Genomic DNA, 57,671 nt, shown 5'->3' with positions numbered 1-57,671 from the left:
AGGCTGTTTTACCGCTTATGAGGCCCAGATTGAATCGGATTATAGCTATAAGGCCGACTTCCGGTATTACCGCACTTTCTCATTCGTCTCCGGCGACGGACTGGCCGCTGACACCAGCAAGCTGGGACGAATCCTGCGCGACGCCATCCGCACCCGGTTGCGCCAGCAAGGCTACCAGCTCACGGACCGCCGCCCCGATTTACTGGTAAACTTTAACGTGTATGAGGGCGACCTGCGCTTTCGGGGGTTTGCGCAGCCTGCTTTTACCTCCTGGCTGGCCTCGGGCCAGGTAGAGACGGAAACCACGCCGATGAGTCAGCGGGAGGCCTACCAGCCCCTGCGCTTGCTGTTGCGGGATGGTACCCTGCTCATTACCCTGATTGATAATCGGACTAACCGCGCTATCTGGAATGGGTATGCCGGGGGCGTAACCGTGCCCGCCGGTACGCAGGGCGTAACGGTTCTACGCCGCTCTGTGCGCTCCATTTTCGATGAATACCGCGTATTTACAAAGGGCTACCTCAACAACGAAAAGTAAGCCGACTGACTTACCGCCGCCCGGCCGGAATCCGGAACTGCAGCCCCAGGGAAGGAATGAACGTGACGCCTTTCATCTTAGAGGAGGCGCCGTTCAGGAGCTCGTACGTGCCGTAATTCTGGTAGAACACTGATAACGCCGGCAGAATATAAGCGTAGCGGAAGCCAAACTTACCGTTTACGAACATGCCGAAAGAGGCGAAGTTATTACGACGTACTAACCCGGCAACTGGGGTGTTGCTGCCCGGCAGGAAAAGCTTTTGTGGTTCAAAGCCGTAGCGCAGAAAGGTATGGTTATAAACCACACCATAGGACAGCGCGCCAATTTCCTCCTCCGGCCCCAATGAGCGGCTGAAGACCAGCGGTATCATCAGGTCGTGGCGGGTGGCCCGGAAATTCAGGAATGTTGCCACATCATCCAAAAAAGGCACACTAGGCAGCTTGGCCCGTTGGGTAGCATATTGAAAGCCAATGCTACCATAGGTGGCACCAGCCGCGCCCTCGGGGTTTTCCGGAGTGCCCGTGGGGCCCAGGAACTGGTACATGGCATCGAATACGTGGGTGCCGAAGGCATACTTATAACCCACGTCTACCCGGTCCAGCAAGCCATAGCGCAGGTATAGGTCGGAATTGGGCTGAATGGGGTCCAGCACATAGGCCAGCGCCGCGGTCTGCACCCGCTCAAACCGTTTATTATAGTTGACAGTATCCTTGTTGGCGGCGGCGGCGGCTTCGTCTTTCACCGCATTACCCAGCTCGCTCAGGGTTTTGGTTCCTACATTGAAAATAACATCACCGCCCACTTTAAACTGCCCCCGGGGCGTAACCTTACCCGAGTGGATAACAGAACGCGGAGCAGTACAGGAGGCAGCAGCCAGCAGCAGGCCCAGAACGGGCAGCGTACAACGACGGAGTAGGGAAGAGTTCATAGAGGACGAAGGTAAGGAGCAGACCGGATTTGTCTGCGCTCAGCTAAAACCACGCCGAAGCCTGCCCGCCAGTGGCAGGCTCCCGAGAATTTGGCTACTTTGGCTGCGTATGCACCTCCCTACCTGCTCCTCCCGGGCTACTTTTGCCGCTGCCCTGCTCCTGTGCCTAACGGCCTGCGCCCCCCGTGTTCCGGTTTCCAGCTCCGCGAATTCCGCGCCTCCTGGCCCTCCCAATAAGTATGCTGATGCTACGCTGCGGCAGATAGCTACAGCTCAGGATGAGCGCAGCACCAGTACGCTGCTCCCTTTTTTGGAGCGCCCGGAAGCTCTTTACCGCCGAGAGGCCGCGCTGGCTTTTGCCTCCGTGCAGGACCGTACGGCCGTGCCGGCACTGGCCCGGTTGCTATCCGCTGACCCTGATGCCTCCGTGCGCCGGGCTGCCGCCTTCGCGCTAGGACAAACAGCTGATACTACCGCCGGCCAGGAAGCTCTAGCCGCCCGCATCACCACCGAGTCCGACCGGGCAGTGCGGCGCTACGTGCTGGAAGCCCTGGGGCGTAGTACCTCCCGCGCATCGTTTGAAACACTGGTGCGGCTGCCCGCCCCATTGCTGCAGGACACCAGCGCCCAGGTAGGGCAGGCATGGGGCCTGTATCGGGCGGGGCTGCGAGGTATTACCTCGGATGCAGCTGTTACCCGCGTGGTGCAGCTGTTGGCCATGCCTACGCCTTACCGGGCCCGCCTGGCAGCGGCCAACACCCTGGCTCGCATCCGCAACCTCAACCTGACTCCCTTTGCCGCTCAAATTACCAAAGCCTGCCAAACCGACCCTGACTATGCCGTACGGGCTGCCGCAACGTTGGCCTTGGGCAAGGTAAATGCTCCTGAAGTGCCCGCCACGCTGGCTGCGCTGGCTCGGCGGGATAAAGACTACCGGGTGCGGCTAAGTGCCCTGCGTGCCATGACGAAAGCCATGTACGTCCCGGTAAAGGAAGCTGCCTGGGATGCCCTGGCCGATAGCGAAGAACACGTAGCTCTAACAGCCGCCGAGTTCTTTCTGGTCCATGCTACCGGGGAGCCTGGCACCCTGTTTCTGGATAAAGCCAATAAAACAGCTCCCTGGCGCGTACGGGCGACGCTGCTGGCGGCCGCCCTCCGGCAGGAGGGCCCATCCCGCGCTGATATCCGGACCGCAATTGAGAAACGGTTTGCCGAGACTAGCTCAGTATACGAAAAGGGCTATTTATTGAAGGCTTTAAGCGAAGACCCTGCGGCCTATCCATTTGTAGAGCAGGCCACATTTGCATCCGGCCAGCCCGTGGTGCTGGGTACATATGGAATAGAAGCGCTGGTAGCCATGCGCAACCAGGCGTCCTTTCCGGCAGATAAGCGCGCCGCGTTTGCTCAGGCTCTGAAAAAGGCCATCAGCAGTGGCGATGTAGCGTTGATGGGCACGGCGGCCGAGGCTATCCGGGACCCCAAGCTGGCGCTAGGCACTGAGCTGCCCGGTACTGCGTTCCTGCGGGAGGCGCAGCGCCGCTTGGTGCTGCCCCGCGACCTGGAGGCCTGGCAGTCGGTGCAGCTTACCATTGACTATCTGGAGAAAAAAGCCCCTACTGCTCAGCCCATAGCCAAAGCCGCCACGCACCCCATTGACTGGAATGTGGTGCAGACAATTCCGGTTAATCAGAAAGCGGTGGTGCATACCAGCAAAGGCCCCGTTACGCTGGTCTTGCTGGTAGAGCAGGCTCCAGGCTCGGTGGCCAGCTTTGTGCAGCTGGTGAAAGCGGGGTTCTATAATGAGAAGAACTTTCACCGCGTGGTACCCAACTTTGTAGTGCAGGGCGGCTGCCCGCGCGGTGACGGTTGGGGCAGCTCCGACTATAATCTGCGCTCAGAGTTTGCTGATCTGCGCTACAGTGAAGGAGCCGTGGGCCTGGCCTCGGCGGGCAAAGACACGGAAAGCTGCCAGTGGTTTATCACCCATTCGCCCACACCGCACCTGGATGGCCGCTACACCATTTTTGCGCAGGTAGAGAAAGGAATGGATATCGTCAGCAAGCTGCAGATAGGGGATAGGATTGACCGAATTGAACTGCTGCCATAGACAGACAACTAATATAAGAAAGGTGAAAATTGTATTTAAGGCAAATGAGGCGGGCTACCAATATTTTGAAAATATGGAAAGAAACGCTCGTCTCACTATATATTTTTATGGGCCTATTAGCCTTACAATTTTACTTATTGCCACTTGGGCTAAAGTAGGTGATTCACCCTATAGGGGCTATTGTTATGCATTAGATGTATTGGTGGTAGGGTGGGGGTATTATTACACTGGCGTTATAAGAGCTGGGAAATTCATGAATAGAGTTATCAGCGAATTGAGTTTGCAAGATGATTTTGTCTGTTTTAAGACCTATCCATGGTTGTGTATGAATGCACAATCTAATTCCTGTGCTTTAACAGAAATAATGCTGACTAAAAAGCAAATTTTAAATACTGATTTGTATGAATTCACACTAGGTGACAAGCATTATTACATAAAAGGTGCTTCCCTTCAGCATGAGAATGAGTTGTTATATTTGTTAGGTATTTAACATGATTTTCTTTGTTTACTAACTCAAATCAGCCCACTTTTCTTGGCTCTCACTGGCAGTCTTACTGCGCCATTATTCTGGTTTGGTTTAGCATTGGCTTAAGCCCCATACCAGCTAATGCCCAAACTACCGCCCCAGCCGACTCGGTGCACAAGTACGAAGTTCCCGGAAAGGCGAATCGCTGGTATCAGACCAAGGTGGTGCGCGCCACTGCCATTCCGGCATTACTGATAGGGTATGGCCTCACTACCATTAATGGCAATGGCCTATACAGCAGCTACGATGCACAGCGCGACCTGCACCGCCAATTCCCCAACTTCCATACTCACGTAGATGATTACCTGGTGCTAGCACCTTACCTGGAACTAGCCGCTACTACGCTGGCCGGCGTAGAATCGCACAACGACCGGCTGAACATGGCTTTGGTAGTGATCAAGTCGGAGTTGATATTCGGAGCGGCCGTTATGGCCCTGAAATACACCACGCACATTCGTCGGCCCGATGGTTCCAATATGCAGTCTTTTCCCTCAGGCCACACAGCCCAGGCCTTTCTGGCGGCCAGCATTGTCCACACCGAGTTTCGTGATAAAAGCCAGTGGTACGGTGTGGGAGCTTATACCTTGGCTACCAGTGTGGCTGCTTTGCGCATGCTTAACAACCGCCATTGGCAAAGCGACGTGGTGGCCGGAGCCGGTATCGGTATTCTCTCAGCGCACTTAGGCTACCTCACGCACCGCAACCGTTGGGGACACAAGCCAAACCCGGGCCGTTCTATTGGGCATGTATCGGCCACACCCTGGCAAAGTCTGGATGCTACTGGTGTGCGGGTAGTACTCAGTCTGCGCTAATGGGATAAACCTTACTGCTTAGTAACCGAAACTGCCCTGCCCGTTTTTGCGGGCAGGGCAGTTTCGGTTAAAGGAGGCCAAATCCTTACTTATCCTCACGGCCGTGCACGTGGGCCGGGGGAGAAGTAGTTTCTACTGCCGTAAAAGGCTCCAGTATTTTATAGCTGTGCTCAGCCCCTTTGGGCACTACCCAGGAGTTGCCGGGCTCCAGCAGCACCATTTGCCCGGCCAGATGTAGCTCTGCCCGTCCGCTAATAACGTAGCCCACTGTTTCATACGGGCGGGCTGCCGGCTCTTTGGCAGCGGCAGGTTGTTCGTTTTCCCACAGGCGCATGGCCATGTGAATCCCGGATGCGAGATATTTCTCGCCATCGTGGCCCTTAGGCGAGTAGGCGGAATCAACTTTGGTGATGGTGGTGTCGGCCATAAAAGGTACTGATATGGTGAATATGAAAGACCAGATACTATATTTCCAATCTAACGCGCAGCGGAGGTGTGCGGTTACTCTCCGCTAAACCTTCGGGTTAGGCCAGAGTTATGTACGCTCTGTCCTCGGTGTAGCCGTATTCTTACGCGTTGATTTGCTATTGTTCTTATGGATTCGTCGTTTATTCGCACGCTTGCTCAGGCTCATCAACAGGTCGCTGCTCCCGTGCCGGGAGAGGCCCTATGCCAATTAGCTGAGCAGGTACTGAATGTACTGTTTCCGGAGCGTGCTGAGCATTCTTTACCTACGGAAGAGGCCATTGATTCTACGCTGGAGCAGCTGCAGTTGCAGCTAGCAGCTATTCTGACGGCTTTGCCTATGGCACCCGATATAGCCCGGGAAACCGCCACGCATCTGTTTAGCCGCCTGCCGGCGTTGCACCAGTTGCTGCTGCAGGATGCGGCCGCCATTGTGGCTGCCGATCCGGCCGCGCAGGGGCAAACTGAAGTAGTGCGTACTTATCCGGGGTTTTATGCCATTGCCTTATACCGGCTGGCACATGCTCTGCATCAACTAAAAATTGCTTTACTGCCACGCGTGCTCAGTGAGTACGCCCACGCCCGTACCGGTATTGATATTCACCCCGGCGCACAGATTGGCTCCTCCTTCTGCATCGACCATGGTACCGGATTAGTTATTGGCGAGACAGCCGTAATTGGGCGGCATGTAAAGATTTTTCAGGGCGTTACCCTGGGGGCACTCAGTGTAACAAAGGAGCTGGCCAACATCAAGCGGCACCCCACCATTGAAGATTACGTAGTTATTTATGCCGGCGCTACTATTCTGGGAGGCAGCACGGTAGTTGGTAGCCACAGTATTATTGGAGGAAATGTCTGGCTAACGGAAAGTGTACCCTCCCATTCCAGGGTGTACCACCGCGCCCAGATTCATGTCACCCGTACGGAAGACCCCACTGCCGACTTTACATTTTCGATCTGAGCAGAATCCTGCCCCATGCCCGGGGCCAGCGTTTTTATCCATTCTTCTATCTGACACCATTTACACTGAAGCATAGCTCATGAAAGTAAACACCATTCTGGATACTATTGGCAACACCCCGCTGTTGCGCCTGAACCGCCTCTTTGCACACCGCCCCGATGTAGAAGTCTGGATGAAGCTGGAACGTGCCAACCCCGGCGGTAGCATTAAAGACCGGATTTCTCTGGCCATGGTAGAGCAGGCAGAGCAGGATGGCACCCTCATCCAGGGGATGACCATTGTGGAGCCTACTTCCGGCAATACGGGCGTAGGGCTGGCTATGGTAGCGGCCGTGAAAGGCTACAAGATTACTATTGTCATGCCGGAATCGATGTCCATTGAGCGCCGCCGACTGATGGCTGCTTTCGGAGCCGAACTGGAACTAACTCCCCGCGAGAAAGGCACCAAAGGTGCTATCGAGCGGGCTCAGGAAATTGTTCAGAACACGCCTGGCACCTGGATGCCCATGCAGTTCGATAACCCGGCCAACGTGAAAGTCCATATCGAAACCACCGCCGCCGAAATTCTGCGGGATGCGCCCGATGGCTTCGACTATTATATTACGGGTGTAGGCACCGGTGGCCACCTCACCGGCGTGGCGGAGGTGCTCAAGCCAAAATTCCCTAACCTAAAAGTGTTTGCGGTAGAGCCGGAGCTTTCACCGGTTATCAGCGGTGGTGCACCAGGGCCGCATCCATTACAAGGTATCGGAGCTGGCTTTATTCCCGGAAACCTGCATCGGGAAGTGCTGGACGGCACCATTCAGATCAGCCAGCAGGAAGCTTATGACATGGCTCGGCGAGCCGCCCGCGAAGAGGGCTTGTTTGTAGGAGTATCCTCTGGGGCCTCCCTGGCAGCCGTTGCCAAAAAGCTAGAGGAAATTCCCCAGGGTGGCCGCGTCCTCACATTCTGTTACGATACCGGAGAGCGGTACCTGTCTGTAGAAGGGCTATTCGTTTAACTTCGTAAGGCACCCAATCTATTCGTTTGTTCCGGTACCTCTTCCCCACAAAAAAGCCTGACTTCATCGGTCAGGCTTTTTTTGTGGGAAGAGGCGTAGTATCAACTTCAATAGACCATTAAGTAAGAGCATAAAAAAAGCCTGACTGATGAAGTCAGGCTTTTAAAGAAAAGTGGAGAATATCGGAGTCGAACCGATGACCTCTTGCATGCCATGCAAGCGCTCTAGCCAGCTGAGCTAATCCCCCTTATTTCAAATACCAGCTGCCGAGAAGCATTTGGTGGTACAAAAGTACAGCCGATATCTGAATCTGCAAGCTCCAGGCTGCATTTTTTATAAAAAAAGAGGGCGGAGAAACCTCTCCGCCCTCTTAAAGTTACTAAGCCGTTGACTTAGTTGAAGATGTAGCGTAGGCCAACCTGACCCTGCCAGCGCGAGCCGATACCACCGGTATCGTCGCGGAAGGTGCGGGACAGAGGAACAGCAGAGTTTACCGTGGTAACACCATTTACCGTCGAGGTAGATGGGTTCGTCAGGTAACGGTACTCAAATACTGGCTGACCCTGAGCGTTGTAGCCATCAAACGTCAGTGGGTTAGTGCGGTTAGCCGTCTGGAAAGTACCCCAGTCTTTGTTGAGTAGGTTACCAACGTTGAAGATGTCAATGCTCAGCTGCAGCGTGTTGCGGTTTTCACCCATCTCGGTGAAGATATCTTGCAACAGACGTACGTCGAGGCGATTCTGCCATGGACGAACAGCACCGTTACGCTCCGCATATTCACCACGGTTCTGGCTCAGATACTTGTCCTGCTTGATGTAGTAATCCAGGTCAGCCCACTGCTGAGCAGCGGAGTAAACGCCACCACCCTGAGCAGCCGTCAGCGTAATGTCACGCAGGTTGATTTCGCTCTGGTTGCGGGGGATGTACATCAGGTCGTTCGACGTCTGGTTGTCGCCGTTCATGTCACCGGAGTACACATACGAGAAGCGACCGGCTGGAGCAGCCTCGAAGAACATGGAGAGCGTAGTGCCCAGGTGGCCCAGGTACTCCTTACGATACGACATCGAACCAATTACGCGGTGCTGCTGCAGGAACTGCGAGTAGCTCAGTGCTTCGGCGTTCGGGTCACCGGAGACGGAACGGTCACGCCAGATAGACTGGGCAATAGAGCCACCATCGTTTACCGAGCGAGCGTCCGAGTAAGTGTAAGCCGCGCTCAGGAACAGACCGCTGGTGAAGGCTTTCTGCAACTGGGCCGTAACAGCGTATGAATAACCCTTGTTGGTGTTCTTCATTACGATGGCATCACTGATGTTCGGGCGGGCAGCCGTGTTACCACCTTGGCTGCTTGGAACTGAACCGTAAATCTGGTAATTCCGGGTAGTAGACACGAGTCCGGCATTAGCGCCAGTCAGGGGTGCACCAAAAGTGTAGAAGATCGGACGATTGTCAGCACCGTTCGCACGAGCGAAAGGAGCACTCTCGCTGCCGGGCAGGTTCACGTTCTGATGGTATACAGCGTTCAGGTCGCGGGTGTAGAACGCTTCCAGCGTACCGATGATGCCACCGGGCAGCTCCTGGTCAACGGCCATGTTGGTGCGCCATACCTGTGGGAATTTGAAATCCTTATCCGTTACAGCCAGGTTATAGGCCGTGTTGGCCGAGGCATTCTTCGGAACATACGCAGTGACACTCGGGTCAAAAGGATAGATCGAAGCGTTGGGGTTAACCGTACCGTTAGACGAAGTAGTAGGTACCGAGCCAGCAGTGCTGAACGAGCCAAACTGCACACCATTGTTGCTGGCCTGGTTAGACAGCCATACAAACGGAACGCGGCCGGTGAAAATACCCGTACCACCGCGCAGCTGCGTTTTGCTGTCGCCGTTTACGTCCCAGTTGAAACCAACGCGGGGTGAAAGCAGCACGCGCTTCTCAGGTACTTCACCCGTGTTGATTTTTACACCATCACGGAAGGTTAGGGCAGCAACATTGGTATTCTGCTGCAGGTCAGAGGTCAGGAAAGGTAAGTCGGCGCGCAGGCCATACGTTACTTTCAGGTTATTAAGCGGCGACCATTCGTCCTGGGCATACAGGCCGAGCTGAGCAGCGGTGATTTCCGCGAAGGGGAAGCCGCCGGGCAGAGCCGAGTACTGCAGGTTGTAGCGGGCCGGACCCGGACGGGTTTCGCCAGCTGCCAACGGCGTGTAAGCACCTGTGCTACGGTCGTAGTTATATCCGGCCGAAGCGTAGAAATCCTCCAGCGAGTTGTAGGAGTAGTTACCGTAGTAGTTCGGAGCAAAACCGTTTTTGAACTTGTAGTACTCATTATAAGTACCCACCGTTACGTTGTGCTTGCCCAGGTAAGCCGTGAAGTTGTCACCAATCTGCGCTACATCCGAGTTCAGGATGTTGTTAGCCGAGAAGGGCTCGTAACCGAACGTCGTCAGGGAGTTTGAGGCTGTAATACCATTCAGACCGGCGCCGGTGCTACGGCCCACCTGGGTACCAATGTCAACCAGCGGGAAAATACCGCCGCTGCTTTCGCGGAAGTCGCGGAAAGCCGTGAAGCCAGCCGTCAGATTGTTCGAGTACTTACCACCACCCAAGGTGCTGTTCAATTCAGCAATGAACGAGTTCAGGTTGTTATTGATGGTGTAGTAAGAAGACGAGAAGGGCAGACCAAACTGCGACTGGGAGCGTTGGTTGTTGATAGCGCCCGAGGTGCTCGGAGGGATATCAGCATACGACTGCAACCAGTTGTACTTGATGTTGAAGCGGTGGTTCTGGGTAATGTTCCAGTCCAGCTTCACGGTAGCCTTGTCGCTGTTGGAGCGGAGCTGGTAGTTTTCAAAGTCACCAGCGCTGAAGCCATACTTATCCTGCAGGAACGTGCGCAGGGTTTCCAGGTCACGGGCCGATGCCTGCGAGGTCTGGGAGCCCACTGCCGGAGGCGTATCAGAGCGGTTAGCCGTGAAGTTGCCCGTCGGCGGGTCGTTACGACGTTCACGCTCGGCGTTTACGAAGAAGAATACTTTGTCCTTGATGATAGGGCCGCCAAAACGGAAGCCTTCGTTGTGCAGGCGGAACTTGGGGTAGTCCTGCTCAAAGTCGCCTACTTTGCGGCCTACCAGGGCCTGGTCGCGGTAGAAACCGTACAGCGAGCCAGTAAATTTGTTGGTGCCGGAACGGGTTACTACGTTAATGCCGGCGCCGGTGAACGAGCCCTGACGTACGTCGAAGGGAGCAATGCTTACCTGAATCTGGTCAATAGCATCCAGCGAGATAGGCTGAGCACCTGCCTGGCTACCTACTGTAGACTGCAGACCAAAGGCGTTGTTAAAAATAGCGCCGTCAATGGTCACGTTGTTAAAGCTGCTGCTACGGCCACCGAAGCTGTTGCCGTTTGATTGCGGCGTGAGACGGGTGTAGTCGCTCAAAGAGCGGTTAATCGTAGGCAGACGCTCAATCTGCTCGCGGGCTACCGTGGTAGCAGCACCCGTGCGGTCAGAATTGATAACTGGGTTCTGCTGACCGGTTACGGTCACGTTGCCCAGCTCCGTGGTAGCCTCGCTCAGGTTGATGTCTAAGCGCTGGTTCTGGCCCAGCGACAGAGATAAGCCTTCACGAGTCGCATCCTTGTAGCCAATAAAGGTTACCCGTACGGTGTACGGGCCACCTACGCGCATGTTTTGGATGTTGAAGCGGCCTTCCGAGTTGGTCGGGGCTACATACTGCGTGTTGGTGGGCGTGTGGATGGCAATAACCGTTGCCCCAGGAAGCCCGGCGCCAGCCTTGTCGGTAATAGTACCGTTCATGGCTGCTGTGGTTGTGCCTTGAGCCCAGCCAGTGTTACTAAAAGCCACCGCGAGCAACATCAGTATACTCAGACGGAGAAGAAGTGTTTTCATATGACGGTTTAAGTGAAAAACGGTACAAAAGTAGCAGGCTTATCGAAGTCTCACGCTATGAAGAGGTTAATAAAAGAAAATCATATTGTAAGGCCGGCCTCCGCTTTTGCCAAATACTTGCTCAGATGGATTTAAAGCGGGTTTTTATCTATCCGGGTAAAATCACATTTTTGGATTATAGATAAAAATAGTACAAAAAAAGGGCAGAGATTATTCTCTGCCCTTTTCATTCTGTGCGGTGAGGCGGTTAGTTGAAGCTATACCGTACACCAAATTGCCCCTGCCAACGTGAGGTAAAGCTGCTCACATCATAGGCTTTGCCTGTGGTGGGCGAGAAGGCATTGGGGAACGAGAAAGAAGGACGTCCCGATGCATCTACACTCTCCACTTTCAGCAGTTCGTAAGCGTTGTTGGTAACGAAGTACTGACGGCCCCAGTCTTTATTGAGCAGGTTGCCGGCGTTAATGATATCTAACGAAAGCTCCAGCGAGTTTTTCTTGCCGCCGGCCAAGAAGTTGAAATTCTGGGCAATACGGAAGTCAAACTGGTGGGTCCAGGGGGTACGGGCGGCATTGCGCTCCGCGTATTCACCCCGGTGCTTGCTTAGGTAGTCATCCTGGCTGATGAAGTAATCCAGGTCAGCCCAGATCTGGCTAGGAGTGCGGTTGTCGCCCGTAGGGGCTACCAACGAAATTTCACTCTCGTTGCGGGGGATGTAGAACAGGTCGTTGGAGAAAGCACCATCGTTGTTCAAATCCCGTCCCAACTGGCCGTATAGGTACGTGAACGGACGGCCAGACTGGCCTTCGTATACTACCGAAAGGGTAGTGGACATTTTATCACCGGCGTAGCTGAAGGTGTATCCACCTGTGCCCAAAATCCGGTGACGCAGATCAAACGTGGAGTACGACAGCGCCGGGTTGTTCGGGTCATCATTAATCTGGTTGAACTCCCAGTTAGAAAGCGCCGTGCTGCTCGTGCCGCTGTTGATGTCTTTCGACTCGCCATAGGTGTAAGCCAACGACGTGTTCAAACCACCTGCAAATGCCTTCTGCGCCTGCGCCGTCAGGTTGTAACGGTAGCCCTTGCTGGTGTTGTCCAGCAGCAGTACGTTAGTGAATGCCTGGTTTACCCGGCGGTCATTGGTGCTGGCAGCATACACCGGGCGGTTATCTGCGCCGGCCAGACGGCCAACGGGGGCCTTCAGGTTGATATCCTTATAGTAGATATCGTTCAGCGTCTTGGAGTAGATGCCTTCCAGGGTGAAGGTTACGTCGCCGGGCAGCTTGAAGTCAGCAGCCAGGTTAGAGCGCCATACCTGAGGAATCTTGAAATCTTTGCCGATAACGTTGATTTCAGTGGTTTTCACCGCGCCGCTAGCATACGTGCTGCTCAGTTTGGTGTAGTCTGGCTCAAACGCCAACGGAGCAGCGGTAGTGCTGCGCAGGTCAATGGTGCCCAGCGTCAGGCCGTTATTAGTGAAGCCGTTGGAAATCCAAACGTATGGAACCCGGCCGGTGAATACACCCGTACCACCACGTACCTGTACTTTGGAATCATTATTCACGTCCCAGTTAAAGCCCAGGCGGGGGGCCCACAGGAGCTCACCATTTGGTGTGTTGGACGTGCTGATATCCGAGCCGAAAGTCTTCTCCACCAGCGGATTGTTCGCGGGCTGATCAGCAAATACGGGTACATCCAGGCGCACACCAGCCGTGAGGCGCAGGTTGTCCAATACATTGTATTCGTCCTGAACATAGAAGCCCAGCTGTGCCGCAGTGAAACCAGCGTCTGGCAACGGGTTGTTGGGGTCCAGCGAGTAGGTAGCCCGTACGCGGCTAGGAGCGCCGTTTACAAAGTTGTTAATCGAGCTGAAATCGTAACGACCGTTCAGGTTGTTGATGAACAGGTTCCGGAACTTGAAGATTTCGTTGTGCGTGCCCAGCGTGAAGTTGTGCTTGCCAAACGTCTTGGTCACGTTGTCCGTCAGTTCGATGATGTCCTGGTCCAGCTCGTTGGCTACCGAGCTACGCTCGCTACCAACAAACAGCGTACGACCTTTGTCGCTGATCTGAGCCTGCGGGAAGATGCTGCCGGCTACATCACGGTTGTCACGGATACGGCCGTAGCTCAGGATGAGGTTGTTGCCAATCTCGCCGAACTTGCTGTTCAGCTCCAGTACTGTGCTGTTGGTTACGTTATTGAACACGTAAGCATTGTTGCCCAGTCGAATGCTGTTCGAGCTGCGCGACAAGTTGTCGTCGAAAGCCTGTACGAAGTTGTGACGCAGGGTCAGCTGGTTGTTGCTGTTGATGTTCCAGTCCAGACGAGCAAAGATCTTGTCGCTGTCGGTGCGGCGGGTATAGGCGCCGTAGTTACCGATATCGTAACCGTATTTTTCGCGGGTGCGCAGAGCCAGGGTATCCAGCTCACCCATGCGGAAGCGCGACTCTGAGGTGCCGGGCAGGAACAGCAGGGGCTCACGACGACGGGAAATTTCACCGTTGGCGAAGAAGAACAGTTTGTCTTTGATGATGGGACCACCAATCCGAACACCGGTCTGGTAGTTCGAGAAGTCCGCTGCTTTCGTGCGGGGCTCCGAAATGCTTTTACCCGTGGTGTTCTCATCACGGTAGAAACCATAGATAGAAGCAGACAGGTCGTTGGTGCCGGAACGGGTTACGGCGTTAATGCCACCGCCGGTGAAGTTGCCCAGCTTAACGTCGTAAGGAGCTACGTTTACCTGAATCTGGTCAATAGCATCCAGCGAGATAGGCTGCGTGCCTGCCTGGCCACCGGGAGTACCGCTGCCAGCCAGACCAAATACGTCGTTGTTTACCGCACCATCAATGGTGATGTTGTTAAAGCGGTTGTTGCTGCCGCCAATCGAGTTGCCGGAAGCCTGAGGCGTCAGACGGGTAAAGTCCTGGAGGGAACGGTTCAGGGTAGGCAGGCGCTGGATTTGCTCGCGCTGTACGCTGGTAGAAGCACCCGTGCGGCCAGAATTGATAACCAGGTCCTGCTGACCAGTAATGGTTACGCCACTCAACTGAGTGGTTTCTTCGCTCAGGTTGATGTCCAAACGCTGGTTCTGACCCAGGGCCAGCGAAAGACCTTCACGTACCGCTTCTTTGTAGCCAATGAAGGTTACCCGTACGGTGTAAGGGCCACCCACACGCATGTTCTGGATGTTGAAGCGACCCTCAGCGTTGGTGGGGGCCACATATTGTGTGTTGGTAGGGGTATGAACGGCTATTACCGTTGCCCCAGGCAAGCCTGCTCCAGCCTTGTCGGTAATAATACCGTTCATGGCTGCGGTGGTCGTGCCCTGGCTCCAACCCATCTGCGCCGATAGTACCATCAGCAGCAGTAGGAAGAGGTGGCGTAAACCTAAATTCTTCATAAAAAGGGTAATTGGTGAAAAATGAGGATGCCTTGAAAACGGATGCAAAAGTACGGAGCTCAGCCGGGGGAGATATTATCGAAATATTAACAATATGCCCCAGCTGCGCCCATACCACGATTTCGCCGCAAAGGTACGCCTAACAATTAGATTTTTGGACGTACCGCTCGAATAAAACGACTGAGATAATAGTCGGATTCTAAGCTATTTTCCACTACGCCTAAGGAGGTCGAGGAATGGATAAATTGCACTCCCTCAGCCGATACCTCCGTTACCAAACCCACATGAGTAATAGTACTACTGCCAGGCGATGCTCCAAAAAAAATCAGGTCGCCGGCCTGCAGTTCCTGCGGGCGAACGGGCGTGCCCCACAGAGCCTGCTCATTTGAGGAGCGCGGAATGGGTACCTGAATAGCATTAAAAGAAGCACAGAGTAGCCCGGAACAGTCCATCCCCATGCGGGTGGTGCCGCCATACTTATATGGTGTGCCCTGGTAGGAGCGGGCCGTTTCGATAACGGTGGTAATATCCCGGCTGGTAGGGCCCGTAGGCCCTTTGCGCTTGGCTACTACTTTGCTGCGCCCGGCCGGCGCATTACGTACAGTTTTGGTCTTGCGGGCCCCGCCCCGCCGGCGCTCCTCTGCTTTGATGCGCGCCATTTCGCGGGCTGATACATAGCGGCCGTTGCGGTAATTCACTTTTCGGGTGCTGTTGCAGCCCGTCAGAAACAGCACTAATGCCAGCACTGTATAGTAAAACCAATGAACCCGGAACGCCGAAACCTGTACCTTAGCAGAGTAATGCCTCATCGGGGCAAAGATAAGCGAGTTCCTCATCAAGCAGAAAATGTCTGAGTTTCAAATCATCACCCCGGCACTACTTGAGGCCTTTGAACGCATCGTAGGAAAGACGCATGTTCTCACGGCCCAGCGGGTGGAAGCCGACGTGTATGCCGACTATGGCCGGGACCATACAGAAGACCTGCATTTTGAGCCTGGGGTAGTACTTCGGCCCGCTAACGCCGAAGAGATAAGCCAGATTGTGCGGCTGTGCCACGAAAACTACCTGCCCATTACGCCACGCGGTGCCGGCACCGGGTTAAGCGGCGGTGCATTGCCGATACATAAAGGCGTAGTTATCAGTACCGAGCGCCTCAATAAAATCATTGAAATTGATGAGCGCAACCTGCAGGCAACGGTAGAGCCAGGGGTGGTAAATGAGGTATTCCAGAATGCGGTGAAAGAGGTCGGGCTATTTTATCCGCCCGACCCTGCCAGCAAGGGTAGCTGTTTCCTGGGCGGCAACCTGGCCCACAGCAGTGGTGGCCCCAAAGCCGTGAAGTATGGCACTACAAAGGACTATGTCCTAAACCTGCAAGTGGTGCTGCCAACCGGCGACATTATCTGGACAGCCGCCAATACACTGAAAAATTCCACCGGCTACAACCTCACGCAACTGATGGTTGGGTCAGAAGGTACACTGGGGATTATTACAAAGGTAGTTTTCCGCCTGCTGCCGTATCCGCAACATAATATCCTGATGCTGGTGCCTTTCCGGCGGGAGGAGCAGGCAGCCGAAGCCGTGGCGGCCGTGTTCCGGGCCGGTATCATTCCTTCCGGCATGGAGTTTATGGAGCGAGAGGCTATTGCCTGGTCCTCGGACTATCTGAAAATTCCCCTGACGCTGCCTGAGGACATTCGGGCCCACCTGCTAATCGAACTGGATGGGCAGGATTTGGATCAGCTTTACAAGGAAGCCGAGCAAGTATATGGGGTACTGGAAGGCTACGACGTAGGCGAAATCTTGCTGGCCGACAATGCCACCCAGAAAGACGAGCTGTGGAAAATCCGCCGCAACATCGGTAACTCAGTGCGCTACAACTCGGTCTATAAGGAAGAAGACACGGTAGTACCCCGTGCCGAGCTGCCCACCCTGCTGAGAGGAGTGAAAGAAATAGGTGCGCGCTACGGTTTCAAAAGCGTGTGTTACGGCCATGCCGGCGACGGTAACCTGCACGTGAACATTATCCGTGGTAACCTGACGGATGAGCAATGGAATGTGGGCCTGCGCCAGCCCATCAGTGAGATTTTTGAGCTTTGCGTGAAGCTGGGCGGGACCATCTCCGGGGAGCATGGCATCGGGCTGGTGCAGAAGGGCTATATAGGTATTGCGCTGAAAGAAGCTAACCTGAACCTGATGCGCGGTATCAAGCAGGTGTTCGATCCGCATGGTATTATGAACCCTGGCAAAATCTTTTAATCAACTGTGCTGCCTTCTCCTTCGCATTCTGCATGCTAGCTCCCCACCTCATCGATTTTTCGAAACTGGGGGAACCCGATATCGGCTTTATTTCCGTGGCCGAGGAAGGCCGGACGCTGCCCTTCGTGCCCAAGCGAACCTTCTGGACCTATCATACCCCAGAAACCATAGTGCGGGGTCGCCACGCACATTACAAAACAGAGCAGGTGCTGGTGGCGCTGTCCGGGCGCATCATTGTAGTTGTTGAGCGGCCCGATGGAGAACTACTGAGCTTTCGTCTCAACAGTCCGCATCAAGGCGTCTATATCCCGCCCAACAGCTGGCACACCATGCAGTACTCGGAAACGGCTATCCAACTCACGTTTGCTTCCGAGCTCTATGACGAAGCGGATTATATCCGCAGCTATGAGCTGTTCCGTGAAGTATGGGGTAAAAAATAAGCGCTGATCAACCGAAAATCGACCGATGCTGCACCTATGTTATTTGCTGGAAGGGAAATTCTAAATTCTTTATTGCTGCGTTTTCAGCTCGTCTTCGCCGCCGTAGGGTGCTCCGGCGTTCAGATTACCGCGCAGTCCTCCGGCTGAGATACCAGGCCCTTCCCGTTGAGCTTTTTCTGTCCCGGGGGAGGGTAGCTCATTCGCCGTTTGGTCGGTTACCTGGTCGCGAGTAGCCGGCTGGCCGCTACCCGTGAGCAGAACGGCTTCCTGATCCAGCGGGCCGGCTATTTCCAGCAACCGCTGAATGTATTGCCGCTTAGCTGCCTCCTCGCTCATGCCTTTGTATTTGCTCCAGGAATCCCATTGTGCCTGCGACATGCCTTTGGGCCCATCCGGGTTGTCGTGCTCGTCCACGTCAACTGTATCCGGTTGGTTATCATGGTCGCCTTGGGTAGCCTGTTTATATAAGCCGTAGAGTTCGGTCATATGCGGACCGGCCTGCTCCTGGGGAAGCCCATCTACCCGCGTTACCGCGGCTTCAAATTGCTGTTGTAAATCCATTTGTTGCTGCAGATTCATAGGAAGGAAAAGCTATAGAAGAGGATTATATAGAGCTGTACTCCCGGCTTAAACGTTTGGTTACGAGTGACGGCAGTACTTTTTCAAAACTTGCTACCCGATACTTCGTACTTTTGCCCGCTCATTATGTGTGGAATCACCGGAATATTCGCTTTTACTGATGCAGGCCGCAACTCGCTGGCTTCGCTTCATGCTTCTACTGACGCTATCAGCAGCCGTGGGCCTGATTCGCAGGGACATTACGTTTACGATAGGGTAGGACTGGGTCATCGTCGCCTAAGCATCCTGGATTTATCGTGCGATGGGAATCAGCCCATGACGGACGCGGCCGGCCGCTATACCATTATCTTTAATGGCGAAATTTTCAACTTCCGAGAGCTACGGCAAAAGCTGGTAAAGAAAGGATACACCTTTCATTCCCAGACCGACACAGAAGTTATTCTGCAGCTGTATATCACGGAGGGCCGCGGCTTCCTGAAAAAGCTGAACGGCTTCTTCTCGCTGGCTATCTACGATAAAGAAGAAGACTCCTTATTCATTGCCCGCGACCGGATGGGGGTGAAGCCCCTGCTGGTATACCGCGACGAGGACAAGCTTCTTTTTGGTTCGGAGATGAAGGCGCTGATGGCCTTGGGCGTGCCGCGCAAGCTGGACTATGCCGCGCTCAGCCATTACCTGCAGCTCAATTACATTCCCGGCCCTGCTACTATTTTCAAAGGAGTAAAAAAGCTCCTGCCCGGCCATTACCTGTTTATCAAGGGGCAGAAAGTGGTGCGCAAAGCTTGGTATCGTATTCCCTATGACCCCAAGAAGGTTGCAAAAAACAAGCTTACTTACGAGCAGCAGCAGCAGAAGCTGGTAGAGTTGATGGATGAGTCAGTGGCGCGCCGCTTGGTGGCCGATGTACCATTAGGCTCTTTCCTGAGCGGTGGCATCGACTCCTCTGTTATTACGGCGCTGGCTGCCCGGCATACGCCGCATCTGAACACATTCAGCATTGGTTTCAAGGACGAGCCTTTCTTCGACGAGACGAAGTACGCCAACCTGGTTGCCAAAATGCATAAGACCAATCATACGGTCTTCTCCCTGACCAATCAGGACCTCTACGACCACATCTTTGATGTGCTCAATTACATTGATGAGCCTTTCGCCGATTCTTCGGCACTGGCCGTGTATATCCTCAGCAAGCAAACCCGCGAAAAAGTAACCGTTGCTCTTTCCGGCGACGGTGCCGATGAGCTGTTTGCCGGCTATAACAAGCACATGGCCGAATGGCAGGTGCGCCGCGGTGGCCCCAAAGCCGAAGCCGTAGCTGGCTTGGGCATACTATGGGAAGTACTGCCAAAATCCCGCAACTCCTTCTTAGGAAACAAAGTCCGCCAGTTCCAACGCTTTTCCCGTGGCATGAGCAGCGGGCCCAAGGACCGTTACTGGGATTGGGCCTCATTAGCTTCGGAGAAGGATGCTCGTAGCCTGCTCAGCGCTGCCTCTCGCCGCAAAGTAGGAAAGAAGCTGGTAGAAAAGCGCCGCAAGGACATCCTCCAAAATCTGCGCGCCGATGGCGACCTGAACGAGGTGCTCCTAACGGATATGAACCTGGTGCTGCCTTATGACATGAATGCCAAAGTGGACCTCATGAGCATGGCAAATTCCTTGGAAGTACGCAGTCCATTTCTGGATTACAACGTAGTAAACTTCGCCTTCTCCTTGCCCGTCGAAAGCAAGATCGACGCGAAAATGAAGAAGAAAATCGTGCAGGATGCTTTCCGGCCCATGCTGCCCGAAGAACTCTACAAGCGTCCGAAACACGGATTTGAAGTACCTTTGCTGAAGTGGTTCCGCAACGAGCTGCGTCCCCTCATCGAAGACGACCTGATGTCGGACACTTTCATTGAGTCGCAGGGTATATTCGATGTAGATGCTATTCGCTCATTAAAAGCGCAACTCTTCTCGCGTAACCCTGGTGATGTGCACGCCCGCATCTGGGCGCTCATTGTGTTTCAGCACTGGTGGAAAAAGTGGATGATGTAATGCCCACTTTTCATGAACGATAACAGACTTATTTAAGCATACAGGTAATATGAAAATAGCAGTAGTAGGTACCGGCTATGTAGGCCTTGTAACGGGTACATGCTTTGCCGAAGTAGGCATTGAGGTCACCTGTGTTGATATAGATCAGAAGAAAATAGACAACCTCCATAAAGGAATCCTGCCTATTTACGAGCCGGGCTTAGAGGAGATGGTCTCACGCAATGTTGCTGCCGATCGTCTGCATTTCTCCACGAATCTAGGTGAAGCCATTCAAGACTGTGACGTAGCATTTATTGCAGTTGGAACTCCTCCTGGCGAGGATGGTTCCGCAGACTTGAAATACGTCTTAGCAGTTGCTCGTGGCATAGGTGAGCATATGAATGGCTACGGTGTAATTGTAACAAAGAGTACAGTTCCTGTAGGGACGGCGGCCAAAGTGCGTAAGGAGATTGAAAAAGCACTTGAAAAGCGTGGGGTTGATATTGAATTTGATGTTGCTTCCAATCCTGAATTCCTGAAGGAGGGCGCTGCTATTGATGATTTCCTGAAGCCTGATCGTATTGTGGTAGGCGTCTCATCCGAGCGGGCGGAAGAGGTGATGAGCAAACTTTATAAGCCATTTCTGCTGAACGGCCACCCCATCATCTTCATGGATATCCCTTCGGCCGAAATGACGAAATATGCTGCCAATTCCATGCTGGCGACCAAAATATCGTTCATGAACGATATTGCTAACCTATGCGAAATCATGGGGGCCGACGTGAACATGGTACGCAAAGGTATTGGCTCTGATGCCCGGATTGGTACCAAGTTCATCTATCCCGGCATTGGTTACGGCGGCTCATGCTTTCCCAAAGATGTAAAAGCGCTTATTAAAACAGCTGCTGAAAATGGCTATGACATGCAGGTGTTGAAGGCAGTGGAAAGCGTGAACGAAGCCCAAAAAGAAGTGCTGTTTGATAAAGTAGTAAAGCACTTTGATGGTGACCTCAAAGGCAAAAAGATGGCTATGTGGGGCTTATCGTTCAAGCCTAAGACGGATGATATGCGCGAAGCTCCCTCACTTGTAATTATCGAGAAGCTGCTGGCCGAAGGATGCATTGTATCAGCCTATGACCCAGTAGCAATGCAGGAAGCTAAACACACGCTTGGCGATACGATTACGTATGCGAAGGATCAATACGAGGCTGTTATAGATGCCGATGCGTTGCTAATTGTTACCGAATGGCCCGAGTTCCGCTCGCCCAACTTTGAGGTAGTTGGACGCTTATTAAAGGAAAAAGTGGTTTTCGATGGCCGTAATATTTATGAACCCCAAGAGATGGAGAAAACAGGATTTGCCTATCACTGCATCGGTATCCGTACTACGCACAAAGAGCCTGCTTAGAGTTGTTATTCATTATATAAAACCTTATCTGGCAACCTTATCAACAGCTAATACCTCCAAATAAATAACTGAAAGCATGTCTGAGAAGAAGCGTATTCTGATTACTGGCGGAGCAGGCTTCCTAGGTTCGCACCTCTGCGACCGGTTCCTGGCAGAAGGCTACCATGTCATTGCCATGGATAACCTAGTAACAGGTGACTTGAAGAATATTGAGCATTTGTTTGGCAGCGAGAATTTCGAGTTCCATCACGCCGATGTATCGAAGTTCGTCTTCGTGCCCGGCAAACTGGACTATATCCTGCACTTTGCTTCACCTGCTTCACCCATCGACTACCTGAAGATTCCGATTCAGACCTTAAAAGTAGGCTCCTTAGGTACGCATAATTTGCTGGGCTTGGCTCGGGTAAAAGGAGCACGTGTTCTGATTGCCAGTACCTCAGAAGTGTATGGTGACCCAGAGGTTCATCCACAAGTAGAGGAGTACTACGGCAACGTAAACCCAGTAGGTCCTCGTGGCTGCTATGACGAAGCCAAGCGCTTCCAGGAGGCAATTACGATGGCTTACCATAATCATCATGGTCTGGAAACCCGTATTATCCGAATTTTCAATACCTACGGCCCACGTATGCGCTTGGATGACGGCCGTGTATTGCCAGCATTCCTGTCGCAGGCTTTGCGGGGTGAAGCACTTACTGTCTTCGGTGATGGTTCGCAGACGCGCTCTTTCTGTTACGTAGATGACTTAGTGGAGGGGATTTACCGCTTGCTTTTGAGCGACTACCATTTGCCTGTGAACATCGGTAATCCCTCTGAAATCACCATTAAGGAATTTGGTGAGGAAATAGCCCGTTTAACTGGCGTGGAATTCAAGCCGGATTACCGTCCGTTACCTATGAATGACCCGATGAAGCGCAAGCCGGATATTACTAAAGCGAAAGAGATTTTAGGTTGGGAACCCAAAGTGGACCGCCAAGAAGGTCTTCGCCGTACCTTGGAGTATTTCAAGGAACATGTTTAGCTAGAATTAGAAACTATGATTTACAAAGCAGTCAGGCTACATAGCCTGACTGCTTTGTAAATCATAGTGCTTATACGCACCGTGAACTTGATATATATTATATAGGGAATATTATTTGTATAAAAAGTTAAGCCGTGAGAAAGATGTATCTTTGTTACTTCTTTTCAGCAAGTAAGCTATCCTGCCCTACTGCAACAACTTCCTATTGCCGAAGAGAACTTCAATAAATGAACACCGGAATAATTCAATACAGCCTTTCAAGCATTCGGTACTATCTGAGTGCCTCGCAAAAGAGAAAAACAATATGGATGTTTTTCTTACTGCTAATTTCATCTCTACTAGATGTAATTGGCTTGGCTACACTTGTGCCAATAATGATTGTTGCCGCTGAGCCTGCAGGAATACACCAAAACAAATATTTTAATTGGTTGTTCCAAACACTAGGCTTTGAATCTGACCGATCTTTTTTGCTATTTCTTGTAGTTGTTATTTTTGTATTTTTTTTATTAAAAAATGCTTTTTCTGTTTGGATTAACTACATGCAAACGGCATTTACTGCAGAAGTAGGTTTGCAAATTGTGCGCTCACAACTTGAGAAATATTTAAATTTCCCCTTTTGGCATTTCAATGATTATGGCTCTGCTAGTTTAATCAATAGCTCTTTGCAAGTGCCAAGTACTTATGTGAATATGGTTATCCGGCCCATGTTCATATTCTTTTCTGAGTTAACCATAATTTTAGTTATTATAATTGGTATCATGATTTATCAACCGCTGCTATTAGCAGTGTTGGTAATCGTCTTGTTGCCTACTACACTTATTACTTATCGGGTTCTTCGTTCCCGTACACAATATATTGGCAAGAGAATTAATGAACTAAGCCCAATTTCTATTTCTACGATAACAGATATTTTTATGGGTTTTATCGAATTGCGACTTGCAAATAAGCAAGGTCGCTTTCGTGACCAACTCTTAGAAACTCAGCGTGAAACGAGAAAGCTAGATGCGGAATCATATTTGTATTCCCTAATGCCTTTGCGTATCATTGAAATGGTTGCCATTCTGGGTGTGCTCACCATTTTCTTGTATTCTCTATTTGTCGCTACTAATTCTGCCAACCTTATTGCATTAGTAGGTTTATTTGCTGCAGCAGCTTATCGCTTAATGCCTTCCGTGAACCGGATCCTGATGTCCATGGTTCAGATTAAGCAAAGTCAATATGCTATTGAAAATTTAGAGGATTTTCGGACTCCTGAATATAAAGAGCAGATACCGGAAGAGCAGCTGCCATTGAGTTTTCAAGAGACATTAGCTCTTGATCATATATCATTTTCCTTTCCTAAAGAAGAGAAAGTAGTATTACAGGATATTAGTCTTACCATTCGGAAAGGAGAGAAGGTAGGGTTCATCGGTAGTTCCGGCTCAGGTAAAACAACGTTGATGAATGTGCTTCTGCGGTTCTATACAGAGCAGCAGGGAAGTATTCTAGTTGATGGGAAGCCCTTGACACCTCAGCATCTAAAAGCTTGGCATAGTATCATTGGCTATGTAAAGCAAGATACTTTCCTTATGCAGGCGTCAATTAAAGATAATATTACCCTTGGCGATAAAGATGTTGATCAGGAGCGTTTGAACTATGCCATAGAACAAGCCTCATTACAGAGCTTTATTCAAAGCTTACCTTTGGGAGTTGATACTTTTATTGGTGAACGAGGGTCTAAACTTTCTGGTGGCCAAAGACAACGCATTGGTATTGCCCGTGCACTGTATAAGCGCACAGAAATACTAATGCTGGATGAAGCTACTAGCGCGCTGGACAATGAAACAGAGCGGGAAGTTAATGAAGCAATTAACAAGCTTTCGCAAACGGATATAACCATTCTTATCATTGCGCATCGTATTACTACGTTGCGAGAATGTGACCGTATCTATGAATTAAGTCAAGGCAAGATTGTTGCTCAACACCAATATGCTGATTTAGCACAAAGTATAGTTTAGCTATATGATTGCTGATTAGCTTTTAACACTTCAACCCAGAATTGCATGAATATCAACGTCACAAAGTCGTATTTGCCGCCACTGGAAGAATATGTGGAATATCTTGCCGGCATCTGGGACCGAGTATATCTGACAAATGCAGGCCCATTGGTCGTTGAACTGGAGAAGCAGTTGCGTGACTACCTAGGGGTAAAGCATCTGTTTTTCGTGAACAATGGTACTATTGCTCTGCAAATAGCTATTAAGGCTTTAGAATTAAAAGGTGAGGTTATTACCACCCCTTTCTCCTATGTAGCTACCACATCAAGTCTGGTATGGGAAGGTTGCAAGCCTGTATTTGTGGATATTGACCCTGAGACGCTTTGCCTTGACCCAAAGCTAATAGAAGCATCTATTACACCTCAGACAGTGGCAATTATGGCTACGCATGTCTATGGTAATCCCTGCGACGTAGAGGCAATCGAGGAAATTGCTAAACGTCGAAATTTGCGTGTTATATATGATGCTGCTCATGCTTTTGGGGTAACGTATAAGAATAACTCTGTACTTAATTATGGAGATATTTCCACTTTAAGCTTCCATGCAACTAAGCTTTTTCATACAGTAGAAGGTGGCGCAATTGTAACGAATGATGATGAGTTAGCTCATAAGATTAGTTACATGCGAAACTTTGGCCACAATGGCCCAGAAGCATTCTGGGGTGTAGGCGTGAATGGCAAGAGCTCAGAATTCCATGCTGCTATGGGGTTATGTGTGCTGCCTCGTGTAAATGAACTTATCAGGAGGCGTAAGGAAATTAGTGAGCAATATGACCGTTTGCTTGCACATACACCCTTTGCACGTCCGCGTATTCATAACGAAACAAAATACAACTACTCATATTATCCGACGTTGCTACCTTCAGAAGAAGTTTTATTGAAGGTGCGTGATGCACTTATTGCCGAGGGTATAACGCCGCGGCGATATTTCTACCCATCACTAAATACTTTAGATTATACGGATAAACAACCAGCACCTGTATCAGAAGACGTCTCAGTACGTGTACTGTGTTTGCCTCTTTACTATGGTCTGGAGGACGCTGATGTGGAACGGATCTGTGCAGTTATTGTTGAGACACTGCAGGACTAAATGATATAATTGGTCTTGACTTTTAGATGTCTGCGGTATAGGTCCTAAAAGGCATAGTGTAAAAGTATTAATCACACAGCTTATGCTATTATAATAGTGTAAGCTGCTTGATTAATACTTCATCTTTCTGCTTAGAGTATGCTAATAATTGGGGCACGCGGGCATGCCATTGAAATTCTCCACTTATTCGAAAACGAGTGGAGCGCTGAGGCTGTAGCTTTCTATGATGATGTAACGCCTAACATGCCAGATAGGCTTTTTGCCCTATATCCTATCCTTAATGCGCCGCATTTGGCTGTAGAATGGCTGGCATCCGACAAACGCTTTGTTTTAGGTGTTGGCGGTGTCAAAGTTCGTCATCATTTAGCTCGTAAGTTCCAGGAACTAGGTGGAGAATTAAGTTCCGCAATTTCGGCCTCTGCTTCAATCAGTAAGCATGGGAGTGTGTTAGGAGCGGGAGTTAATGTGATGCATCAAGTATTAATTTCGCCGAATGCGCGAATTGGTGAAGGAACGCTAATTAATACAGGTGCAAGCATACATCACGACGCCGTGATAGGGGACTTCTGTGAAATTGCTCCTGGTGCTCGGTTGTTGGGGGGAGTACAAGTAGGCGACTTTTGTTTCATTGGAGCAAACGCTACAGTACTACCACGCGTATGCCTTGGTCATCATGTTGTAGTCGGTGCAGGCGCTGTTGTTAACCAAGACGTCTCCGATTATACTACAGTGGTTGGTGTGCCGGCTCGGGCACTCCCTTTAAAAACTAATTAAACATAAAAGGGATTTACTTTCCTTTTTCTTTAAATTTTCAGTATGCCCCCGAAAGTAAGTGTTTGTTGCATCACCTATAATCATGAGCGGTTTCTGCGTCAAGCAATTGACTCTGCCTTGATGCAAGAAGCTAACTTTGACGTAGAAATCGTCATTGGTGAAGATTGTTCAACAGATAGCACCCGAGCTATTGTTCAGGAATATCAACGCCTTTATCCGGAAAGGGTCAAGGCGCTGCTGCCAGCTGCAAACCTAGGCATTATGCCTAACCTAATGGCAACCCTTGCTGCCTGTACAGGTGAGTATATTGCGCTTTTAGAGGGTGATGATTTCTGGACAGATAAGCATAAACTCGCGCTTCAGGTAGAAATACTGGACTCACGGCCTGACTGTGTGCTTTGCATTCATGATGCAGAAACATTTGCTGATGATGGAAGTATTCAGACAACGCTATTTAGCACAACCTTTCCAGATATGTTATCGCCTGAAAGGCCGATAATTTCTCAGAAGGATATAATTGTACAGGGATGGGGTATACCTACAGCATCTATGTTATTCCGGCGTTCCGCCTTACAATTACCGGATTGGTATGTTAAGGTATATAGTGGTGATTATACCTTGCAATTGCTCTTAACTCAACATGGCAATATTTACTACTTGCCACGTGTAATGTCGAAATACAGACATCACCAAGACAGTGTTTCCCGGGTTTCGAATCGTACGAAAAGCCTTTCGGTTATCAATAAACGTATCTTTGAACTAAAACAGTATCAAGAGCTCTTTCCAGCCTTTGCAGAACGATATGATTCCATTTTGCAATATTGGTATTTTGAGCGTAGCTTATTGATGCGGCAAAACAAGAAGGGGATAAATGGCTGGCTGGATTACTTTCGAGCCATAACTCTTAGCCCAAAGTTATTTAACGCTTGGTTGTTCCGAAGTGCGGCCAAATAATCAGTTCATTTTTCTAGAATGATCTGAGTTCTCTTTGACTCTCCTTCGGCCTATGCTGAAATATTCAAGTACCCCCTTGGTAAGTGTGATGGTTGTGACTTACAACCACGAAAAATATGTAGCGCAGGCGCTAGACAGCATTCTGGCTCAGAATGTCAATTTTTCGATTGAGATAGTAATTGCCGATGATTGTTCTATAGATCAGACACCCACAATTCTGACTGATTATCTGCAAAAACACCCTGAGGTAATTCGTCTGCTATCGAATGATACTAACCTAGGGGTGTCACGCAATTTTGAGCGTGCGATGAAGGCCTCACATGGCAAATACGTTGCTATTATTGAAGGGGATGACTACTGGACCAGTATGCACAAGCTTCAAAAGCAGGTAGATTTTATGGAGGCGAATCCTGAATTTACTATGTGTTTTCATAATGCCGAAGTGGTATATGAAAATGATCCGGCTCGGCAAGCTCATTTAATGAACCAGAATGAGAAGCCAGAATACAGCTTAAATGATATTACCAGCGGTTGGTTTATTGCAACTGCATCTGTAATGTACCGAAATGGTGTGTTGCCTACTCTGCCTAGTTGGGTCCATAAATCAGTGGTTGTAGATTTACCACTTTTCGCCCTTTTGGCTACCAAAGGGCGTATAGGTTACTTGTCGGACCTCATGAGTGTTTACCGAGTGCATTCTAATGGTGTTACTCGGTCAGGCAAGCAAGAACAGTTCCTTTTGCGCCTGGGAAAAATGTGTCAGTACTTGGATGAGGAGCTGCAGCAGAAATACCACCGTAATTTAACTCTAAAACAGAGTGATAATTATAACATTCTGGCCGGTATAATGGCCGGAAATAAACAGTATAAAAAAGCGCGGAACTATTTCGTTAAATCACTATACTGTAAGTTCTCTGTTGGTGAGTTTCCAAATATGAGCGAAATAAAAAATTTAATATTATTGTCTCTGCCTGTTTTACGCCGGGTTAAATAAACGAGCAAAATAAAAATAGAGCTAAGTAATAGAGTAAAGTGTGATATGTGTAGAATGGAAAATATTATTTGTAAATAATTGTTGAGATAAATATATTCTATGTATTGCCAAAAAAGCTTGTATAATATTTTACTGCATGCATCCTCTGGAAGGAGTAACACTACTCATTTGTACGCATAATGGTGCTGATCGAATAGCCAATGTGTTTCGATCTGTGGCAGCGCAGAGGGTAGAACAACATGTACTATGGGAGGTACTATTAATTAGTAATGCTTCCAATGATGATACCTTGGCTGTAGCTATGCGTTTAGGGCAAGAGCTGCTTCCCGTGAATGTGCCTTTTCGGGTACTTGATGAGCCTAAAGCGGGCAAGGAGCATGCCTTAAAGCGAGGCTTGGATGTAGCCCGTTATGAAGCTGTTGCAATAGTAGATGATGACAATCTGCTTGCACCAGATTATACCCAGATGGCTTTTGAGATAATGCAGGCTAACCCTGAAATCGGGGTTCTTGGTGCTTGCGCCGAAGGCTTCTTCGAAGTGCCGCCACCTGATTGGTTCAAAGAAGTGCAGGCCGTATATGCTATTGGACCGCAAAACCGTGGTATAAGTGGTCCATATCCGGACAAAGATGGATTTGTATATGGTGCCGGCTCCGTAGTGCGCCGCTCCGCTTGGCTAAAGCTACAAGCACATGGCTTTCATTTTCTGACCCAAGTGAAGCGCGGCAAAATACTGGCAGGAGGAGAAGATATCGAACTTGGAGAAGCGCTGCGGCTGGCAGGCTACAAACTATGGTATGACGAGCGGTTACGATTCAGGCACTATATGTATCGGAACCGGCTGACCTGGGAATATCTACTACGGATTGGTCCTGGTGCACCTTCTGCTTTATTGATCAGTATCGTGTATTACTTTGTCACCAGGCATCCTAACCTGAGCGATGCTGGTTTTAATTTTCTGTATGCCAAGAGGCTTTTGTGGCTGACTAAAGAGCTGGCTCATCGAGCAGGCCAGGTAATGATAGTTTGGCAGCATCCTCCAAAAGAAGGCGAAATAGCGGAATTCGAAGCACTTCGGTTGCTGCAAAACTTCCGGGTCTCCCTGGCAAATTGGGGGGAAGCAAAACGGCTTTTCTGTGCAGTGCGTGCTCTGCAACAGCGGCTGTCAGAAACTAATTAACCCAAAGAGGTTTATATGTCACTTCTTAACCGCGTACGCAGTAAAATTAATGAGGCTATGTACCAAAGGCGCCGCCTTCGGGAACAGCAGCAACTTCGCAACCGCGACTTTACGGTAATTTCCAACGACTGCTGGGGCGCGGAGGTTTACAAACACTTTGAACTGCCTTTCAACACGCCTTTTATTGGCCTGATGCTAATGGCCCCGTGTTACATTGAACTATTGCGTAACCCTAAATACTATTTGAGCCTGCCCTTAGTATTCTTAGAAAAGTCACGCTATGAAATTATTAATGATCTGCAAAAGACCCATAAGCACCCATTTCCCATTGCTTCGCTTGGCGACAAAGTAGAGATTCAATTTTTGCACTACCACACACCGGAAGAAGCTGCTGAAAAGTGGCTGCGCCGTGTAGCGCGCATAAACTGGGATAATTTACGAGTGAAGTTTGATGGTAGTAAAGACTTCGCTACGCCTGAGTTGGTACGCGAATTTACTGCGCTGCCATATCAACAATTGCTGCTCCTGAAAAAGCCTATTGCCGGATTAGCTGCCGGCGTGGTGGTGCCCGACTATACCACCAATGGTATGGAACTGTTCCGTCGTTCCTTATCGTATTTCGATTTACTGGCGTGGGTTGAGCAAAAATCTGCTTAACTCATCTGCAGCCCTTTTCCCCTGATTTATTCTGCCTATGTCGCCCCGGGTTTCGGTCCTAGTACCGGTATATAACGTTGAAGCCTACATACAGGAGACATTGCAAAGTCTGCTCAATCAGACGTTTCAGGATTTTGAAATTGTAATTGTCAATGACCGGTCAACGGACCGGACGGCCGAGCGCATTCAGGCTCTGAACGACCCGCGGATCCGACTTTATACCAACCCTGTAAACCTAGGTCGGGCTGGTTCCGATAACTTCGGTATGACCCTGGTAAAAGGCGACCTGGTGGCTAAGATGGATGGCGACGACCTGTGCCACCCTGAGCGACTAGCAAAACAAGTGGCTTTTTTGGATGCGCATCCAGAAATAGATATTGTCGGCAGTTGGGTACAGTGTTTTGGGGCAGGTCAGATGCTATTTAAATACCCTCCCCAACCCGCCGATGCCCGGGCCATGATGGTATTTAATATGACTATCGGCAATCCTTCAGTTATGTTGCGTAGTAGCTTATGGCAGAGTAGAGGCTTGCACTATAATGAACAGTTGCGTCAGACGGAAGACTATGACTTCTTTGGACGCTATTTGCCCCTACTTACCATTGCTAACCTACCAGAGGCCTTGGTGCAGTACCGTGTGCTAGCCCATAGTGTGCGGCCCGCTATATATGATGAGCGGCTACGGGTAGCTAATGAAATTCGGGAGCGACTGTTAAAAACCTTTGGCGTACCGTATTCGGCTCGGGAACTCCACTTGCACAATACCATTTCTCATCATCCTTTCCATCTGGGTGATATTACCCTGGCTGAGGTACACGAGTGGCTCTGGAAAATCCATACTAGTAATCAGCAAAGCGGTTTTGCTGATTCGGCGGCAATGTTGCGGGCAGTGGCGGAGCGGTGGTTCCTTACTTGTTACCTCAACCCAGACAGAAGTTACAACTCCTGGAGGGAGTACTATAGCCAGCCCTTAGCCAGGTACTACAAACTGCCCCCCCGCTTATTCGCTAAATTTGCGGCTAAAAATTTTGTGCTGCGCCATTTAAAGCGCCGCTAGCTTTGTCTTTTCCGCATGAATGTCCCTTCTCCACGCAAGAATATACTGCTGCTCATACCACAACTTAGTTATGGGGGGGCCGAGCGGGTTTTTCATGATCATGGGCAGGAACTGGCTCGGCATCATCGGGTAATTGAGTGTGTTTTTGAAGGTGATAGGGAAGTAGCTTTTCCTTCCCAAAATACGCTGATAGGACTTGACGTGCCGGCTGGCTCGGGCATTCTGGGCAAGCTTAATACCTTCATTAAACGGATTAAGCGGGTAAAAGAGCTGAAACGGGAGCACCAGATTGACGTATGTATCAGCCATCTGGAAGGTGCTGACTATCTGAACTTGTTAAGCAAAGGTTCGGAAAAGGTGCTGCTGTGCATTCACAACTCGAAGCGCCATGACCCGAACATCCGCGGAGTACTAGGCTGGCTACGCCGACGTGTGCTCATGCCTTGGCTTTATCGATCCGCTGACTACATAGTGCCAGTAAGCCGGGACCTGCGCCAGGAGCTTATCGATACATTTGGTTTGGCGCCAGCAAAAGTAGTGACCATCAATAATTTCTTCGACGTAGAAGGCATCCGTCGTCGCAGCCAGGAGCAGCTACCTGCTTCTACCCAAGAGCTCTTTGCTAATCACCCCATTCTAATTACAGCTGGTCGCTTGGCCCGGGAAAAAAACCAGAAAGCCCTCATTGATGTGCTGCATGCCCTTCGTGCCCAAGGCCAGAAAGCACCCAAGTTGGCTTTGCTCGGTGACGGGCCTATGCGTGCCGACGTAATACACCGTTGTCAGGAACTGGGCTTACGTAGTTGGCAGGTATGGGACAATCAGCCATTAACCTCTGACTTCGACGTCTACTTCTTCGGCTTCCAAAGCAACCCCTTTCAGTACATTGCCCGGGCCAGCGTTTCGCTACTATGCTCAGCCACCGAAGGCTTTCCGATGGCTCTGTGTGAGGCTATGGCCTGTGGTGTGCCGGTAGCCTCTACCGACTGTCCTACTGGGCCCCGGGAAATTCTGGCGCCCCAAACGCCAGCTACACAGTATGCTTCTGCGCCCGAGTGGGCCGAGTTTGGTGTGCTGCTGCCCTTACTGGCTGAAGACAAGCTAGAGCAAGTAGCGCCGGTGTGGGCAGCTACCCTGACGCATATGTTAGCCGATTCCGCTCAGGCCACGTACTATGCGGCGCAAGCATATTCCCGGGTGCAGGATTTCGCGCCCACCAAAATCATGCAGCAATGGGAAGCCTTGCTTAACGAATCATCCAAATAATGAAGCTCCGCCACGTAATAGCGTACGTTTATAATAGCTGTAATGACCCGTTGTTTAAAGCTAATATGCTGCCTTTTATGCAGCATGCTGGCCGTCAGCAACCAGATATTCGCCTGCATCTGATTACCTACGAGCAGGAAGAATACGCCTTAAATGAAGAGCAGGCCGCCCAAATGCGGGCCTATCTAGCCGCAGATAATATTGAGTGGCACCCATTGAAGTGGCATTCCGGCCGCTTTAAACTGTTAAAAAAAGCCTATGACTTGCTGAGCGGCTTTTTTCTGGTGCTTAAGCTCCGCATCAGCCCTGGAGCCCGCAGCATTGGGGCACTGGGTACCATTGCCGGTGCTTTTGCCTTTGTTATGGCCAAGTTGCTGGGACTGCGCTACTATGGTTTCCAGTATGAGCCCCATAGTGAGTTCATGCGGGACTGTCACGTCTGGCCCGAAACCAGCCTGGCTTATCGTGGCCTGCACTATATGGAGCGGGTATCGGGCATGAATGCAGATATCCTTTCCACTGGTACGGTGCATATGATGAAACGAATGCAGGAATGGGGTACTAAGGCCAAAGTATACAAGTTGCCGAGCTGCGTAGATGAGACCAAAATTTTCTTCCGACCAGAAGGCCGACAGCGGGTCCGGGCTAAGTACCATATTCCCGCTGATAAGCAGGTGATTCTATATCTAGGTAAGTTTGGCGGTATATATTATGACCAAGAAATAGCCGTTCTGTTTAACCGCTTTCACCAGCTAAATCCTGAGCTACACTTTCTCATCGTCTCGCCCGACTCCCCAACCCATATTGATGGCCTGATGCAGGCCGAAGGATTGCCAAAGAGTTGCTATACTATAACTCGTAGCCCTTACGAGCAAGTTCAAGAATACATTTCTGCCGCCGATTTTGGTGTTGTGGCCGTGCCTTCTCTTCCTTCCCAAAAGTTTCGCTCACCTATCAAAGTTGGTGAATACCTATGCTGCGGCCTGCCGTACCTAGTATGCGCTGGAGTGTCTGAGGATGACTTAGTTGCAGAAAAATATGATGTAGGAGTGGTGGTTAATGGCTTTACTGAAGCTGAGGCTACCCGCGTATACCCACGCGTAGAACAGCTGTTGCAGATGGATAAGGTCGAGCTGCGGGAAAAATGCCGGGCCGCCGGTATTGCGTACCGCGGGCTGAGCCAGTACCTACCCACCGCTGACCATATTTTTGCTCAGCTGTAATCGGATTTGCACTCAATGTCATGTGGGGCCAAGCAACTGAGGCCTGTCTTCTCAGGGCAGTGTTGCGTTACAAGTGTTAGGGTATTATCGTACTTTTAGCTACGGTTTTCAATTGGTTCGAAGTGAGTTCAACCCACGGAGCCATATAAAATAAACAAACCAAATTCTCCTTCTGATGAGCCAGGAATTAATCGATTTCGAAAAGCTGCAAGCCCACGTTACTGAGCTGAAACAGCAATGGAACGACCCTAAAAAGCCTTTCCACTACCTTGTATATGACGGATTCTTCCGCCCTGAGGCCGCCGAGCAGATTTTGGAGGCTTATCCAGACGTAACGACCGGCAACTGGGATGGTACTACATATATAAACCAGAAAAATAAGTTTGCCCTCACCAAGTTTGGCAATGAGCACCCATTGCTACAACAAGTTTTTGACGAGTTCAACGGGGAGAAATTTCTTCACATGGTGGAAGACATTACCGGTATTCCGGAGCTGATGGGGGATGATGAACTTTTCGGGGGCGGACTGCACCAATCCGTAACGGGCGCTTTCCTTGACGTACACGTTGACTTCAACTATCACCAGACCACCAAATACCATCGGCGCATGAACGCCATTGTGTATATGAACAAAGACTGGAAGGATGAGTACAACGGCCATCTGGAGCTCTGGGACATGAAAAAGAAAAAGCAGTTAGAAAATGTGGCTCCCATTTTTAACCGCTGCGTTATTTTCGAAACCAACGAGGTTTCCTTCCACGGGCATCCCAAACCTTTGGCTGCCCCTGGTGGCATGACACGTAAGTCGCTGGCTGTGTATTACTACACCAAGACTCGTCCGGCCAATGAAATTACTGGTGAGCATAACACTGTATATGTTAATACAGAAGGAACAGGCGGCCTGCTTAAGAACCTAAAGGCAGGCCTGAAAGCAGCAGTTGAACGCGTTAAGAAGTAGTTATAGCACGCACTGGCCTAGCTGCCAAAAAAAACACCCATTCAGGCTTGCCTGAATGGGTGTTTTTTTGTAGAAAATATTAAGCGAGAACCCTGACATAGGAGAGCATATATAATTTGCTTTCTCCTAACTAAGAGGCAGATGATGAGAGTTAAACTAATTGCTCACTACCAGCCAGATTGTAATAGACCTTTCCACAGGTGTTTCTAGTAATATATAGCAACCTTATTAGTAAGAAAAATTCTCGTTACTTTGATAAGTATTACAACCATTATAATCGTTTATGAATTAATAATTAAGGAAATGCAAGCCAAATACGTGGCATCGTATAAATTAATTTAATCCATATAAAATCGTGGCTTTATTTAGTAGTGCGTATTCTGAGATTAGATTTAAATTGCATGATATATAAGGCTGAAAGATAAAATGGCATTAGTGGTATTTTGTATCTTACTAATGTTCCAAAGTTGCCACTATTGACGCCTACGCCAATAGCAAAAATAATAGCAAAGAGAAAACTGAAGATCAATATTGGTGTACTGGCCACTATTGCAAAACTTCGGAAGAATCCAGTTTTGTAAAACAACATAATAGTAAGCCAAATGAATAAGGTGGATTCTAAAGCCGATAAAAGCATAATAGGGCTCCTTACTTCAAAAAGGAAGGGGCGAAAAATAGATATAATAATTGCTTGTGGCGCTACTTTTATTGTGGAATTTAAAGACCCATCAAATTCGCCAATGTCATAAGCAGAACCACTCTCTACATATGATGTAAGATAGTCGTGATTAATCTTGGCTCGTTCACCAATTTTGTTTACATCATATTTCTCATCACCTGCAGTTAGGTTAGTTGCACCTAAGTACCCCGTGGCTAGCCCAAGAACTATGAACAATGGCTTAAGTATTAATCTTAATGCAGTGGACTTTATGCGCTGATTATTTTCATTAAAAACCCATAACAAAGCTGGAGGTAGAAAAGAAAGTAAAATATATACTTTCACGGAAATTAAAATATACATTCCAAGTAGACCTAAAACAAGGGCATTGGAAATATTTTTCTTTTCAATGAAAATGTGATAAAACCCGTAAAATGTCCAGCCCAGAGCTCCTATGCAAAGCGAATCCTTCATTAGGCCGGATCCCCAAAAAAACACAGAGGGAAGAAAGAAAATGGGTAATGTTAATTTGTTGTATAAAACAGGTGAAATTCGGACAAAGGTTATATACATTGCCCACATTCCCGCAAAGCTTGTAATGGCAAATAATAGTGCTATTACTGAATAAGTATTAAAACACAATAGACTAAAAACCGAGGCGATTTTTACTACAAAAAACTCGGTGGGGGCACGATACCACGGCATGAATGCGGTATATTGTACCGTGTTTTGATTATACTCGCCGTGAGATAGTAGTATTTGAAATCCTTTTGCAAAGGAATCTGAAAAAGCTTTGTGTATTATTTTAACGTGATTAAAATAATTAAATGTGTCGCCTCCGCCGTAGTAGAACTGATAAATTACGCCGAGCAGAACAGCCCCTGCTAATTTGACAGATAAAGCAGGGATAAAATATTTTTTGGTATAAATATTTGTAAAGCGGGGGCGTACTGCAAAGGCAATGGCATAGAACACCCCAAGATATATGGGTGTTAAAAAAAGGTCTTTTAATTCCATGTCGGCCCTTTATCCTTTACTTCCTATGCTTCTTCAAATATTCCTTCGCCTCCCGGTACTGCTCCGACCTTCGTTCTGACTTCTCGCGGACGATATCATAATAACGCCGCGCAGTCTGGGTGTCTTTCTCCTTTTCAGCTAAGCGCGCCAGATTCAGGTTAGCATACAGGTAAAATCCCCCATCCGTATCACCAGTCGATTCTGCGAATACAATGCAGCGCTGGTAGTAATCTTTGGCCTTCGCTAGATCCTTGTACTTGTTCTGCATCATCCACCCGAGAAAGTAGGTGGCATAACGGCCGCTGATGCCTTCATATCCTGGCATGCCGCGGTTGATTTTATCCAGTATCTCGCGGCTTATCCTTTCACACTCCCGGAATTCCCCTTCATTGTAACACAACAAGGCATAAAAGCGCTGGAAGTAGCCATTGTCGGGATAGGTAGTGGCCAGATAGCGCGCCACGGGCATTGCATTGGCTGGATTGTTTTCCTCATTGTTAAGAATCCGCATGAGGAAAAACCGGGCTTCTGTACCCGTGTAGAAGCCATTTTCCGACACATTGCGTAGCTGTTGCAGGCCTAGCTGCTGATTGCCTTTGGGGAACAGCAGCAGTACCGGTTTCAATATGGGGTAGTGCTCCGGGATCCAAACCGAGTAGTAGTTAAACAAGGCCTGCCCAAACAGGAACTCCGGACTGAGACCATTGGCTTCATTGCTAATTTCAACGTACTTCAATGCCCGTTTAGCACTAATGGTAGCTTTGGGCCAGTTGCCTCTCTCTGCATGTAAGCGGCCACTAAAACCATAGGCTGCCGCTAAGAAAAAACAGGCTTCATAGTTCTTGTTGTCTTGCTCATATAATCTTTCGCCGTATACCACGGCCGTATCCATATAGGCAAAGAAAAGCTTATCGTACTGCTTGGTTTGTACATTCGTGGGGACTATTTTCCACCAGGTGCTCAGGCCCAGCAGGAAATAAGGCATCGGGTGCTTCGGATAGCGCCGACGTAAGGAACGGAATTGCTTCTCGGCCCGGTCGAATTTGAAGTTGTATAGATTTTCAACGGCTCCATCCAGTTCCAGTTGAATATCCCGATCAAGCAACAGCCAGCCTTTAGTATCTACGGCGCCAGGGGCAACATCTACGTTCTCCAGCTCAATATTGCGGATTGGATCAGCGGAGCGGGCAGTATCAGTCTGCTGTGCCTGTCCCCAGAAAGGAAGCAGGCAAAAGATAGACAGGATAAAATGCAGTTTGAGCATGGTAACGAGCCTATAGTACGGCCATAAATCAGCGCAACAACTACTTGGCAGTGATGCAACGATAGGACGAAAGTAGGGCAATTAAACTAGATTTGGACAAAGTAGATATTCCTATGCAGCTGCTACACACCTTGTGCCGTATTCCGGCACCATCCGGAAATGAAACGGCTTTGTCGCAGTTTCTGCAAAACTACATAAACCAACACAAGGCCTCTTGGAGTGTCCAGCCGGAGATGGTAGTCGGTAAGGATTTTCAAGATTGTATTATTTTGATTTTTGGAAAGCCCCGCACTGCTGTTTTTGCGCATATTGATTCTATTGGTTTCACAGTGCGCTATGGCCACGAACTAGTGCGTATTGGTGGCCCGGCTACAGAGCCAGGATACCAACTTGTAGGGCAAGATGCGTACGGTGACATCTCCTGCAGCCTGACCGTTGACGAAGAAACGGGCGCATTGGGCTATGAGTTCACCCGGGAGATTGAGCGGGGTACTGAACTAACTTTCCAGTGCAACTTCCGGGAGACAGAAACCACTATCCAGAGTTGTTATCTGGATAACCGTTTGGGCGTCTGGAATGCCTTACGGCTGGCCGAAACTCTGGAGCATGGAATTATTGTGTTCAGCTGTTGGGAGGAACATGGTGGGGGCTCCGTGGCTTATTTAGCGAAGTACATCTATGAGCAATACGGAGTACACCAGGCGCTCATCTCAGATATCACCTGGGTAACGGAAGGAGTAGATCCGGGGCAAGGCGTGGTTATTTCACTGCGTGACTCACTTATCCCACGTCGTTCCTATGTAAATCGTATTCGGGACATAGCTCGTAAGGCAGGCATTCCACACCAGCTGGAGGTAGAAGGAAGTGGTGGCTCCGATGCTAAGGAATTACAGCACGGTGCCCAGCCCTGGGATTGGTGCTTTGTGGGGGCTCCGGAAGATAATGTGCATACGCCGCACGAAATTGTGGATAAGCAGGATATTAAAAGTATGCTGGCTTTATATCAGGTGCTGATGCGGGAGTTGTAATACAAGAACAGATACCTTTGAAGGTATTTTCTGTGAAAAAATTAAACACTCAACTAATGAGCGCGCAAAAACTGGCTGCACCCAAAGAGGTAATTTCCCACTTGTCTTACCAGCAGCTTGATACACTACATGTGCTCAGAGGTTTCTGTGCCTTTTATGTAGTTATATATCATGCCAAGTTTATTCTATGGTCTGGTGGGCAACAGTATTTAGAAGCTATACCGCGAAGCGGGTGGCAACTGATTGATTATTTTGCCTTTAGTGTAGATATGCTGAGCGCGGCAGGCTATGAAATGGTTATTTTCTTTTTTGTTCTATCCGGGTTCTTTATTCGTTATGCTTTTATTCGAAAACCCAGAACACCTTGGTCTTTTTATTTTAATAGAATTGTGCGTATTTATCCACCATTCATAATATCGTTATTATTAGCAGGGACTATTCTGTATATATTATCTAATTACTTTTTGAATACAATCCAAGCGGGTTCTTCAAGAGAACTTAATCAAAATTTAAACAGTGCGTGGATGTCGATGCAAGTACTTGACTTTTGGGAGTTACTTAAATCAATAGTGTTTTTGCCCTTAAATATAGAATACTTGGGTAATAATGTGGTGTATTGGTCGTTGCTGCCCGAAGCGCTATTCTATCTATTGGTTCCTTTCGTATTCAGAATGGCTCCGTCATATTATGCTCTGTCAGTGCTTAGCTATATTATTAGTGTAATCATGATTCGTATGGGCATCACTACTATTTGGGTATGGATGCTGCAATACAATCTGTTCTTTGCGCTTGGGGCAGCATTGTATGACACTATTGTAAAAACAAAAATTTTAGAAAGGGTACGTAAGTTGCCTGGTTTGCTCTTATGGGCTTTGGTCTTAGGATTGCTCTTGTTGCTGATAGGAATGGCCCTAGTGAAGTTAAAGTTGCTGGCCGCATTTATGGCAGGAATTCTCGCTGTAGTAGCCGTATTAGTTTTGCTTGCCGGAAAAATAGCGCAGAATAACTTTGTTTTTCGAGCCTTCCATAAGCTTGGGGTATTTAGCTTTTCGTTGTACCTCTATCACTACCCCTTACTTCTATTATGTTATGGGCTTATGGTAGCTATAACAGGAAAACTATTTTGGTATGAGCGTTACTACCTATTGATTGTACCCCTTGTAACAGTTATATGCTACGGCTTATATTGGATTACTGAACGGGTTTTTGTGAACTACTTCCGAAAGATGTAAGAACATACCACAAAAACTACTGCCAAAGGGCTGATAAAATTGAGGTTTAGCGAATAACCTCTATTTTACCAGCCCTTTGTCTGTTCTCATCCAACCCAACACCAACTCTCTTACCACCGCTTTATGACCCCATTTCTTTACGTAGTGCCTGGGCTGGGCATACTGGCCCTTTTGTACACGTGGTTGCGCTCCGGCTGGGTGACGCGGCAAGACCCCGGCGACGAACGAATGCGCACCATTGCCGGCTACATTGCTGATGGTGCTATTGCGTTTCTCAAAGCGGAGTACCGTGTGTTAGCTTTATTTGGGCTCATTGCCTGTGCTTTCCTTTTCTACCTGGGTTCAACGGGTGAAAAATCCAGTCCCGTTATCGTAGTAGCCTTCATCATTGGTGCCGTATTCTCGGCCCTGGCAGGGTTTATTGGGATGAAAATTGCCACCAAGGCCAACGTGCGCACCGCACAGGCTGCCCGTACCAGCCTTTCGCAGGCACTAAAGGTTTCCTTCTCCGGTGGCTCAGTTATGGGAATGGGTGTTGCTGGCTTGGCCGTACTAGGTCTGGGCTCCCTATTCATTGTATTCTACCAGATGTTTGTGGTAGGCCAAGGCGGTGCCAACGGCGTTGAGATGGAAAAGGCGCTGGAAGTACTCACCGGCTTTTCGCTAGGCGCAGAAAGCATTGCCCTGTTTGCCCGCGTAGGCGGTGGTATCTATACCAAAGCAGCCGACGTTGGTGCCGACCTGGTAGGTAAAGTAGAAGCCGGTATTCCCGAAGACGACCCGCGTAACCCGGCAACCATTGCCGATAACGTAGGTGACAACGTAGGTGACGTGGCCGGTATGGGCGCCGACTTGTTCGGCTCTTACGTAGCTACTATTCTGGCTACCATGGTGCTGGGGCGCGAGGTAATTGCCACCGGTGACCAGTTCGATGGTCTTTCCCCCATACTATTGCCCATGGCTATTGCTGGTATGGGCATTGTGGCTTCCCTCATCGGTATTCTGATGGTGCGGGTGAAGGAGGGAGGCAATGTGCAGGCGGCGCTCAACTTGGGTAACTATATATCGGTCCTCATTTCGGCCGTGGCATCCTACTTCTTGATTATGTGGATAATGCCCTCCGGTAGTCTGGTAATCCGCGGAATTACGTTTGACGCCATGGATATTTTCTATGCTGTGGTAGTCGGCCTGATAGTGGGCACGCTCATGAGCATCATCACCGAATACTACACGGCTATGGGCAAGCGTCCTGTGCTCAGCATTGTTCGGCAGAGCAGCACCGGTCACGCTACTACCGTTATCGGTGGTCTGGCGGTAGGAATGGAATCAACCGTTCTCCCTATCCTGGTTTTGGCCGCCGGTATTGTGTTAAGCTATGAAGCGGCTGGCCTGTATGGTGTAGCTATTGCTGCAGCGGGTATGATGGCTACTACGGCCATGCAGTTAGCTATTGATGCGTTCGGCCCCATAGCCGATAACGCCGGTGGTATTGCTGAAATGAGCGAGCTGCCCAAGGAAGTGCGCGAGCGGACCGATATTCTGGATGCGGTAGGTAACACAACCGCTGCCACGGGCAAAGGCTTCGCCATTGCTTCGGCTGCCCTCACCTCGCTGGCATTGTTCGCGGCCTTCATGGGCACGGCCAACATTACGTCTATTGATATCAGTAAGGCGCCCGTGCTGGCCGGCGTTTTCATCGGCGCCATGATTCCCTTCATCTTCTCTTCATTGGCTATTGCTGCCGTAGGCCGGGCCGCCATGGCTATGGTGCAGGAAGTGCGTCGTCAGTTCCGCGAGATTCCGGGTATTATGGAAGGCACAGGTCGTCCGGAGTATGAAAAATGCGTGGCTATCAGCACGCAGGCGGCTATTCGGGAAATGGTGTTGCCTGGGGCCATTGCCTTGCTCACGCCTATTGTAGTGGGCTTTGGCTGCCGGGGCATGTTCTCCAGCGCTTCTTCGCCCGAAATACTGGGCGGTTTGCTGGCCGGAGTAACCGTGAGTGGTGTACTGATGGCTATGTTCCAGAGTAATGCCGGTGGCGCCTGGGACAACGCCAAGAAGTCGTTTGAAAAAGGCGTGTTGATTGACGGAACCATGCATTATAAAGGCTCCGACGCCCACAAAGCCTCCGTAACCGGCGACACCGTCGGCGACCCATTCAAAGACACTTCCGGCCCGTCCATGAACATCCTCATCAAGTTGATGTCCATCGTATCCCTGGTTATTGCGCCCCACATTGCAGCGCCCGATGCTGCTCCGCAGCGCGGAGTAGCCATGCCAGCTCCTGCCGAACAAACCCTGGAAAGCCTCTCCAGACCCAAGGTGCAATACGCTGATATAGCGCCCGCCGCGGCAAAAGCTGTTTTCATGATGCTGCGCGAAACTCGCTAAGGCCGTGAATATTGACTAATGAAACAGCCCCTCCGGCGCGGAGGGGCTGTTTTTTTTCTGCTACCTTTGGCCTCGCTTACGCCCCAAAATCAACCCCGCGCTGGATGACGCTGTCTACTATTTCATTGCACGACAAGGAGTTTGCGCCGTATTTGTCGGCAAATGAGCTTTCGACGGCTATTCGTCTGCTGGCCCAACGCCTGAATCAGGAGTACGCTGGCCGCCAGCCGCTGTTTGTGGCAGTGCTCAATGGCTCCTTCATGTTTGCCGCCGATCTGCTGAAGGAAATTACCATCCCCTGCGAAATCACCTTTATCCGGGTGGCTTCTTATGAAGGTACTGGCAGTACCGGCCACATACAGCAAGTGCTGGGCCTGCGGGAAGAAGTACAAGGCCGCCACGTAGTGCTGCTGGAAGACATTGTAGATACCGGCAACACCATGCAGCTACTGCTGGAGCAGTTTAATAAGCAGCAGCCGGCCTCTTTGGAGGTAGCTACCCTGTTTATGAAGCCCGAATGCCTGCTTCACGAGCTGCATATCCGCTACGTAGGCATTAGTATCCCCAATGATTTCATTGTAGGCTATGGCCTGGACTATGATGGCTTGGGGCGTAACTACCCCGACGTTTATAAGGCTGTTTAACCCCAAAGGGTAGCCAAAATCTGCCGATTGCCGTACCGGGCTTTTGCCCCTGATTCAGTATCTTTCCCAACCTCCCGCATTTCTCCTTCGCGAAACGCTCCGCTCTATGCTAAATATTGTGCTGTTCGGCCCTCCCGGCGCCGGTAAAGGAACCCAAAGTCAAAAGCTGATTGCTCGCTACAACCTCGTGCATCTCTCTACCGGCGACCTGCTCCGGGCGCAGATTACGCAGGGCACCGAGCTGGGCCTGCGGGCCAAACGGCTGATGGACGAAGGCCTGCTGGTGCCCGATGAAGTGGTGATTGGCATGATTGACAGCGCCCTGCAAGCCAATAAGCAAGCTGCCGGCTTTATTTTTGACGGTTTCCCGCGCACAGTGCCCCAGGCCCAGAGCCTGGATGAGCTGCTGGCCCAGCACAACACCAACGTGTCGTGCATGGTGGCGCTGGAAGTAGCCGAAGAAGAGCTGGTAAAGCGCCTGCTGGAGCGTGGCAAAACCTCCGGCCGCCCCGATGACCAGAACGAAGAGAAAATCCGCAAGCGTGTAACTGTCTACAATACCGAAACTGCCCAGGTGGCCGGCTACTATGCCCAGCAGAATAAATTCCATGCGCTCAATGGTATTGGCGCTATCGAAGACATCTTCGGGCAGATCTGCAGAATCATTGATCAGCATCAGCCTGCCACCCCGGAAAGCAGCCGTCAAGCAACCGACGAAGTAAAAGCGTAACTTTGTAGCCGCTGCCCATTTGGGCAGTAGCAGATAACGTCTGTCATCCGGAGCGCCGCGAAGGACCTTATCCCGCCAGAATGATCCTCGTTGCGACGAGTCGTTCCCGCGGATAAGGTCCTTCGCGGCGCTCCGGATGACAGTTGTTTTTGAGTTGGCTGCCAAGTCAACCGGCAACCTTCAGTAATCAACACGCAAACCAGTGGCTTCTAATAACTTCATCGATTACGTTAAAATCAATTGTCGCTCGGGTAAGGGTGGAGCGGGCTCGCACCATTTCTTCCGCGCCAAAGGCCTGCCCAATGGTGGTCCTGATGGTGGCGACGGTGGCCGCGGTGGCCACATCATCCTGGAAGGCAGCTCCCAGCTCTGGACGCTGCTGCACTTGCAGTACCAGAAGCACCTCATTGCCCAGGCAGGCGAAGGCGGGGGCGAAAACCTGCGCTCCGGCAAGCAGGGCGACGATATCATTATTCAGGTTCCTCTGGGCACCATTGCCCGCGACGCCGAAACCGGCGAGAAAAAGGTGGAGATAACCGAAGACGGCCAGCGCGTTATCCTCACGCCCGGCGGCCGCGGTGGCCTCGGCAACGACCACTTCAAATCCGCTACTAACCAGGCCCCACAATACGCGCAGCCCGGTGAGCCTGGCATTGATGAGTGGGTCATTCTGGAGTTGAAGCTGCTAGCTGATGTGGGCCTGGTGGGTTTCCCCAATGCTGGCAAAAGCACGCTACTCTCTGTGGTATCCGCGGCTAAGCCCAAAATTGCGGACTATGCCTTCACCACATTGGTACCTAACCTGGGCGTAGTGGCTTACCGTGACTACAAATCTTTCGTGATGGCCGATATTCCCGGCATCATTGAAGGTGCGGCCGAAGGTCGGGGGCTAGGCCACCGTTTCCTGCGCCACATTGAGCGGAACGCCATTCTGCTGTTCATGATTTCCTGCGACTCACCCGACATTGCGGCCGAGTATCAGGTATTGCTCAGCGAGCTGGAGCAGTTTAATCCGGACTTGCTGGACAAGCGCCGCATGCTGGCTATTACCAAGGCAGATATGCTGGATGAGGAGCTGGAAGCTGAAATCAAAGCCACGCTGCCGACAGATATTCCCACCATTTTCATTTCCAGCCTGACCAACAAGAATATTCAGCAGCTGAAGGATATGATCTGGCAGGAACTGCACGCACAGTAAGACTTCGGCCGAATTTTCCGAACTAAAAGCCAGGTAGGTAAGGTTGTTGTGCCAAATTGACACCTGCCGGGCATTTGGCAGGTTCCTTGTGCCTGCGGCAATTGCTTATGTCCAACCGATTCAATCCATTCCGACGATTTCAAGCGAAAATGGCTGACGATAAAGTACCACACCCCGACGACCTGCAGGCTGACCAAACCACGGCTGGTGCTGCTGCCGACCACATTGCCGGCGAGTTGCCTGAAGACCCCAATGCCCCCGATCTGGGCGAAGTAGAGGGCGCGCCGAAGCAGGAAGGCTCTAAAACCGATGCGGAGCTAGCTGAGCTGAAGGACAAGTACCTGCGCATGGCCGCGGAGTTTGAAAATTACAAGCGTCGCACCTCTAAAGAGCGTACGGACCTGTTCAAGACCGCCAATCAGGAGTTGATGGTGGCGCTGCTGCCTGTGCTCGATGATTTTGACCGGGCCCGCAACTTCACCAAAGACACCGAGGATGCCAACGCTGTGCGCGAGAGCATCGACATCATTCACGGAAAACTGGCCAAGACGCTTCAGCAGAAAGGCTTGGTTTCTATGGAAGCTAAAGGCGGTGCGTTTGACCCTGATCTGCACGAGGCCATCACCCAGATTCCGGCTCCTTCCGAAGATCTGAAGGGCAAAATTGTGGATGAGATTGAGAAAGGCTACTATCTGGGCGACAAGGTTATCCGGCACGCCAAAGTAGTATTGGGCCAGTAAAAATATTGGTCATGCTCACCAAAAAGCATGACAGACGAGTAAACCAACAATGGCAACGAAGCGAGATTATTACGAGGTGTTGGGTGTGGCCAAAACCGCGGCGGGGGATGAGATAAAGAAGGCCTACCGCAAGGTGGCCATCAAATATCACCCCGATAAAAACCCCGACGACCCTACTGCCGAGGACAAGTTTAAGGAAGCCGCGGAGGCCTACGAAGTGCTGTCAGACGAGCAAAAGCGCGCCCGCTACGACCGTTTCGGCCATCAGGGTGTGGGCGGTAATGGCGGTGGCCCCAACATGGAAGACATCTTCTCCCAGTTCGGCGACATCTTCGGTGGCGGTGGCTTCGAGGGCTTCTTTGGCGGCGGAGGCCGCGGACAAGGCGGCCGGCGCGTGCGTAAGGGTTCCAACCTGCGCATCAAGCTGAAGCTGGACCTGGAAGAGGTAGCCAACGGTGTAGAGAAGAAAATCAAGGTGAAGCGCTACGTGGCGTGTGCCCCTTGCTCCGGCACCGGCGCTAAAAACGGTACCGATCTGAAGGACTGCAGCACCTGCCACGGCCAGGGCCAGGTAAAGCGTGTGGTAAATACCATGCTGGGTCAGATGGTGAGTTCTTCCACCTGCCCTACCTGTAACGGCGAAGGCAAAGTGGTAACCAGCAAGTGCGACGTGTGCCACGGTGAAGGCCGCCAGTTGCAGGAAGAAATCATTCCGATTAACATTCCGGCCGGCGTAGCCGAGGGCATGCAGCTCTCCATGAACGGCAAAGGCAACTACCCCGAGCGTGGTGGTGTACCCGGCGACCTGCTCATTCAGATTGAGGAGGAGCCGCACGAAGTACTCCGGCGCGACGGCAACAACATTATGTATGAGCAGTACATATCCTTTGTCGATGCCGCCTTGGGCGCTAACATTGAAGTGCCTACCATCGAAGGCAAAGTCAAAATTAAGGTAGATCCGGGTACCCAGCCTGGCAAGATCCTGCGCCTGCGCGGCAAAGGCATCAAGGATCTGAACGGTTATGGCCGCGGCGACCAGCTTATTCATCTGAATGTCTGGACGCCGAAAAGCGTGACCGGCGAGGAGCGCGAGCTGCTGGAGCGCCTACGGGACTCACGCAACTTCACGCCCAACCCTGGCAAGAACGATAAAGGCTTCTTTGAGAAAGTGAAGGAATACTTCCAGTAAGGGCCTGCGCTAACGGTAGAAAAGCCCGGTTTCCAGTTTGGAAGCCGGGCTTTTTTGTGTTTGTGGCTAATGGAATATTATGTCATTCTGAGCTTTGCGAAGGACCTTCTCACCAAAGAACAATTCATTGTTACGCGAGTCGTTCAGCCTTGAGAAGGTCCTTCGCAAAGCTCAGAAAGCTCAGAATGACAGATGGAGTGAGGGAGGATTTTGCTGTGAGATGACAGCGGGGTAGGGGATACTGAAAAAAATATTCCAGGAGTTGTAATGTTGAAGCAGGAGCGGCGACTTATAAGCCAAACCCTGCCGCTATGTCTGCTGATGCTTCGCCGGATTTCCTGGCTGTCCTGAACCAGTACCAACCCTTGCTGCGGCGGGTGACCCGCGTTTATGGGGCTGATGCCGACGACCAGCAGGACCTGTACCAGGAAATTGTGCTGCAGCTTTGGCGGGCCTGGCCTAGTTTTCAGGGTCGCGCCAAAGTAAGTACCTGGCTCTACCGTATTGCCCTGAATGTCGCCATTTCGGCGTTGCGGCACCGCACGCGAAGCCCCACTACCGGCCGTTTGGACGCTGTCGGGCCAGACATTGCCCTGCCGCCTGAATCAGGTCCCGATGCCGACGACCTAGCCCAGCTTTACCGGGCTATAGAACGGCTATCTGATGTAGAAAAGGCCTTTGTGCTGCTGTATCTGGAAGAGCGCACCTACGAGGAAATGGCCGATATCCTCGGCATCACCCAAAACAATGTGCGCGTGAAGATGCACCGCGTGCAGGATAAGCTCCGTCACCTTTTAACCCAACTCGCCTGATGGAACTCGATGCCTTTCGCCGGCAGTGGCAACAGCAGCCCACCGGCACTTCAGACCCTACCTTAACTCACCAAAAGCTCCAAGCTATGCTTGCCAACCAACCGGCTAGTCCCGTCAGTGAAATGCTGCGCAATGTGCAGCGGGACCAGCGTATTATTTTTTTAATTGTGATTCTGAACGTGGGTAATATCACGAATCTGAGTCGGCGACACTTGCTGGGCGGGAGCCTGGTGCTGCTGGATGTGGCCGTAGCACTGATGATTATTTTTGTCTCGTGGTACGTATTCCGGCAGCGGCAGATTATCAAACAACTCCGGCTAGGCGACGGTACCACCTACGGGCATATCCGGGAGTCTATCCGGCAAATGCGCGCCTTAATTAAGAATAAATCATACGTGGCTATTGCTTTCCTCACCACGGTGGTACTAGCCATTGCTTATGGTAAGCACAACGCCATTCTGAATGCCATACATCAAGGCACTGTAGACTGGGGCCTGACGAGTCTAGTGGTATTTGTCACCCTATTCCTTATGGCGGCGCTGCTTTATGTGGGCCAGCAACGGCAACAGCGCCGCTACGGCAAGTATCTGGATCAGCTAGAAGCCACTTTGCGGGAGTTGGAAGAATAAAATAATGGGTTGACCTATCACATGATAGACATAGTAAAAACGCTACATTAGCCCCTGAAAATCATCCACTGATCTTTTTTGCCGTGAAACCAATTCTTCAAGTTGTTGACGTGCATAAACAGTACGCCAACCATACCGCCCTCGATGGGGTAAGCCTGGAGGTGCCTGAAGGCTCCATCTTCGGTTTGCTGGGCCCTAATGGCGCGGGCAAAACCTCGCTTATCCGCATCATCACCCAGATTACCGGGGCCGATTCGGGCGAAGTCCTGTTTCGTGGCGAGCGGCTGAATCCCTCGCACATTGGCCACATTGGCTATTTGCCGGAGGAGCGGGGCCTCTACAAAAAGATGAAAGTAGGGGAGCAGCTTCTCTACCTGGCACAGCTGAAGGGTATTAAGAAGGAGGAAGCCCGGCACAAAATCAAAGGCTGGCTGGAACGCTTCGATATTAAGGGATGGGCGGATAAGAACATCGAGGACCTATCGAAGGGAATGCAGCAGAAGGTGCAGTTTATTGCTACCGTGGTGCACGACCCCACGCTGGTGATTCTGGACGAGCCATTTTCGGGCTTCGACCCTATCAATGCCAACTTGCTGAAAGACGAAATCCTGGCCATGCGGGACCGGGGTGCCAGCATCATCTTCTCCACGCACCGCATGGAATCGGTGGAGGAAATGTGCGACCATATTGCCCTGATTAACCGCTCCAAAAAAGTGCTGGATGGCCCCGTGAGCGAGGTGCGTGATGCCTACCGCACGCAAACGTATGAGGTGGAAGGCCGCGGCCGACTAATAGTGGTACACCCCGATTTCGAGGTAATTGAGCATAAGGAGCGCGAAAACGGCCACTTCTACGACTGCATCCGCATTGTGCACGGCAAGCCCAATGATTTGTTGCGCTACCTTATCGGGCCTGCCAATGTGGAGGTGCACACCTTCCGTGAGAAGGTGCCCAGCATCAACGACATTTTCATTCGTCGGGTGCGCGAAACCCACCCCGACTACGTGCCCGAATCCGATTCTATCCTGGCGTAAGCCCGATACTGACAACCCGCAACTACTACACCATCATGTCAAAAATCTGGCTTATCGTACAGCGTGAATATCTGACCCGCGTACGCAAAAAGAGTTTCATCATTATGTCCCTTATCGGGCCCTTGCTCACGGTGGGCATGTTTGCGGTGCCGGTACTGATAGCCAAAATGTCGGACAGCGGCAAAGTAGTGGCCGTGTCTGATGCCGGGGGGCTCTTCACCGAGAATTTGCCCGAAGCAAAGGACGATATCAGCTTCACGCGGGCATCGGCTGATTTAGCTACCGCCAAAGCGGAGTTCAAAAAGGCCAAATACGATGCCTTGCTGTATGTACCTAAGCTGGATGTGGCCAACCCGACCGGCTTTCAGGTGTTTTCGCGCAAGGGGCTAAGCATGTCGCTGGAAAATGACATCAACCGTGCCGTCAACAATGCCATTGAGAATCAGCGGCTGCGCGCCGCCGGCCTCGACCATAAGGTGCTGGATAATCTGAAGGCTGACGTGGACCTGCAAACCGTGAGCCTGAGCGACGACGGCGAAAAAAGCTCCAGCACCGGCATTAGCACAGCCGTGGCCTATTTCTTCGGCTTTCTGATTTACATCTTCATCTTCATTTATGGCGTGCAGATTATGCGCGGCGTGATGGAAGAAAAGACCAGCCGCATTGTAGAAGTGGTCATTTCCTCCGTGAAGCCTTTTCAGCTGATGATGGGCAAAGTGCTGGGTATTGCCGCCGTAGGCTTTACACAGTTGGCCCTGTGGGTGCTGCTCTCCATGGGCATCAGCTCGGTGATGGCCGGCTCAATCAGTCCGGATAAGGTTGTGGAAGACCGCGCCGCCCGTACCACGGCCCTGGTGCGCCCTACCACCACGCAGGATCAGGCAGCCAAGCAGGACAACGTTGCCGCTAAATTCTCGCAGGCCCTGAAAAGCGCTGATTTGAACATGCCCTTGCTGATTGCCTGCTTCCTGTTCTATTTCCTGGGCGGCTACCTGTTCTATGGTGCCTTGTTTGGGGCCATCGGCTCGGCCGTGGATAGCGAAACGGACACCCAGCAGTTTATGATGCCCGTCACCATGCCGCTGGTACTCACTTTTGTAGTGTCGCAGGCGGTATTGACTACCAATCCCAACGGCTCGGTAGCTTTCTGGATGTCCATGTTCCCCCTGACTTCGCCTATTGCTATGATGATGCGCCTGCCTTTTGGTGGTGTGCCCGCCTGGCAGCTGGGTCTGTCTATGTTGCTGCTGATTGCCGGATTTATGTTTGCTATTTGGGTAGCGGGCCGTATCTACCGGGTAGGTATTCTCATGTATGGCAAGAAGGTGAACTACCGCGAGCTGTCCCGTTGGCTGTTCTATAAAGGATAATCTAACTTATTGGTTAGCTGAAAAGCCCCGATGTAGCTGCGCTTGCAGACCTACGTCGGGGCTTTCTGTGTAGCTTCGTTAATGCCTCCACTTATCTTGTTGCCAGTATGATGTTATCCAAATTCCTGCTTCCCGCGGCACTGCTACTGGCCAGCTTCACCGCTGCCGATAAACCAGCTTACCGATTATTCACGGGTGCTGGCCGCTCGGTGCGCTACGACAAGATGCTGAAAGCACTGGCGAAGGCCGATGTGGTGCTATTTGGGGAACAGCATAACAACCCCATAGCGCATTGGCTGGAGCTACAGGTAGCCCGCGACCTGGCCCAACTCAAGCAAGGTCAGCTGGTGCTGGGCCTGGAAATGTTTGAGCGTGACGTGCAGCCGCTGGTCGAGCAGTACAACGTAGGCGAACTGGACGATAAAGCCTTCGAAGCCCAGAGCCGCCCCTGGCCCAATTACTCTACCGACTATAAGCCGCTCCTACAGCTGGCCCGGCAGCAAAAGCTGCGTGTAGTAGGCACCAACGTGCCGCGCCGCTATGCCTCCCTCGTCGCCAAAGGCGGCCTCACGGCCCTTGATACCCTGGCAACCAATGAAAAAACCTGGTTTGCGCCCTTGCCCATTACAGTAGATTTCGAGCTACCCGGTTACCAGAACATGCGCAAGATGTTTGGGGCTGATGCCGCCCACGCCAGCAGCGTACAGAACATTATTCAGGCCCAGGCGCTAAAGGATGCTACCATGGCCTACTTCATCCGCCAAAGCCGCCTGTCCGGTCAGCTGCTGCTGCACCTCAACGGCAGCTACCACTCCGATAACCACGATGGCATTGTCTGGTACCTGCGCCAGGCTGAGCCCCAGCTACGCATTATGACCATCAGCACCGTCTCGCAGGAACAGTTGAAGGATCTGGATAAAGAGAATCGGCAGAAAGCGGATTATGTGCTGGTAGTGCCGGAGGATATGACGAAGACTTATTGAGTCGATACTACTATGCATTGCCTTTATAAAGAGATATTCGAGTCTGGCCTCGGCGCTTTAGAATTGCGGGTGAATTCAAATAGCGCATTTGTGGTGGTAGAGACAGGAGCATTTTCGACTGTGCTGCTTACAGTGGGACACCGCGTAACTATTCTTAGAACACCTGTATCGGAGGCTCACCTTCCGACTAGCAGGAGCATTTCTTATGCAAAAGCGTGGTTATTCTATATTCAGAAACGCAATTCTGTGCCCGAGCAATTGACATTCAGTATGCGAATAGCCGAGCTGGGTAGTAATGTTGAAACTAGTCCTAATACAGGGGAATGGCTGACGGCAATAGAGTTTGCAAATGACTTTCACCAACTGCACATCGGTACGGAGGATGAAGACTCTTATGCCTGGGAGGCTGGTAGCGCTTGGATTCCTAAGCGGCTGGGGAAGGCCCTAAAGGAAGGGTTAATTATCACTACTATTGAAGAAGATGGGCTGACTACGCAGATTCCGGAGTTGATGGCCACCGAACAATTTTATTTTCATTACATCGTAGCCGAAAGTCCACGGCGAAAATCACTCGACTATCCCAATGAGTGGGATATAGCCACGTGGGAAGCGGTACGCCAACAGAGAAAAGTGTTGGAGGAATCTTGGAGGCAGCAAACAAAAGAGCCACCGCTATGACGGTGGCTCTTTTGTTTAATACTAAATTCCAAGCAGCTTATGCTGAGAACGAAGTGCCGCAGCCGCAGGTACTCTTGGCCTGGGGGTTGTTGAAGATGAAGCCACGGGCGTTCAAGCCATCCTGGAAGTCTACCTCCATGCCCATTACATACATGGCGTGCTTCTTATCCATGACCAGGCGTACCCCGTCCAGATCGAAGGTTTCGTCCTGTTCTTTGGGTTTATCAAAGCCCAGCAGGTAGCTCAGGCCGGAACAGCCGCCGCCCTGCACCCCTACGCGCAGGCCATATTCGGCCGGGACATTCTTCTCACGCAAAATATTTCTTACCTCTTCCAACGCGCGGGGAGTGAGGCTGATGGGAGCAAGTTTCGTGGCGGTTGCCATAGTGTGTGCAGAGTTAGACGAAAACAGTCGGCAAAGATACAAAGCCCGGCGCACTGCTGCTACTCCCGGGCTTTGGCATATAACAACAGACATAAGGCTGGGGTTCACCGTATATCTTTGCCAGCCGGGCAGCACCCCGGTACCTTAGCTTCTCTTTCTTCACTTGTTTGGCCTTCTTGCCCACATGGATACCACTACCTACGTCTTCGATCTGCTAAAAATTATCCTGCCTGCGCTAATTGTAGCCGGCGCTTTATTTTTCCTCATCAAAGAATATCTGCAAAAGGAACAGCAACGCCGCCTAATCGAGTATCGGCTGGAAACCAGCAAAACCACGCTGCCGCTACGCCTGCAAGCTTTTGAGCGCATTACCTTATTGCTGGAGCGCATTACGCCCAACAACCTGCTGGTGCGCCTGAGCAGCGCCGGCCAGACGGCGCCCGACTACCACCGCGTGCTACTGCAGGAAATCAGGGCAGAGTATGAGCACAATCTCTCGCAGCAGCTCTACATGAGCCCCGAAACCTGGGGACAGGTAAAGCAGGCAAAGGAAAACGTACTTACCATGATCAATAAGGCCTACCACGCCATGCCCACGCCCCAGCAGTCCCGCGGCACTGAGCTGGCCAAGCGCGTGCTGGAAACTCTGATTGCGGAAGAAGTAGACCCCACGGCCCAGGCCCTGTTTGCAGTGAAGCGGGAAGCCGCCCAGTTGTTCTAACTGGCTTACCGGCCACAGTATTAGTAAACTATAATTGCACTAAAAAGCCCTTGGCGTTTATAAACGTCAAGGGCTTTTTAGTGGAACGATCAGCAGCAGGAGAGTTCTAGCTGCTATCGGCGCCTTGTATTACATAACAGCCATTTGCGTAGCAATAGCGCGCTGGTAGCAGTCTTCGTAGCGAGGAAGGATTTTATCTACCGCAAACTCCTCGGCCCGGGCGCGGGCGGCATCTTTAAAGCGTGGCAGGTTCTCTTCCTGTAGGACATACAGGGCATTTTTAACCATATCAGCCACGTCGCCGATTTCGCTGAGCATACCTGTTACGCCGTGCACATTTAGCTCGGGAATGCCGCCGGCATTGGTGCTGATAACAGGCACTTCGCAGGCCATGGCTTCCAGCGCCGCCAGACCAAAGCTTTCCTTCTCTGAAGGCATCAGGAACAGATCGGAAATGCTGAGCACCTCTTCCACGGCCTCCAGTTTGCCCAGGAAGCGGATATCATTGCAATAACCGGTTTCGCGGCAGAGCTTTTCTATGCGGGGGCGGTCGGGGCCGTCGCCTACCAGCAGGAGCTTAGCGGGTATTTCCTTACGCACACCGGCAAAAATCCGCACTACATCTTCCACACGCTTCACTTCCCGGAAGTTAGAGGTGTGGATCAGTAGCTTTTCGCCTTCAGGCGCAATAGCTGCCCGGAAATGCTCTTTCTTCTGCTTTTGGAAGCGCTCCAGGTTAATGAAGTTGGGAATTACCTCAATGTCCTTCTCAATGGCAAAGTACTCGTAGGTTTCCTTGCGCAAATCAGCGGATACGGCCGTAACCCCATCGGATTGATTGATGCTGAAGGTAACAACTGGCTCATAGCTGGCATCTTTACCCACCAGCGTAATATCGGTGCCGTGCAGGGTAGTGACTACCGGAATCCGAATGCCGCGCGTGAGCAGAATCTGCTTGGCCATGTAGGCCGCCGAGGCGTGCGGAATGGCATAGTGCACATGTAGCACATCCAGCTTTTCGTTCTGCACAATATCTACCATTTTGGAGGCCAGCGCCAGCTCGTAAGGCGGAAACTGGAACAACGGGTATGGCGGAATGTATACCTCGTGATAGAAAAGGTTTTCGTTGAAGAAATCGAGGCGGACAGGCTGGCTGTAGGTGATAAAGTGCACGTGGTGCCCTTTCAGCGCCAGCGCCTTACCAAGTTCAGTAGCTACAACGCCTGAGCCGCCGAAAGTAGGATAGCAAACAATTCCGATGTTCATGGGTGGGAAAGCAGACAGGCATGCACCTGTGGGAAAGTTAGATAAGTGCTGGAGCCTATAACGGGCCTTGGGAGATAAGCGGAAGACTTGCCATAAAAAAATGGCGGTGGGTCATTCTAAGAATGTCCCACCGCCATCAGGCAGTTCAGGAAGAACGGATGATCAAACAACAGGTCATGTCTTGATTAAAGACTTGTAAATGACTTCATGGATGCGTGAGCGGATATTGAATTGCACCAGCTTGTTATTGCCGGCATCCGGATACACCCGATTGGAAAGAAAGATATACATGATTTTGTTTTCGGGATCCATCCAAACGCAGGTGCCCGTGAAGCCGGTATGGCCAAACGTGCTTACTGGTGAGAGGTTGGAAGTAGGCCCATGCGGCTTGCTCGGGTCGCCATGGTCCCAGCCCAACCCGCGCCGGCTGCCAGCCTCGGTAGAGCGGGCAAACTCTGCTACCACGGGGTTCTGGAAGTAGCGCTGCCCGCCATAGCGGCCGTTCTGCAGGTTCATCTGCATGAGAATGGCCAAATCGTTGGCGTTGGAAAACAGCCCGGCATGTCCGCTGACGCCCCCAATCATAGCCGCTGCCTGGTCGTGCACGGTGCCCTGAAGCTGCGTGCGACGGTAATAGGTGTCGTTTTCTGTGGGGGCAATGCAGGACTTAGGGAAACGCTCCAGCGGGTGATACGTCATGGTATTCAGACCCAGAGAATTGTAGAAATTCTCCTGCAGGAATTTTTCAAGGGGCTGACCCAGGAGCTTTTCGCTCAGGCGTTTCAGCACAATAAAGCTCAGGTCGCTGTATTCTGACGGGTATTTGCCTTTCACTTTGGGCAGCAGGCCGGAGCGTACCGTCCAGACCCACATGGAGTCTTCGGCCGATTTCAGGCTATACGTGCCCGGTACTACCTCTAGGGGAAAGTCCTCCGTTTTGGTGCTGGCGTAAAAGGTTGATTTCAACCCACCGCTCCGGGTAACGGTACGCTCCCAGAAGGGGATGCCCGGCTTCAGCCCTGCCTGATGCAACAGTACATCCCGCACCACCATATCCTTCTTGTTGGAAGTGCGCAGCTCGGGCAGATAGTCCGCAAGCTTGGCGTCCAGGTTCAGTTTGCCCTGGTCTTTCAGGTACATAATGGCCTGCAATGTGCCAGCCACTTTGGTTACGGAAGCCAGGTCGTAGAGAGTACTGTTGGTTACCGGGTTCGACTTGTCGTAGGTGGTATAGCCGTAGCTTTTGTCAAATACTACTACGCCATCCTTGGCTACCAGCACTTGGCAGCCGGGAGCAGCGGCATATGCCACGGTTTCCAGCGCAATGTTGTCTATCTGGGCCAGTACTTTTGAATCCAGCCCTACACTTTCGGGGGTACCGTAGCGCAGACGGCGGAAATCGGGAGTAGGCAGACCAGCACCGGCTTTCAATTTTTCCGAGACTGTGACGGGCAGCTGACCTTTGGCCGGTAAGGCACCAAACAGCACCTGGGGCACCACGTTCTGGGAAGTTGGGTTGTCCTCGTAGCCACATACCAACGTACGGGCTTCTTCCAGATATTTCAATGCATAAGCATTGCCCATGGCCACTACCACTATTTTCTGCCGCGGGTTGGCCTGCAGGCGCTGAATAAAGCGCAGCGTACCATCCCCAATGCCATAATTGTGGGCAGGGGTATTATTCATGTTGTGCAGGCTCACTACTACGGTGTTGTAGGGAGTGAGCCGTTCCACCAGCCGGTCGAACGTAGAGTCCGGGGCATAGCGGTTGGGCACAGAGTAAGTTGCGCAGGGCATATAATTCGCCATGGTCTGCGCAAAGATGTTGCCGGTAGGCGCACCAATGGTAATGGACGCCATCCGCAACGTATCCAGGCGGTGAAAGGGGAGGATATCCTCCGTGTTTTTCACCACCGTAATGGCATGCTCGTAAATCTGCTGCTGCACCGCGCGGCTTAGCGGGCGGTTGAGGTTTTCCGTCAGGCGGGCCAGATCCACCGGCTTGTAGCGGTTAAGGCCGGCCCAGTACTTGGCGCGCAGGATCTTCCGTACCCGGTAATCAATGTCCTCCTGCGAAATCCGGTTGGCGGCCACCATCTCCTTAATCTTGCGAATAGCCACCGGCACATCCTCCGAAAACAGCAGCACGTCGTTGCCGGCTATCAGGGCCAACGCATCTAACTCACCGGGCTTATAGAGGTTCGATACGCTCTTCATATTAAGCGCATCGGTGAAAACGAGGCCTTTATACCCCATCTTCTCTTTCAGCAGCCCCGTTACCAGGTTGCGGGAGAGAGTAGTAGACTGGGTACGTACCGTATCAAACAGCGGCATGTACAGGTGGGCCACCATTACGCCCATCACGCCCGCCTCAAAAGATTTCTGAAAAGGGTAGAGGTCTACATTAGACAGGCGGGCCATATCCGTATTGATAACGGGCAGGGCCAGATGCGAGTCCGTATCGGTGTCGCCGTGGCCGGGGAAATGCTTGGCAACGGCAATAACGCCGTAATCCTGCAGGCCCCGGATATAGGATACGCTCCGCTTGGATACTTCCTCCTTGTTCTCGCCGAAGGAGCGGTTACCAATTACTGGGTTGTTGGGGTTGGAGTTAACATCCACTACGGGTGAGAAGCTCACGTGCACGCCCATCGTCTTGAGCTTCAGGGCAATTTCGCGGCCCATCTGGTACACGTACTGGTCGTCGTCCATAGCGCCCAGCGTCATTTGCTTGGCAAAGTGCATGGAGCTATCCAGGCGCATATCCAGGCCCCATTCGGCATCCATGGCAATCAGCATGGGTACTTTCGCCTCGGCCTGGTAACGGTTGGTAAGGGAAGCCTGACGGAGTGGGCCGCCCTGCAGGAACATAATTCCCCCGATGTGATAGTCTTTTACCAGAAAATCGATGTACTGTGTGTGTTTGCGGTCCTTATTGGAGTAGGCCGCCACCATAAACAGCTGACCCAGCCGTTCATCGGGGGTGAGCGAGGTAAACACACTATCAACCCAGGACTGCTCAGCGGCACTGCTGGGCCGGGCGCCCTTCTCAAGTGGTGCAGAAGATGAGATGATCAGACCCGTAAAGGCGATAAAAACCAGTAAAAGTCTAATCCGAAATTCCTTGAGCATCGACTCCCGTTATGACT

48 protein-coding genes and 1 tRNA gene (1 of these 49 only partly in view) are annotated in these 57,671 nt (G+C 51.1%); 37 read left to right on the top strand and 12 right to left on the bottom strand.

What is annotated here, in order from left to right:
• On the top strand, nucleotides 1-538 hold the 3' portion of the coding sequence (locus Q4G72_RS14255; protein WP_303312104.1) for a DUF4136 domain-containing protein. 47 nt of this gene lie to the left of the window's left edge; only the last 538 of its 585 coding nucleotides appear in the window; the start codon falls outside the window, past its left edge; the stop codon is at nucleotides 536-538.
• A 10-nt stretch (nucleotides 539-548) separates the two neighbouring features.
• Here the strand turns inward: Q4G72_RS14255 and Q4G72_RS14250 are convergent, their stop codons facing one another.
• Nucleotides 549-1,466, bottom strand: coding sequence for a hypothetical protein (locus Q4G72_RS14250; protein ID WP_303312103.1), 918 nt, complete (start codon nucleotides 1,464-1,466; stop codon nucleotides 549-551).
• Between the two features lie 109 nt (nucleotides 1,467-1,575).
• Between Q4G72_RS14250 and Q4G72_RS14245 the strand changes: the two genes are divergently transcribed.
• The 3 genes from Q4G72_RS14245 to Q4G72_RS14235 are packed head-to-tail and all read left to right on the top strand — an operon-like array spanning nucleotide 1,576 to nucleotide 4,911.
• Nucleotides 1,576-3,573: a HEAT repeat domain-containing protein gene (locus Q4G72_RS14245; protein WP_303312102.1), complete on the top strand. Its 1,998-nt coding sequence runs from the start codon at nucleotides 1,576-1,578 to the stop codon at nucleotides 3,571-3,573.
• Nucleotides 3,574-3,595: 22 nt separating this feature from the next.
• Complete coding sequence (locus tag Q4G72_RS14240; RefSeq protein WP_303312101.1) at nucleotides 3,596-4,063, top strand: hypothetical protein; 468 nt, start codon at nucleotides 3,596-3,598, stop codon at nucleotides 4,061-4,063.
• Between the two features lie 11 nt (nucleotides 4,064-4,074).
• Entirely contained in the window at nucleotides 4,075-4,911 is an 837-nt protein-coding gene (locus Q4G72_RS14235) for a phosphatase PAP2 family protein (protein WP_303312100.1), read from the top strand.
• 85 nt (nucleotides 4,912-4,996) lie between these two features.
• Here Q4G72_RS14235 and Q4G72_RS14230 read toward each other — a convergent pair whose 3' ends face one another.
• Nucleotides 4,997-5,338, bottom strand: coding sequence for a cupin domain-containing protein (locus tag Q4G72_RS14230; protein WP_303312099.1), 342 nt, complete (start codon nucleotides 5,336-5,338; stop codon nucleotides 4,997-4,999).
• A gap of 168 nt (nucleotides 5,339-5,506) precedes the next feature.
• On the opposite strand from Q4G72_RS14230, the gene Q4G72_RS14225 reads away from it, so the two are divergent.
• Both Q4G72_RS14225 and cysK read left to right on the top strand, forming a co-directional pair.
• A complete protein-coding gene (locus Q4G72_RS14225) occupies nucleotides 5,507-6,337 on the top strand; it encodes a serine O-acetyltransferase (protein WP_303312098.1) in 831 nt (276 codons plus the stop codon).
• Nucleotides 6,338-6,416: 79 nt separating this feature from the next.
• Nucleotides 6,417-7,337 carry a cysteine synthase A gene (cysK, locus tag Q4G72_RS14220; RefSeq protein WP_303312097.1) on the top strand — a complete coding sequence of 307 codons (921 nt, stop codon included), beginning with the start codon at nucleotides 6,417-6,419 and terminating at the stop codon, nucleotides 7,335-7,337.
• Nucleotides 7,338-7,510: 173 nt separating this feature from the next.
• On the opposite strand, the gene Q4G72_RS14215 is transcribed toward cysK, so the two are convergent.
• From Q4G72_RS14215 to Q4G72_RS14200, 4 genes are all read right to left on the bottom strand, one after another.
• Nucleotides 7,511-7,584: transfer RNA gene (locus tag Q4G72_RS14215), tRNA-Ala, on the bottom strand.
• A 145-nt stretch (nucleotides 7,585-7,729) separates the two neighbouring features.
• Nucleotides 7,730-11,152, bottom strand: a complete 3,423-nt coding sequence (locus Q4G72_RS14210) for a TonB-dependent receptor (RefSeq protein WP_303312096.1) — start codon at nucleotides 11,150-11,152, stop codon at nucleotides 7,730-7,732.
• A gap of 340 nt (nucleotides 11,153-11,492) precedes the next feature.
• Nucleotides 11,493-14,648, bottom strand: coding sequence for a TonB-dependent receptor (locus Q4G72_RS14205; RefSeq protein ID WP_303312095.1), 3,156 nt, complete (start codon nucleotides 14,646-14,648; stop codon nucleotides 11,493-11,495).
• 146 nt (nucleotides 14,649-14,794) lie between these two features.
• Nucleotides 14,795-15,457, bottom strand: a complete 663-nt coding sequence (locus Q4G72_RS14200) for a C40 family peptidase (RefSeq protein ID WP_303312094.1) — start codon at nucleotides 15,455-15,457, stop codon at nucleotides 14,795-14,797.
• 37 nt (nucleotides 15,458-15,494) lie between these two features.
• On the opposite strand from Q4G72_RS14200, the gene Q4G72_RS14195 reads away from it, so the two are divergent.
• Both Q4G72_RS14195 and Q4G72_RS14190 read left to right on the top strand, forming a co-directional pair.
• Nucleotides 15,495-16,907, top strand: a complete 1,413-nt coding sequence (locus tag Q4G72_RS14195; protein WP_303312093.1) for an FAD-binding oxidoreductase — start codon at nucleotides 15,495-15,497, stop codon at nucleotides 16,905-16,907.
• A 32-nt stretch (nucleotides 16,908-16,939) separates the two neighbouring features.
• Nucleotides 16,940-17,347 carry a sugar 3,4-ketoisomerase gene (locus tag Q4G72_RS14190; protein ID WP_303312092.1) on the top strand — a complete coding sequence of 136 codons (408 nt, stop codon included), beginning with the start codon at nucleotides 16,940-16,942 and terminating at the stop codon, nucleotides 17,345-17,347.
• A 69-nt stretch (nucleotides 17,348-17,416) separates the two neighbouring features.
• On the opposite strand, the gene Q4G72_RS14185 is transcribed toward Q4G72_RS14190, so the two are convergent.
• The gene (locus Q4G72_RS14185) at nucleotides 17,417-17,926 is read right to left on the bottom strand and encodes an acyl-CoA-binding protein (RefSeq protein WP_303312091.1); all 510 of its coding nucleotides are present in this window, start codon (nucleotides 17,924-17,926) and stop codon (nucleotides 17,417-17,419) included.
• Nucleotides 17,927-18,052: 126 nt separating this feature from the next.
• On the opposite strand from Q4G72_RS14185, the gene asnB reads away from it, so the two are divergent.
• The 14 genes from asnB to Q4G72_RS14115 all read left to right on the top strand — a co-directional run bounded on the left by asnB (nucleotide 18,053) and on the right by Q4G72_RS14115 (nucleotide 34,550).
• Nucleotides 18,053-19,957, top strand: a complete 1,905-nt coding sequence (asnB, locus tag Q4G72_RS14180; protein WP_303312090.1) for an asparagine synthase (glutamine-hydrolyzing) — start codon at nucleotides 18,053-18,055, stop codon at nucleotides 19,955-19,957.
• A gap of 49 nt (nucleotides 19,958-20,006) precedes the next feature.
• The gene (locus Q4G72_RS14175) at nucleotides 20,007-21,344 is read left to right on the top strand and encodes a UDP-glucose dehydrogenase family protein (protein WP_303312089.1); all 1,338 of its coding nucleotides are present in this window, start codon (nucleotides 20,007-20,009) and stop codon (nucleotides 21,342-21,344) included.
• 76 nt (nucleotides 21,345-21,420) lie between these two features.
• On the top strand, nucleotides 21,421-22,362 hold the full coding sequence (locus Q4G72_RS14170; protein ID WP_303312088.1) for a UDP-glucuronic acid decarboxylase family protein: 942 nt from the start codon (nucleotides 21,421-21,423) through the stop codon (nucleotides 22,360-22,362).
• 374 nt (nucleotides 22,363-22,736) lie between these two features.
• Nucleotides 22,737-24,359 carry an ABC transporter ATP-binding protein gene (locus Q4G72_RS14165; RefSeq protein WP_303312087.1) on the top strand — a complete coding sequence of 541 codons (1,623 nt, stop codon included), beginning with the start codon at nucleotides 22,737-22,739 and terminating at the stop codon, nucleotides 24,357-24,359.
• A 45-nt stretch (nucleotides 24,360-24,404) separates the two neighbouring features.
• A complete protein-coding gene (locus tag Q4G72_RS14160; RefSeq protein WP_303312086.1) occupies nucleotides 24,405-25,487 on the top strand; it encodes a DegT/DnrJ/EryC1/StrS family aminotransferase in 1,083 nt (360 codons plus the stop codon).
• Nucleotides 25,488-25,625: 138 nt separating this feature from the next.
• The gene (locus tag Q4G72_RS14155; protein WP_303312085.1) at nucleotides 25,626-26,261 is read left to right on the top strand and encodes an acetyltransferase; all 636 of its coding nucleotides are present in this window, start codon (nucleotides 25,626-25,628) and stop codon (nucleotides 26,259-26,261) included.
• A gap of 42 nt (nucleotides 26,262-26,303) precedes the next feature.
• Nucleotides 26,304-27,215 (top strand): glycosyltransferase, encoded by a 912-nt coding sequence (locus Q4G72_RS14150; protein ID WP_303312084.1) that lies wholly within the window; start codon nucleotides 26,304-26,306, stop codon nucleotides 27,213-27,215.
• Nucleotides 27,216-27,267: 52 nt separating this feature from the next.
• Entirely contained in the window at nucleotides 27,268-28,209 is a 942-nt protein-coding gene (locus Q4G72_RS14145; RefSeq protein WP_303312083.1) for a glycosyltransferase, read from the top strand.
• A gap of 136 nt (nucleotides 28,210-28,345) precedes the next feature.
• Entirely contained in the window at nucleotides 28,346-29,389 is a 1,044-nt protein-coding gene (locus Q4G72_RS14140) for a glycosyltransferase (RefSeq protein WP_303312082.1), read from the top strand.
• A 15-nt stretch (nucleotides 29,390-29,404) separates the two neighbouring features.
• The gene (locus Q4G72_RS14135; RefSeq protein ID WP_303312081.1) at nucleotides 29,405-30,046 is read left to right on the top strand and encodes a DUF1919 domain-containing protein; all 642 of its coding nucleotides are present in this window, start codon (nucleotides 29,405-29,407) and stop codon (nucleotides 30,044-30,046) included.
• Between the two features lie 37 nt (nucleotides 30,047-30,083).
• The gene (locus tag Q4G72_RS14130; RefSeq protein ID WP_303312080.1) at nucleotides 30,084-31,103 is read left to right on the top strand and encodes a glycosyltransferase family 2 protein; all 1,020 of its coding nucleotides are present in this window, start codon (nucleotides 30,084-30,086) and stop codon (nucleotides 31,101-31,103) included.
• A 15-nt stretch (nucleotides 31,104-31,118) separates the two neighbouring features.
• Entirely contained in the window at nucleotides 31,119-32,369 is a 1,251-nt protein-coding gene (locus Q4G72_RS14125; RefSeq protein WP_303312079.1) for a glycosyltransferase, read from the top strand.
• Between the two features lie 65 nt (nucleotides 32,370-32,434).
• A complete protein-coding gene (locus tag Q4G72_RS14120) occupies nucleotides 32,435-33,592 on the top strand; it encodes a glycosyltransferase (RefSeq protein ID WP_303312078.1) in 1,158 nt (385 codons plus the stop codon).
• Nucleotides 33,593-33,767: 175 nt separating this feature from the next.
• The gene (locus Q4G72_RS14115) at nucleotides 33,768-34,550 is read left to right on the top strand and encodes a 2OG-Fe(II) oxygenase (protein ID WP_303312077.1); all 783 of its coding nucleotides are present in this window, start codon (nucleotides 33,768-33,770) and stop codon (nucleotides 34,548-34,550) included.
• A 361-nt stretch (nucleotides 34,551-34,911) separates the two neighbouring features.
• On the opposite strand, the gene Q4G72_RS14110 is transcribed toward Q4G72_RS14115, so the two are convergent.
• Together Q4G72_RS14110 and Q4G72_RS14105 are read right to left on the bottom strand one after the other, a co-directional pair.
• Entirely contained in the window at nucleotides 34,912-36,225 is a 1,314-nt protein-coding gene (locus tag Q4G72_RS14110; RefSeq protein WP_303312076.1) for a hypothetical protein, read from the bottom strand.
• Nucleotides 36,226-36,241: 16 nt separating this feature from the next.
• Complete coding sequence (locus Q4G72_RS14105) at nucleotides 36,242-37,489, bottom strand: tol-pal system protein YbgF (protein WP_303312074.1); 1,248 nt, start codon at nucleotides 37,487-37,489, stop codon at nucleotides 36,242-36,244.
• A gap of 113 nt (nucleotides 37,490-37,602) precedes the next feature.
• Between Q4G72_RS14105 and Q4G72_RS14100 the strand changes: the two genes are divergently transcribed.
• The 14 genes from Q4G72_RS14100 (at nucleotide 37,603) to Q4G72_RS14035 (ending at nucleotide 52,150) form a co-directional block, all read left to right on the top strand.
• The gene (locus Q4G72_RS14100; RefSeq protein WP_303312073.1) at nucleotides 37,603-38,517 is read left to right on the top strand and encodes a M20/M25/M40 family metallo-hydrolase; all 915 of its coding nucleotides are present in this window, start codon (nucleotides 37,603-37,605) and stop codon (nucleotides 38,515-38,517) included.
• A 32-nt stretch (nucleotides 38,518-38,549) separates the two neighbouring features.
• On the top strand, nucleotides 38,550-39,749 hold the full coding sequence (locus Q4G72_RS14095) for an acyltransferase family protein (RefSeq protein WP_303312072.1): 1,200 nt from the start codon (nucleotides 38,550-38,552) through the stop codon (nucleotides 39,747-39,749).
• A gap of 123 nt (nucleotides 39,750-39,872) precedes the next feature.
• Nucleotides 39,873-42,143: a sodium-translocating pyrophosphatase gene (locus tag Q4G72_RS14090; RefSeq protein WP_303312071.1), complete on the top strand. Its 2,271-nt coding sequence runs from the start codon at nucleotides 39,873-39,875 to the stop codon at nucleotides 42,141-42,143.
• 104 nt (nucleotides 42,144-42,247) lie between these two features.
• Complete coding sequence (gene hpt, locus Q4G72_RS14085; protein WP_303312070.1) at nucleotides 42,248-42,787, top strand: hypoxanthine phosphoribosyltransferase; 540 nt, start codon at nucleotides 42,248-42,250, stop codon at nucleotides 42,785-42,787.
• A gap of 106 nt (nucleotides 42,788-42,893) precedes the next feature.
• On the top strand, nucleotides 42,894-43,517 hold the full coding sequence (locus Q4G72_RS14080) for an adenylate kinase (RefSeq protein WP_303312069.1): 624 nt from the start codon (nucleotides 42,894-42,896) through the stop codon (nucleotides 43,515-43,517).
• A gap of 202 nt (nucleotides 43,518-43,719) precedes the next feature.
• Entirely contained in the window at nucleotides 43,720-44,715 is a 996-nt protein-coding gene (gene obgE, locus Q4G72_RS14075) for a GTPase ObgE (protein ID WP_303312067.1), read from the top strand.
• A gap of 149 nt (nucleotides 44,716-44,864) precedes the next feature.
• A complete protein-coding gene (locus tag Q4G72_RS14070; protein ID WP_303312065.1) occupies nucleotides 44,865-45,455 on the top strand; it encodes a nucleotide exchange factor GrpE in 591 nt (196 codons plus the stop codon).
• 49 nt (nucleotides 45,456-45,504) lie between these two features.
• Nucleotides 45,505-46,644, top strand: coding sequence for a molecular chaperone DnaJ (gene dnaJ, locus Q4G72_RS14065; RefSeq protein ID WP_303312063.1), 1,140 nt, complete (start codon nucleotides 45,505-45,507; stop codon nucleotides 46,642-46,644).
• 311 nt (nucleotides 46,645-46,955) lie between these two features.
• Nucleotides 46,956-47,456 (top strand): RNA polymerase sigma factor, encoded by a 501-nt coding sequence (locus Q4G72_RS14060; RefSeq protein ID WP_303312062.1) that lies wholly within the window; start codon nucleotides 46,956-46,958, stop codon nucleotides 47,454-47,456.
• Nucleotides 47,456-48,085 carry a hypothetical protein gene (locus tag Q4G72_RS14055; RefSeq protein WP_303312061.1) on the top strand — a complete coding sequence of 210 codons (630 nt, stop codon included), beginning with the start codon at nucleotides 47,456-47,458 and terminating at the stop codon, nucleotides 48,083-48,085. The genes Q4G72_RS14060 and Q4G72_RS14055 overlap by 1 nt, the downstream gene beginning before the upstream one ends.
• Before the next feature lie 83 nt (nucleotides 48,086-48,168).
• Nucleotides 48,169-49,119 carry an ABC transporter ATP-binding protein gene (locus Q4G72_RS14050; RefSeq protein WP_303312060.1) on the top strand — a complete coding sequence of 317 codons (951 nt, stop codon included), beginning with the start codon at nucleotides 48,169-48,171 and terminating at the stop codon, nucleotides 49,117-49,119.
• Nucleotides 49,120-49,154: 35 nt separating this feature from the next.
• Nucleotides 49,155-50,489: an ABC transporter permease gene (locus tag Q4G72_RS14045; protein WP_303312059.1), complete on the top strand. Its 1,335-nt coding sequence runs from the start codon at nucleotides 49,155-49,157 to the stop codon at nucleotides 50,487-50,489.
• A gap of 107 nt (nucleotides 50,490-50,596) precedes the next feature.
• Nucleotides 50,597-51,472, top strand: a complete 876-nt coding sequence (locus Q4G72_RS14040; protein ID WP_303312058.1) for a ChaN family lipoprotein — start codon at nucleotides 50,597-50,599, stop codon at nucleotides 51,470-51,472.
• Nucleotides 51,473-51,484: 12 nt separating this feature from the next.
• Nucleotides 51,485-52,150 carry a hypothetical protein gene (locus Q4G72_RS14035; protein WP_303312056.1) on the top strand — a complete coding sequence of 222 codons (666 nt, stop codon included), beginning with the start codon at nucleotides 51,485-51,487 and terminating at the stop codon, nucleotides 52,148-52,150.
• A 37-nt stretch (nucleotides 52,151-52,187) separates the two neighbouring features.
• Here the strand turns inward: Q4G72_RS14035 and Q4G72_RS14030 are convergent, their stop codons facing one another.
• Nucleotides 52,188-52,535 (bottom strand): HesB/IscA family protein, encoded by a 348-nt coding sequence (locus Q4G72_RS14030; protein WP_082016981.1) that lies wholly within the window; start codon nucleotides 52,533-52,535, stop codon nucleotides 52,188-52,190.
• A 184-nt stretch (nucleotides 52,536-52,719) separates the two neighbouring features.
• Here Q4G72_RS14030 and Q4G72_RS14025 point away from each other — a divergent pair, with 184 nt between their 5' ends.
• Nucleotides 52,720-53,256 carry a DUF7935 family protein gene (locus tag Q4G72_RS14025; RefSeq protein WP_303312055.1) on the top strand — a complete coding sequence of 179 codons (537 nt, stop codon included), beginning with the start codon at nucleotides 52,720-52,722 and terminating at the stop codon, nucleotides 53,254-53,256.
• Nucleotides 53,257-53,385: 129 nt separating this feature from the next.
• Here Q4G72_RS14025 and bshA read toward each other — a convergent pair whose 3' ends face one another.
• Both bshA and Q4G72_RS14015 read right to left on the bottom strand, forming a co-directional pair.
• Nucleotides 53,386-54,522 (bottom strand): N-acetyl-alpha-D-glucosaminyl L-malate synthase BshA, encoded by a 1,137-nt coding sequence (gene bshA, locus Q4G72_RS14020; protein WP_303312054.1) that lies wholly within the window; start codon nucleotides 54,520-54,522, stop codon nucleotides 53,386-53,388.
• Nucleotides 54,523-54,696: 174 nt separating this feature from the next.
• Nucleotides 54,697-57,654 (bottom strand): serine hydrolase domain-containing protein, encoded by a 2,958-nt coding sequence (locus Q4G72_RS14015; RefSeq protein WP_303312053.1) that lies wholly within the window; start codon nucleotides 57,652-57,654, stop codon nucleotides 54,697-54,699.
• Between the last annotated feature and the right edge of the window lie 17 nt (nucleotides 57,655-57,671).

Origin of the sequence: Hymenobacter sp. BT730 (genome assembly GCF_030542105.1) — a bacterium.
GTDB lineage: Bacteria > Bacteroidota > Bacteroidia > Cytophagales > Hymenobacteraceae > Hymenobacter.
Note: the sequence above shows the minus strand (reverse complement) of the source record. Positions and strands in the feature narration are given on the sequence as shown.

Excerpts from the sequence above, each read along its gene's own strand:
- Q4G72_RS14250 (WP_303312103.1), bottom strand. The coding sequence starts at position 1,466 with ATGAACTCTTCCCTACTCCGTCGTTGTACGCTGCCCGTTCTGGGCCTG.
- Q4G72_RS14245 (WP_303312102.1), top strand. The coding sequence starts at position 1,576 with ATGCACCTCCCTACCTGCTCCTCCCGGGCTACTTTTGCCGCTGCCCTG.
- Q4G72_RS14230 (WP_303312099.1), bottom strand. The coding sequence starts at position 5,338 with ATGGCCGACACCACCATCACCAAAGTTGATTCCGCCTACTCGCCTAAG.
- Q4G72_RS14225 (WP_303312098.1), top strand. The coding sequence starts at position 5,507 with ATGGATTCGTCGTTTATTCGCACGCTTGCTCAGGCTCATCAACAGGTC.
- cysK (WP_303312097.1), top strand. The coding sequence starts at position 6,417 with ATGAAAGTAAACACCATTCTGGATACTATTGGCAACACCCCGCTGTTG.
- Q4G72_RS14210 (WP_303312096.1), bottom strand. The coding sequence starts at position 11,152 with ATGAACGGTACTATTACCGACAAGGCTGGCGCCGGGCTTCCTGGGGCA.
- Q4G72_RS14205 (WP_303312095.1), bottom strand. The coding sequence starts at position 14,648 with ATGAAGAATTTAGGTTTACGCCACCTCTTCCTACTGCTGCTGATGGTA.
- Q4G72_RS14200 (WP_303312094.1), bottom strand. The coding sequence starts at position 15,457 with ATGAGGCATTACTCTGCTAAGGTACAGGTTTCGGCGTTCCGGGTTCAT.
- Q4G72_RS14195 (WP_303312093.1), top strand. The coding sequence starts at position 15,495 with ATGTCTGAGTTTCAAATCATCACCCCGGCACTACTTGAGGCCTTTGAA.
- Q4G72_RS14190 (WP_303312092.1), top strand. The coding sequence starts at position 16,940 with ATGCTAGCTCCCCACCTCATCGATTTTTCGAAACTGGGGGAACCCGAT.
- Q4G72_RS14185 (WP_303312091.1), bottom strand. The coding sequence starts at position 17,926 with ATGAATCTGCAGCAACAAATGGATTTACAACAGCAATTTGAAGCCGCG.
- asnB (WP_303312090.1), top strand. The coding sequence starts at position 18,053 with ATGTGTGGAATCACCGGAATATTCGCTTTTACTGATGCAGGCCGCAAC.
- Q4G72_RS14175 (WP_303312089.1), top strand. The coding sequence starts at position 20,007 with ATGAAAATAGCAGTAGTAGGTACCGGCTATGTAGGCCTTGTAACGGGT.
- Q4G72_RS14170 (WP_303312088.1), top strand. The coding sequence starts at position 21,421 with ATGTCTGAGAAGAAGCGTATTCTGATTACTGGCGGAGCAGGCTTCCTA.
- Q4G72_RS14165 (WP_303312087.1), top strand. The coding sequence starts at position 22,737 with ATGATTGTTGCCGCTGAGCCTGCAGGAATACACCAAAACAAATATTTT.
- Q4G72_RS14160 (WP_303312086.1), top strand. The coding sequence starts at position 24,405 with ATGAATATCAACGTCACAAAGTCGTATTTGCCGCCACTGGAAGAATAT.
- Q4G72_RS14155 (WP_303312085.1), top strand. The coding sequence starts at position 25,626 with ATGCTAATAATTGGGGCACGCGGGCATGCCATTGAAATTCTCCACTTA.
- Q4G72_RS14150 (WP_303312084.1), top strand. The coding sequence starts at position 26,304 with ATGCCCCCGAAAGTAAGTGTTTGTTGCATCACCTATAATCATGAGCGG.
- Q4G72_RS14145 (WP_303312083.1), top strand. The coding sequence starts at position 27,268 with ATGCTGAAATATTCAAGTACCCCCTTGGTAAGTGTGATGGTTGTGACT.
- Q4G72_RS14140 (WP_303312082.1), top strand. The coding sequence starts at position 28,346 with ATGCATCCTCTGGAAGGAGTAACACTACTCATTTGTACGCATAATGGT.
- Q4G72_RS14135 (WP_303312081.1), top strand. The coding sequence starts at position 29,405 with ATGTCACTTCTTAACCGCGTACGCAGTAAAATTAATGAGGCTATGTAC.
- Q4G72_RS14130 (WP_303312080.1), top strand. The coding sequence starts at position 30,084 with ATGTCGCCCCGGGTTTCGGTCCTAGTACCGGTATATAACGTTGAAGCC.
- Q4G72_RS14125 (WP_303312079.1), top strand. The coding sequence starts at position 31,119 with ATGAATGTCCCTTCTCCACGCAAGAATATACTGCTGCTCATACCACAA.
- Q4G72_RS14120 (WP_303312078.1), top strand. The coding sequence starts at position 32,435 with ATGCTGCCTTTTATGCAGCATGCTGGCCGTCAGCAACCAGATATTCGC.
- Q4G72_RS14115 (WP_303312077.1), top strand. The coding sequence starts at position 33,768 with ATGAGCCAGGAATTAATCGATTTCGAAAAGCTGCAAGCCCACGTTACT.
- Q4G72_RS14110 (WP_303312076.1), bottom strand. The coding sequence starts at position 36,225 with ATGGAATTAAAAGACCTTTTTTTAACACCCATATATCTTGGGGTGTTC.
- Q4G72_RS14105 (WP_303312074.1), bottom strand. The coding sequence starts at position 37,489 with ATGCTCAAACTGCATTTTATCCTGTCTATCTTTTGCCTGCTTCCTTTC.
- Q4G72_RS14100 (WP_303312073.1), top strand. The coding sequence starts at position 37,603 with ATGCAGCTGCTACACACCTTGTGCCGTATTCCGGCACCATCCGGAAAT.
- Q4G72_RS14090 (WP_303312071.1), top strand. The coding sequence starts at position 39,873 with ATGACCCCATTTCTTTACGTAGTGCCTGGGCTGGGCATACTGGCCCTT.
- hpt (WP_303312070.1), top strand. The coding sequence starts at position 42,248 with ATGACGCTGTCTACTATTTCATTGCACGACAAGGAGTTTGCGCCGTAT.
- Q4G72_RS14080 (WP_303312069.1), top strand. The coding sequence starts at position 42,894 with ATGCTAAATATTGTGCTGTTCGGCCCTCCCGGCGCCGGTAAAGGAACC.
- Q4G72_RS14070 (WP_303312065.1), top strand. The coding sequence starts at position 44,865 with ATGGCTGACGATAAAGTACCACACCCCGACGACCTGCAGGCTGACCAA.
- dnaJ (WP_303312063.1), top strand. The coding sequence starts at position 45,505 with ATGGCAACGAAGCGAGATTATTACGAGGTGTTGGGTGTGGCCAAAACC.
- Q4G72_RS14060 (WP_303312062.1), top strand. The coding sequence starts at position 46,956 with ATGTCTGCTGATGCTTCGCCGGATTTCCTGGCTGTCCTGAACCAGTAC.
- Q4G72_RS14055 (WP_303312061.1), top strand. The coding sequence starts at position 47,456 with ATGGAACTCGATGCCTTTCGCCGGCAGTGGCAACAGCAGCCCACCGGC.
- Q4G72_RS14045 (WP_303312059.1), top strand. The coding sequence starts at position 49,155 with ATGTCAAAAATCTGGCTTATCGTACAGCGTGAATATCTGACCCGCGTA.
- Q4G72_RS14040 (WP_303312058.1), top strand. The coding sequence starts at position 50,597 with ATGATGTTATCCAAATTCCTGCTTCCCGCGGCACTGCTACTGGCCAGC.
- Q4G72_RS14035 (WP_303312056.1), top strand. The coding sequence starts at position 51,485 with ATGCATTGCCTTTATAAAGAGATATTCGAGTCTGGCCTCGGCGCTTTA.
- Q4G72_RS14030 (WP_082016981.1), bottom strand. The coding sequence starts at position 52,535 with ATGGCAACCGCCACGAAACTTGCTCCCATCAGCCTCACTCCCCGCGCG.
- Q4G72_RS14025 (WP_303312055.1), top strand. The coding sequence starts at position 52,720 with ATGGATACCACTACCTACGTCTTCGATCTGCTAAAAATTATCCTGCCT.
- bshA (WP_303312054.1), bottom strand. The coding sequence starts at position 54,522 with ATGAACATCGGAATTGTTTGCTATCCTACTTTCGGCGGCTCAGGCGTT.
- Q4G72_RS14015 (WP_303312053.1), bottom strand. The coding sequence starts at position 57,654 with ATGCTCAAGGAATTTCGGATTAGACTTTTACTGGTTTTTATCGCCTTT.